Annotated in this window: 32 protein-coding genes and 3 pseudogenes; 28 read left to right on the top strand and 7 right to left on the bottom strand. The window is 69.5% G+C overall.

What is annotated here, in order from left to right; translation table 11 throughout:
- Positions 1-76 precede the first annotated feature (76 nt).
- Genes L0P92_RS23880 through L0P92_RS23860 form a run of 5 tightly spaced genes read left to right on the top strand, consistent with a single transcriptional unit; the run spans position 77 to position 5,623 of the window.
- Positions 77-1,183, top strand: a complete 1,107-nt coding sequence (locus L0P92_RS23880; protein ID WP_234764902.1) for an ABC transporter substrate-binding protein — start codon at positions 77-79, stop codon at positions 1,181-1,183.
- Positions 1,176-2,315 carry an ABC transporter ATP-binding protein gene (locus L0P92_RS23875; RefSeq protein ID WP_234764901.1) on the top strand — a complete coding sequence of 380 codons (1,140 nt, stop codon included), beginning with the start codon at positions 1,176-1,178 and terminating at the stop codon, positions 2,313-2,315. The genes L0P92_RS23880 and L0P92_RS23875 overlap by 8 nt, the downstream gene beginning before the upstream one ends.
- 3 nt (positions 2,316-2,318) lie before the next feature.
- On the top strand, positions 2,319-3,212 hold the full coding sequence (locus L0P92_RS23870) for an ABC transporter permease (protein ID WP_234764900.1): 894 nt from the start codon (positions 2,319-2,321) through the stop codon (positions 3,210-3,212).
- Entirely contained in the window at positions 3,212-4,078 is an 867-nt protein-coding gene (locus L0P92_RS23865; protein ID WP_234764899.1) for an ABC transporter permease, read from the top strand. Before L0P92_RS23870 ends, L0P92_RS23865 begins: the two co-directional genes overlap by 1 nt.
- A 60-nt stretch (positions 4,079-4,138) precedes the next feature.
- On the top strand, positions 4,139-5,623 hold the full coding sequence (locus L0P92_RS23860) for an NAD-dependent succinate-semialdehyde dehydrogenase (protein WP_234764897.1): 1,485 nt from the start codon (positions 4,139-4,141) through the stop codon (positions 5,621-5,623).
- A 226-nt stretch (positions 5,624-5,849) separates the two neighbouring features.
- Here L0P92_RS23860 and L0P92_RS23855 read toward each other — a convergent pair whose 3' ends face one another.
- The 3 genes from L0P92_RS23855 to L0P92_RS23845 form a co-directional block, all read right to left on the bottom strand.
- Complete coding sequence (locus L0P92_RS23855) at positions 5,850-6,008, bottom strand: hypothetical protein (protein ID WP_234764896.1); 159 nt, start codon at positions 6,006-6,008, stop codon at positions 5,850-5,852.
- A gap of 270 nt (positions 6,009-6,278) precedes the next feature.
- Complete coding sequence (locus tag L0P92_RS23850; protein WP_234764895.1) at positions 6,279-7,358, bottom strand: phosphotransferase; 1,080 nt, start codon at positions 7,356-7,358, stop codon at positions 6,279-6,281.
- 23 nt (positions 7,359-7,381) lie between these two features.
- A complete protein-coding gene (locus L0P92_RS23845; protein WP_234764894.1) occupies positions 7,382-8,731 on the bottom strand; it encodes an aspartate aminotransferase family protein in 1,350 nt (449 codons plus the stop codon).
- A 161-nt stretch (positions 8,732-8,892) separates the two neighbouring features.
- On the opposite strand from L0P92_RS23845, the gene L0P92_RS23840 reads away from it, so the two are divergent.
- The 17 genes and pseudogenes from L0P92_RS23840 to L0P92_RS23755 all read left to right on the top strand — a co-directional run bounded on the left by L0P92_RS23840 (position 8,893) and on the right by L0P92_RS23755 (position 28,722).
- Positions 8,893-10,062: an ROK family transcriptional regulator gene (locus L0P92_RS23840; protein ID WP_234764893.1), complete on the top strand. Its 1,170-nt coding sequence runs from the start codon at positions 8,893-8,895 to the stop codon at positions 10,060-10,062.
- A 272-nt stretch (positions 10,063-10,334) separates the two neighbouring features.
- Positions 10,335-10,868 (top strand): annotated as a pseudogene (locus L0P92_RS45755) (M14 family metallopeptidase); the annotation flags it as partial.
- A 638-nt stretch (positions 10,869-11,506) separates the two neighbouring features.
- Positions 11,507-11,736, top strand: a pseudogene (locus tag L0P92_RS23830) (polyamine ABC transporter ATP-binding protein); the annotation flags it as partial.
- 227 nt (positions 11,737-11,963) lie between these two features.
- A complete protein-coding gene (locus tag L0P92_RS23820; protein ID WP_234764891.1) occupies positions 11,964-12,371 on the top strand; it encodes an Lrp/AsnC family transcriptional regulator in 408 nt (135 codons plus the stop codon).
- Positions 12,372-12,896: 525 nt separating this feature from the next.
- Complete coding sequence (locus L0P92_RS23815) at positions 12,897-14,420, top strand: ABC transporter substrate-binding protein (protein WP_234764890.1); 1,524 nt, start codon at positions 12,897-12,899, stop codon at positions 14,418-14,420.
- Between the two features lie 6 nt (positions 14,421-14,426).
- Positions 14,427-16,274, top strand: a complete 1,848-nt coding sequence (locus L0P92_RS23810; protein WP_234764888.1) for an ABC transporter permease subunit — start codon at positions 14,427-14,429, stop codon at positions 16,272-16,274.
- Positions 16,275-16,399: 125 nt separating this feature from the next.
- Entirely contained in the window at positions 16,400-16,552 is a 153-nt protein-coding gene (locus L0P92_RS23805; protein ID WP_234764886.1) for a hypothetical protein, read from the top strand.
- Positions 16,553-16,560: 8 nt separating this feature from the next.
- The gene (locus tag L0P92_RS23800) at positions 16,561-18,666 is read left to right on the top strand and encodes a glycosyltransferase (protein ID WP_234764885.1); all 2,106 of its coding nucleotides are present in this window, start codon (positions 16,561-16,563) and stop codon (positions 18,664-18,666) included.
- 146 nt (positions 18,667-18,812) lie between these two features.
- A complete protein-coding gene (locus L0P92_RS23795) occupies positions 18,813-19,535 on the top strand; it encodes an SDR family NAD(P)-dependent oxidoreductase (RefSeq protein WP_234764883.1) in 723 nt (240 codons plus the stop codon).
- A 112-nt stretch (positions 19,536-19,647) separates the two neighbouring features.
- Positions 19,648-19,983 (top strand): ArsR/SmtB family transcription factor, encoded by a 336-nt coding sequence (locus L0P92_RS23790; RefSeq protein WP_234764881.1) that lies wholly within the window; start codon positions 19,648-19,650, stop codon positions 19,981-19,983.
- A 2-nt stretch (positions 19,984-19,985) separates the two neighbouring features.
- Positions 19,986-20,690 (top strand): cation efflux transmembrane domain-containing protein, encoded by a 705-nt coding sequence (locus tag L0P92_RS23785; protein ID WP_234764879.1) that lies wholly within the window; start codon positions 19,986-19,988, stop codon positions 20,688-20,690.
- 229 nt (positions 20,691-20,919) lie between these two features.
- The gene (locus L0P92_RS23780) at positions 20,920-21,678 is read left to right on the top strand and encodes a dienelactone hydrolase family protein (RefSeq protein ID WP_234764877.1); all 759 of its coding nucleotides are present in this window, start codon (positions 20,920-20,922) and stop codon (positions 21,676-21,678) included.
- Positions 21,679-21,780: 102 nt separating this feature from the next.
- Positions 21,781-22,662, top strand: coding sequence for a LysR family transcriptional regulator (locus tag L0P92_RS23775; RefSeq protein WP_234764876.1), 882 nt, complete (start codon positions 21,781-21,783; stop codon positions 22,660-22,662).
- A 235-nt stretch (positions 22,663-22,897) separates the two neighbouring features.
- A complete protein-coding gene (locus L0P92_RS23770; protein ID WP_234764874.1) occupies positions 22,898-25,258 on the top strand; it encodes an arylsulfatase in 2,361 nt (786 codons plus the stop codon).
- The gene (locus L0P92_RS23765; RefSeq protein ID WP_505016545.1) at positions 25,255-26,163 is read left to right on the top strand and encodes a formylglycine-generating enzyme family protein; all 909 of its coding nucleotides are present in this window, start codon (positions 25,255-25,257) and stop codon (positions 26,161-26,163) included. The genes L0P92_RS23770 and L0P92_RS23765 overlap by 4 nt, the downstream gene beginning before the upstream one ends.
- 20 nt (positions 26,164-26,183) lie before the next feature.
- Positions 26,184-27,158: an ABC transporter substrate-binding protein gene (locus tag L0P92_RS23760; RefSeq protein WP_234764871.1), complete on the top strand. Its 975-nt coding sequence runs from the start codon at positions 26,184-26,186 to the stop codon at positions 27,156-27,158.
- A 589-nt stretch (positions 27,159-27,747) separates the two neighbouring features.
- A complete protein-coding gene (locus L0P92_RS23755) occupies positions 27,748-28,722 on the top strand; it encodes an alpha/beta hydrolase (RefSeq protein WP_234764870.1) in 975 nt (324 codons plus the stop codon).
- 49 nt (positions 28,723-28,771) lie between these two features.
- Here L0P92_RS23755 and L0P92_RS23750 read toward each other — a convergent pair whose 3' ends face one another.
- On the bottom strand, positions 28,772-29,812 hold the full coding sequence (locus L0P92_RS23750; protein ID WP_234764868.1) for a LacI family DNA-binding transcriptional regulator: 1,041 nt from the start codon (positions 29,810-29,812) through the stop codon (positions 28,772-28,774).
- A 412-nt stretch (positions 29,813-30,224) separates the two neighbouring features.
- Here L0P92_RS23750 and L0P92_RS23745 point away from each other — a divergent pair, with 412 nt between their 5' ends.
- The 6 genes and pseudogenes from L0P92_RS23745 (at position 30,225) to L0P92_RS23725 (ending at position 37,831) form a co-directional block, all read left to right on the top strand.
- The gene (locus L0P92_RS23745) at positions 30,225-31,112 is read left to right on the top strand and encodes a carbohydrate ABC transporter permease (RefSeq protein WP_234764866.1); all 888 of its coding nucleotides are present in this window, start codon (positions 30,225-30,227) and stop codon (positions 31,110-31,112) included.
- Positions 31,109-31,930 (top strand): carbohydrate ABC transporter permease, encoded by an 822-nt coding sequence (locus L0P92_RS23740; protein WP_234764865.1) that lies wholly within the window; start codon positions 31,109-31,111, stop codon positions 31,928-31,930. Before L0P92_RS23745 ends, L0P92_RS23740 begins: the two co-directional genes overlap by 4 nt.
- 40 nt (positions 31,931-31,970) lie before the next feature.
- Positions 31,971-32,528: pseudogene (locus L0P92_RS45270) on the top strand (ABC transporter substrate-binding protein); the annotation flags it as partial.
- A gap of 70 nt (positions 32,529-32,598) precedes the next feature.
- Positions 32,599-33,243, top strand: coding sequence for an extracellular solute-binding protein (locus L0P92_RS45265; RefSeq protein WP_308289748.1), 645 nt, complete (start codon positions 32,599-32,601; stop codon positions 33,241-33,243).
- 65 nt (positions 33,244-33,308) lie between these two features.
- Positions 33,309-36,506, top strand: a complete 3,198-nt coding sequence (locus L0P92_RS23730) for an alpha-L-rhamnosidase (RefSeq protein ID WP_234764863.1) — start codon at positions 33,309-33,311, stop codon at positions 36,504-36,506.
- 170 nt (positions 36,507-36,676) lie between these two features.
- Positions 36,677-37,831 carry a serine hydrolase domain-containing protein gene (locus tag L0P92_RS23725; RefSeq protein WP_234764861.1) on the top strand — a complete coding sequence of 385 codons (1,155 nt, stop codon included), beginning with the start codon at positions 36,677-36,679 and terminating at the stop codon, positions 37,829-37,831.
- A gap of 63 nt (positions 37,832-37,894) precedes the next feature.
- On the opposite strand, the gene L0P92_RS23720 is transcribed toward L0P92_RS23725, so the two are convergent.
- The 3 genes from L0P92_RS23720 to L0P92_RS23710 are packed head-to-tail and all read right to left on the bottom strand — an operon-like array spanning position 37,895 to position 40,662.
- Complete coding sequence (locus L0P92_RS23720; RefSeq protein ID WP_234764860.1) at positions 37,895-38,779, bottom strand: TauD/TfdA dioxygenase family protein; 885 nt, start codon at positions 38,777-38,779, stop codon at positions 37,895-37,897.
- A 25-nt stretch (positions 38,780-38,804) separates the two neighbouring features.
- Complete coding sequence (locus L0P92_RS23715; protein ID WP_234764858.1) at positions 38,805-39,623, bottom strand: ABC transporter ATP-binding protein; 819 nt, start codon at positions 39,621-39,623, stop codon at positions 38,805-38,807.
- A complete protein-coding gene (locus tag L0P92_RS23710; protein WP_234764856.1) occupies positions 39,610-40,662 on the bottom strand; it encodes a taurine ABC transporter substrate-binding protein in 1,053 nt (350 codons plus the stop codon). Before L0P92_RS23710 ends, L0P92_RS23715 begins: the two co-directional genes overlap by 14 nt.
- Positions 40,663-40,725: the final 63 nt, after the last annotated feature.

The following is a 40,725-nucleotide window of genomic DNA, read 5'->3' as shown; positions in this document are numbered from 1 at the left end:
CCCCTTCCAGCCGCCCCCCATTCCACGTCCCCAGCCGCTCCCCTTCTCACGGCCAGTACCACCCAGGAGGCACACGATGAAAGATGCCCGAATAGACCGCAGACTGTTCCTGCGAGGAATAGGCGGGGTCACTGCGGGTGTCGCCGCCGCGACCGCCCTCTCCGCCTGCGGTACCGGCACCAGCCGGTCCGGCGCCGGAAGTGGCGGCAAGGGCGGCAAGACGGTGGTCGTCCGTGACAGTGGCGGTTCCTATGGTGCGGCTCTGCAGAAGGCGATCTATACGCCGTTCACGCAGGAGACCGGCATCCAGGTGAAGGTGCTGAACCTGGACGACGCCCCGCTGCTGGCCCAGATCAAGCAGGGCCGCCCGCAGTGCGACCTCATCAACAACTCGATGATGTCGCACAACAAATACGTCAAGCAGGACGCCCTGGAGGCGCTGGACCTTGCCCGGGTCAAGAGCGTGAAGAGCGCGAAGATCCCCGAGAACCAGATCACCGACCATGCCGTCGGCAGCAGCTTCTACGGCGCCTGTATGGCGTACCGCACGGACGCCTTCGGCGGAAAGAAGCCCGAGTCGTGGGCGGACTTCTGGGACACCGCAGCGTTCCAGGGCGGCCGTTCGATGTGCAACCCGGACGGTGACCTGCCGGAGCTGGAGTTCGCGCTGCTGGCCGACGGCGTGCCGATGGACAAGTTGTACCCGCTGGATGTGGACCGCGCGTTCAAGGTGCTGACCCGGCTGCGGGGTGACATCAAGAAGTTCTGGGACAGTGGCCCGCTGCCCGGTGTGCTGCTGAGCCGTCAGGAGGTGACGATGTCGACCGTCTGGGACGGCCGGCTCGCCGACCTGGAGAAGCAGGGCGTCCCGGTCACCCGGCAGCTCAACGGCATGCGTCGGCAGTTCCAGGGCTATGCCATCGCCAAGGACGCGGCGAATGTGGATGCCGCCTACAAGCTGATGGACTTCTCGCTGCGGGCCGAGAGCCAGGCCGCCCTGGCCAAGGCGTTCCCGTCGAACCCGTCGTCCCCGCTGGCCTACACGAAGCTCACCAACGAGGAGCGATCCGCGCTGGCGGGTGCGCCGGAGCACTACGACAAGGGTTTCGACACGGACATCGACTGGTGGCTGAAGAACGAATCGGCCGTCACCAAGCGCTGGTTGGAGTGGGCTCGTGGCTGAATTCGGTATCGCGGCACCGTCGGTGAAGGTGGCCGGCTCCAAGTCGGCCACCGCGACCGGCAAGGCGCTGTCGGTGGTAGCCCTGCGCAAGACCTACGGCGACGTCGTCGCCGTCGACGAGGCGTCCATGGAGATCGCCGCGGGGGAGTTCGTCACCTTCCTCGGCTCCTCCGGGTCGGGCAAGACCACAACGCTGATGATGATCGCCGGGTTCTGCGAACCCGACTCCGGCACCATCACCGTCGGCGGCCGTGACGTCACCCGCCTCGCCCCGCAGAAACGCAACCTCGGCTTCGTCTTCCAGCAGTACCTGCTCTTCCCGCACATGACCGTCGCCGAGAACGTCGCCTTCCCCCTCACCCTGCGCGGGGTGGGCAAGGACGAGATCCGCCGCCGGGTCGGCGAGACGCTGGAGATCGCCGGTCTGTCCCGCTTCGGCGGCCGTAAGCCGCGTGAGCTGTCGGGTGGTCAGCAGCAGCGTGTGGCGTTGTGCCGGGCGCTGGTCTACCGCCCGCCGGTCATCCTGATGGACGAGCCCTTGGGCGCGCTGGACAAGAAGCTCCGTGACCAGCTGCAGGTGGAGATCAAGACCATCCAGCAGGAACTCGGCCTGACCGTCATCTATGTGACGCACGATCAGGAAGAGGCGCTGGTCATGTCGGACCGGATCGCGGTGATGCGCAACGGCCTGATCGAGCAGTTCGACACTCCCCGGGAGCTGTTCGAGCGGCCGAAGACGCCGTTCGTGGCGGACTTCCTCGGCGCGGCGAACTTCCTGCCCGGCCGCATCGAGCAGCATGACAGCGAGCACACCCTGGTCCGTCTTACCCAGTCCGGCACTCTGCTGAAGGCGCGCCGTCACGAGCTGGCCTCCGGTACTGAGGTGAAGGTCGCCGTGCAGCCGGGCCGGCTGCGGGCCTGTGGCGCCGATGACGGGTTCTGTACCGGCACGGTCGAGAACGCCACCTACGTCGGCACCCTGGTGCGCGCCGGGGTACGCATCGACGGTGGTGACGGGCCGCTGCTGCGCCTGGAAGTCCCCGCCGGACGCGGGCCCGTGGCCGGTGAGCGGGTCGGGATCAGTGCGGACCCCGAGGACGTCAACCTCTTCCCGACCGAACAGGCGGGGTGAGTCATGGCAGCCACCCTCACCGCCAACGCTCCCGCCCGTCCTCGCAAGCTGCTGGCTTCGCGCCGGACGCGGGTGGGGATCCTGTACGCACTCCCTGTCGTCGTGTATCTGCTGGTGCTGTTTGTCTACCCGATCTTCTCCACGCTGCTGCTGAGCCTGAAGGATGCCGACGGCTCGTTCACGCTGCACTGGTACGCCGACGCCCTGACCGGCGTGAACCTGTCGGTGCTGTTCACCACGCTGCGGATCTCCGCCGAGACGGCGGTGTTGAGCCTGGTGTTCGGGTTCGTCCTGGCCCAGGCGATCACCCGGCTCAAGCCCATCCTGGCGGGCCTGGCGATGCTGGTCGTGGTCGTCCCGCACTTCGTGTCCGCCCTGGTGCGCACGTACGGCTGGATCATCATGCTCGGTGACAAGGGCCTGGTGAACGAGACCCTGACCAGCATGTCGGTCCCCGGGGCGCCGTTCCAGCTGCTCTACAACGAGTTGGGTGTGGTCATCGGCACCACCTCGATGATGCTGCCCTACACGGTGCTGCTCCTGTACGGGGTGATGCGCGGGGTGGACCGCCGCCTGCTCGCGGCCGCATCCAGCATGGGCGCCGGCAAAGTGACCATCTTCCGGCGGATCTATCTGCCGCTGGTCGCCCCGGGTCTGGCCAGTGCCGGGCTGCTCAGCTTCATCCTCTCGCTGGGCTACTACATCACCCCGGCCCTGATGGGCGGACCGAACCAGACCATGATCGCCACCCTCATCAACCAGCAGGTCACCAAGGAAAACCAGTGGAACGGAGCGGCCGCGCAGGGCGTGATCCTGCTGGTCCTCACCCTGGCCGGACTGCTCCTGGTCAAGGTCGTGACCTCGCTGGGCGCCAGCCGTAAGAAGAGGAGCGCGTGATGATGGAACTGCGCAAGACCCTCGCCGGACGCATCGCCCTGACGGCCGTGGCCACCGTGATCCTGCTGTTCCTGGCGCTGCCGATCGTCGTCATCCTCGTCACCTCCTTCAGCAACAACGCCTTCGCCTCCTTCCCCCCGGAGACGTGGACGCTGAACTGGTACAAGGCCCTGTTCGCCGACGGCAGCAAATGGCCCGCCGCCCTGTCCCTGTCCGCCCTGGTCGCCGCCATGAGCACCGTGTTCTCCCTGATCATCGGCGTCACCGCGGCGACCGCCCTGGTCCGCAGTGAACTCCCGCTGCGCTCGGCGGTGTTCGCCCTTGTCCTCGGACCGCTGGTCATCCCCCAGATCGTCACCGCACTCGGCCTGTTCCTCCTCTTCGAGCCGGCCGCGATGCTGGGCAGCCCCATCGCCATCGCACTCGGCCACACGGTGCTGACCTCGCCGATCGCGGTGCTGATCCTGATCGCGACCCTGCGCGGCATCGACGAACGCCTCGAGGATGCCGCGGCGAGCATGGGTGCCGGCCGGCTGACGATCGCCCGGAAGATCACCTTCCCGCTCGCGGCGCCGGGGATGATCGCGGCGGCGATCTTCTCCTTCATCACCAGCTTCGACGAGTTCTACATCTCCCAGTTCCTGTCCTCGGTCGACACCGTCACCCTGCCGGTGCAGGTCTACAACTCGCTGACCTTCGAGATCGACCCCAGTGTGACCGCGGTCAGCGCGATCCTCATCGCCTTCGCGATCCTCGCCCTGGGCCTGGTGGCCCTGGTCCGCTGGCTCGGCTCCGGGCGGCAGGACTCGCTGCTCTCGGTCGAGAACACGGTCGGTGTCGCCAACCCGGGAGGCGAAGCCGTATGACCACCGACCGATCGTGCTCTCTCAACACACCATCCTGCGATCAGCGAAAGAGCCACGCGCATGACTGACACGGTCACCGCTCCCTCGGGGGAGTCGGCAGTCCTCGAATCCGTCCCCCGTGGCTTCCTCGCCCACGAATGGCAACCCGCCACCGGAGGGCGCACCTTCGAGGTGCGCAGCCCCGCTACCGAGGAAGTCATAGCGACCGTCGCCGACTGCGGTGCACAGGACGCGCTCAAAGCACTGGACGCGGCGGCCGCGGCCGCCGACCAGTGGGCCCTCACCAGCCCGCGGGACCGCGCGAGCGTCCTGCACCGGCTCACCGAAGCCCTGATCGAACACCGTGAGCGTCTGGCCCGGATCATCACCCTGGAGGTCGGCAAGACGATCACCGAGGCCCGGGGTGAGGTCGACTACGCCGCAGCTTATTTCCGCTGGTACGCCGAGGAGGCGGTCCGCCCTCACGCACGCAGCACACCCTCCCCGGACGGCAAGAGCCACATCGTCACCGTCGCCGAACCGGTCGGGCCCTGCCTGCTGATCACCCCGTGGAACGTGCCGCTGGCCATGGCTGCCCGTAAGGTCGCCGCCGCCCTCGCTGCGGGCTGCACCGCCGTGCTCAAACCGGCCGAGCTCACCCCGCTGTCCTCCCTGCTACTGGGCGAGCTGGCCCGTGAGGCCGGCGCGCCACCAGGTGTCCTGACCGTGATCACCAGCAGCGACGCGGCAGCGGTTACCACGGCGCTGCTGGCCGACCCCCGGCTGCGCAAGCTGTCCTTCACCGGGTCCACCCCGGTCGGCCGACTGCTGCTGGAGCAGAGTGGTGCGCGGGTGCTGCGCACCTCGATGGAGCTGGGCGGCAACGCGCCGTTCCTGGTCTTCGACGACGCCGACCTCGACCTCGCGGTCCGCGAAGCGATGATCGCGAAGATGCGGCTGGGCGGCCAGTCCTGTGTCGGCGCCAACCGGTTCCTGGTCCAGGAGGGCATCGCCGACGCGTTCGCGGCCGTGCTGGCCGAACGCATGGCCGCCATCCGGGTGGGCTCCCCGGACCGGGAGGACACCGAGCTCGGCCCGCTGGCCGACCACCGTGCGGTGGACAAGGTCCGCCGCCTCGTCGAGGACGCCGTGGCCCGTGGTGCCGTCGTCATCGGCCAGGCGGACACCCCCGACGGTCCGGGCCACTACTCAGCCCCCACCGTGCTGGACCACGTCCCCCCCGACGCCGCGATCATGCACGAGGAGGTCTTCGGACCCGTCGCCGCCATCCACCGCTTCTCCACCGAGGCCGAGGCCATAGCGGTGGCCAACAACACCGAGCACGGCCTCGCGTCGTACGTGATGACGTCCCACATCGACCGCGCCCGCCGGGTCGCCGCCCGTCTGCAGGCCGGCATGGTCGGCATCAATCGCGGGCTGGTCTCCGAGGTCGCGGCACCCTTCGGCGGGGTCAAGCAGTCCGGTCTGGGCCGCGAGGGTGGACCCGAAGGCCTCCGCGAGTACCAGCAGCTCAAGTACCTGTCCATGCCCGGCTTCAACACCTGAGCAAGGCGGACTCCAACGCAGGGCTCGCCGACGTGCCGACAGGGCAACGCAGCGACCGGGATGATGATCCGTTCCGCGACGTCCACTGGCGCCCGGCCAAATCCGCCCCGGGGGGCCAGTCTCCGGCGGCGGCCTTGATACCGCCGGCCTGGCCGCCCGGACGGAACTTCGGGAGGACGGCACTGTGAAGCAGTTCCCGCCGCTGGCACCGCCTCGCATTGCCTGGTCACCGGGACGATCGCTTCGGGGAGAGGGTGCCGCGCGTCAGTTCGCCGGAGGCCGCGAGGCTCAGTGCCTCGTCGGCAGTGACCGTCTCGTCGACCGTGACCACGCTGGTGACCAGAGGGCGGCCGAGGGTGAGGGTGCCGGCCTTGTCGAAGGACACGACGATGACGCGGCCGATGCCTTCCAGGGGGGGCGCCGCATGTCAGCAGCCCAGCAGTTCGGGCAGCTTGGACATGGATGTGCCGGGGCGGCGTCGATCTTCTTGAACGCGTACTCGGTGGACTCCCGCAGCGCCTCGGGCACTTCCCGGAAGGGCCGAACGTCGGGATGAGGGCGACGATGGCGTCACCGTCGGAGTCCTGGTAGCGCAACCTGTGCCGGCGCATGACGTTGGAGGTGTTGAGGAACTCCTGGGTGCCGACGCCGACGTTCAGGGGAGGTCACGACGGCCTTCCCGGAGTTGCGCAATGACGTCGTCCAGGGTTACGGCCATGGCCCGCCCGACGTTGATCCAGTCGTCCTTGGCGTGGCCGAGGAGGTAGTCGCGCCGTTCTGGTACGCGCTCCGCGCGCCAGTTCGTGATCAGCGCGCGCAGCGTGAGTCGTGCCAGCGCGGCAATCGGCAGCAGCGGAAGTTCCCAGTCCTCGACAGGGCGTGCCCGTTCGTAGCCGGCGACGAAGGCGCAGGCATCCAGCCAAGGGTGATCCGGCGCCCGGCCGAGCAGGTTCGCCAGGGAGACAGCAGGGTCGAAGATCACGGCACTGCGCATGGTGTCACCGAAGTCGATGACGCCGGTGACAAAGTCGTCGCTGTGCGGATCCACCACGACGTTGTAAGGGCTGTAGTCGCCGTGGATCACCTGCGTTTCGAGATCATTCAGCCTCGGGACGATGGCTCCGTCGAAAAGCCGGAAGACCTCCTGAGCCAACTGACGGTGCTCGGTATTCGGCGTGTGCTCGACGAGTCCGGTCAGCTGGTGGAAATGCCGAATGTCCCATACCAGCCCTCGTCGGTCCGCAGGGTGCTCAAATGCCTTCAGCGCCACGTCGACTCGTCCCAGCATCTCGCCCACCTTGGCGAGCTGTTCCGCGGTTGGATTCGTTCGTGCCAGGACCGTACCTTCGACGAAGTCGAACACCCGCAGGACTCGAGTTCTGCCGTCGTTCGTTCTGATGGCCACGCGGTCGTCTCCGCCGACGGTCAGCTTCACCCGCTGGACCGGCAATTCCGGAGCAGCGCCTTGGAGAAAACGCATCACGGCGGTCTGTAGAGCGACAACCGTCTCTGCCTCGTCGGGGTGTGAAACCTTCACGAGGTAGTCGCCCGAGTCGGTCCTGAGCCTGAACGTGTCATCCTTCTCCGTCGGCAGTCGCTCGAGACGTCCGCCGACGTGGTAACGCCTCTCAAGGAGGGCGCTCACCAGCATGACGTCGACGGGCTCGTGAGACGATGCCAGGCCGCTCTCCTCGAAGAGCCGTCGAGCGATTTTCATTGACGGGGAGTTGTTCATTGGTCAGTTCCTTGGCCAGCCTGCTACAGACGGTCCTTCGCGACCTCGGAGAAGGTCTCCAGGAATCGGGTCACATCGGCGGAGGTGAAGGCCAGCGGAGGGCGGATCTTCAGAACGTTCGCCGCCTTGCCCGTGCCGCTGATGAGGATCCGACGGTCGCGCATGTCGTTGATGACGTCTTCGGTGCGTGAGCGGTCGGGCTCGAGCGTCTTTGGGTCCTTGACGAGTTCCACACCGACGTAGAGACCGCTGCCGCGCACCTCAGCTACGTAAGGGGAATCCTTCGTGATCTCCTGGAGCCCTGCGCGCAGAGCCGTACCGTTCTCGAGAGCGCGCTGCCGCACGTTCTCGTTCTCGAAGACGTCCAGGACTGCGGCGCCGGCGGCCACAGGGATCGAGCTGCCGGCAAAGGTGTTGAAGTAGCGAACGTTCTGTCCGAACGCTTCGCAGACCTCGGGGCGGAAAACCACACCGGAGATCGGCAATCCGTTGCCCATCGGCTTACCCATGGTGACGATGTCCGGCAGCACAGCGTGCCGGGTGAAGCCCCACATCGAATCCCCGAGCCGGGCGAATCCCGACTGCACCTCGTCAGCGATGTAGACACCGCCGGACGCGTGCACCTCCTCCACCACGGCCTTCATGTAACCGACCGGGTCCGTGAAGATTCCATCGCTGGAGTAGGCGCAGTCGGTGATCAGCGCCGCGAGCCGGTAACCGTGGCGCTCCAGGTCGTCGATCGCGCCGCGCACCTGGTTGCGCATGTGCTCGGCGAGCGTGGATCCGGGCGCGACGAGGCGCGGGTCAGGAGGATCGATGAGCCGGACGTTCGGTCCCAGCGGTGATCCTGTGCCCAGGGTCGGCGAGAAGCTCGCCACCTCACGAGTGAGGCCGTGGTAGGCCCAGCGAGTCACGATGATTCCCTCACCGCCCGTGTGGAACCTCGCCACCCGCACCGCGAGGTCGTTCGCCTCCGACCCGCTGCACGCGAGGCTCAGCTTCGACAGTTCCTCGGGGAAGGTCGCGAGAAGCCGCTCCGCGTAGTCGACCAGCGACTCCTGGACGTAGCGGGTGTTGGTGTTGACTGCCGCCATCTGGCGGGAGACGGCCTCGGCCACGTGCGGGTGGGCGTGCCCGACGCACGGAACGTTGTTGTACGCGTCGAGGTAGTCGTTGCCGTCGCGGTCGATCAGGTGGGCTCCGTGACCGGAGACGAACTCGACCGGCTCCTTGTAGATGAGCGTATAGCCAGGACCGAGCACCTTGTTCCGGCGTCGGATGGTCGCCTGGAGGTGTTCGGGGAGCTCGCTCATGCCGCCCGGGTCGAACCGGTTGGGGTAGTGGGCGAGGGCTCGACTCACCGTCGAAGTCATCGTGGGCGCCCTTTCGGCCTGGTTCCGTCGGAGTTGCTGGCTGCTGTGGCTGAGACCCTACCACTTTTGGTTCCAGTTCCAACCTGAAACAAAAACAGGGCGGGAGTCGCACCAAACCGGGCCCGGCTCGCTCGGCGTATCGGGCTCGCTATGGTCATGAGGTGACCAGCAACCCCACAACGCGCGACTACAACAAGGCCTCGGTCCTTGATGTGGTCCTGACCCGGGCGCCCTTGACGCGGAACGAGCTCATCGAGCTCACCGGCTTGAGCAAGGCCACGGTGTCCCGAGCCGTGGAGGAGCTTCGGGCGGATGGCTTCGTCATCGACGGCGGAGTCGATGAGGTTGTCGGTCGCGGCCGCCGGTCCACCTATCTGGACGTGCCCGGCACGACCGGGCACGTCGTCGGTATCGGCTTCGGAGCGCAGACCACCTGTGTCCTCGTGACCGATTTGAGGGGCCGCGAGGTCCACCACGTGGTGGTTCCCACCGCGGACCACGGCGAGGTCAGGGCCAGCGCCGAGTGGCTGGTCGGCTTGATTGCGAAGGCCAGTGAGTCCGCACAGGGACAACTGCGCCAGGTTGTCGCCGCGGTGCCGGGCCGGGTCCGGGACGGCAAGGAGATCTTCGGCCCGGCGGAGTCGATGAAAATCTTTGCCGGCTCTGATCTTCAGCGAGCCATTGCAGACCTGGTCCATGCTCCCGTGCTCCTCGACAGTGACGCCAACGCGTCCTTGCTCGGGATCCTCACCAACGACGCCACCGTCAGGAACGCCGCACTCTTCAGCCTCAGCACCAACCTGAACTTCGCCAGCTGCGCCGATCGCGAGCTCGCCCGAGGGCGGACGCCTGCCTTCGGGGACATTGGTGTGCTCTCCTCCGGGGTTGACGATGAGATCCTCGATGACCTGCTGAGCACAAGAGGCCTTCTTCGCTTTGCTCGTGGGTGCGGACTCGACCTGGAACGCATCGAAGACCTCTGGCTGGAACCGCATGAGGAGATGCCGCACGCCGAGGTGCTGGAAGCGTTCACCGTGGCAATCGCGACAGCTGTCAACGTCGTCGCTGTGATGCTGGACCCTGAATCGGTCTACTTCGTGGGTCGATTGCGCCCGCTCGTCGAAGAAGTGCTTCCCGAGGTGCGCAGACGACTGGACCAGAGCCTTCCGGCGGTGCCAGAGGTCAAGACGGTGACGCAGGTGATCGGTCTGTCGACGGCACAAGGAGCGGTGTACGCGTGCCTGACCTTGGCTCAGGACCGGCTACGGAACGCCGTGCTCGGGGCGCGTCGGCAGAGCCAACCTGCAGAGCGATCCGCACCAGCCTTCTGACTCGGCCACCAAACGAACCCACGCTTCACGTTGAAGCGAGGTTCTCCCGCTGCACTGGGGGCTGTTCGTGCTGACGACTCTGCCTGTGCCGACCCTGGCCTCTCGGTCCGTCCGCCGCCGTCGGCGGTTCCCTGCAGCCCTACGCCGCCACCCTCCGGTCCCAACTGGCCCCAGTCGTGGGTCTGTAGCGTGAGCCGCTTTCCCGGGAACCAGAAGCAAGGCGGCGCGGAGCGCCCCGTGCGTAGGGAGCGGTCACCGCTTCGCCGTCCGGGATGAAAAGGCACCCGCCATTGCACGAAGACCGGGCAAGGTCACCAGCGAGGCGAGGTCGAAGCACGCGGCTGTCCGCCGACCTCGGCTCCACGACGGTGGAAGTTCCCCTGGTCCTCGTCAACGGCTCCCGTCCCGGCCGCAGGGTCGTGATCACCGGCGGTGTCCACGGCGGCGAGTTCATCGGCGTCGATGCTGCCACCCGCCTGGCCGGGCTGCTGGAACCGGACGATGTCGCCGGCCAGGTGGTGATCTGCCCGGTGGCCAATCCGCCGGCCGTCTACGGGGGCAGGCTCAACATCTCCCCGCTGGACGGCGTCAACATCAACCGCGTCTTCCCCGGCGACAAGGACGGCGGCCCCACCGACCGGATGGCGGCCTGGCTGTTCGAGTACCTGATCGACGGCGCCGACGCCTACGTGGACCTGCACAGCGGCGGCATCGACCAACACCTGCTCGACTTCGTCGGCTACCGCCTGACCGGCGACGCCGAGCTGGACGCGAAGAACAGGGCGTTGGCCCACGCGGTTGGATACGAGCTGGTCATCTTCGGCACCAGCCCGGACGGCGGCAACAGCCACGCCGCGGTCGCCCCGCCCGGCCGGCCCCGGCCGCGGCTTCGCGCTCGGTCGCTGGCACTCCCGGACGAACCGGCAGGGGAAGCCCGCGATCCTCGTCGAGACCGGCCAGCTCGGCGACCGGGACCCCGGCCACCGTACGCAGGCTCCTCGACGGCCTGGACCGGATCCTGCACCACCTCGGCGTCATCGAAGCGTCGGAGCAAGTCAAGCCGGTGACCGTGCAGCCGCGCGACTGGGTCTGGACGGGCGAGGTCGAGTCTCCGGCCGCAGGCCTCTGGTATCCGGACGCGGTCGCCGGTCATCTACAACATGAGCGGGCTGACCGTGCGCCCCGGCACGCACCTCGCCGCCATCGCCACCCCCCACGACTGACGGGCCTCATGCCCGCCCAGCGCAACGCACTCGCCGATGCGCCCAACCAACTACGACAAGGGCTTCAACACGAACATCGACTGGTGGCTGAAGAACGAATCGGCCGTCACCAAGCGCTGGTTGGAGTGGACTCGCGGCTCAACTCGGTGTCGCCACCTCGACAGGCAAAGCGCTGTCCTACGGGGACGCCGTCGCCGTCGACGAGGCGGCCATGGAGATTTTGCGGGGCCCTGGTCCACCGCACGCCGGTCATCCTCATGGATGAACCGCTCGGCGCCCTGGGCAAGAAGCTCCGCGACCAGATCCAGATCCAGATCCAAATCGAGATCGAGATCAAAGGGCATCCAGCAGGAACTCGGCCTGACCGTCAGCTATGTGACACATGACCAGGGAAGAGGCCCTGGTCATGTCCGACCGCATCGCGGTCACGCGCAAAGGCCTGATCGAGCAGGGGGCCTGGGCGGTTGGCGTGGCCGCGTCGCCTCATGGTCTGCGGCACCCCCGCTTGCCGTGGAGGTCTGCAACCTCGACCGATCAGCGAAGGAGATGGTCCGCTGTGGACGCCGTCGACGAGAAGATCATCGCCGAGCTGACCCGCAACGCCCGCATGCCGCACTCGGAGCTGGCCGGCAAGGTGCTGCTGTCTCGCAATGCGGTGCGCCAGCGCGCGTCGAACGGTTGGAGCGCCAGGGCCACATCGCCGGATACACCATCGTCCGCGCGGGCGAGGACACCGGCGATGTCGTCTCGGCGCTGGTCCTCGTCTACCGCCAGGACCGCATGCGCGGCGGAGACGTCCTGGCCGCGCTCAAACGCATCCCCGAGGTCGTCATCTGCGAGATCCTCAGCGGCGACTTCGACATCACGGTGCGTCTGGAGGCGGCCTCGCTGGAACGCGTACGCGTCATCTGGGAGGACATCGCCAAGATGCCCGGCGTACGGGACACGGTCACCTCGCTCACCCTGTCCAGCGTCGTCAACCGCCCGCAAGGAGGGCGGAGTTCTACGGCACCGGGGGGAGCAGCGCCGTTGCCTCGTCCCTGTCCAGCAGCCCGTGCTGGACCACGAAGTTGGCGCCATCGCTGAATCGGGCGATGGCAGCCTCAGATGCGCACGACCTCCTGCTGCCGGCGCTCGGCCGTGAGGACATCGGTGTGTTGGGCGACCGCCCGGCGGTCCTGCCGGTCTGGCAGGCCGGCAGCAGTGCCACGGTCCGTTCGTCGCGCGGGTCGACCGGCGGGTGGAACCTGCGGTCGGCAGGCAGCCCGCAGGTGCGGCCGAAGGCGTTGGGCCGGGGGACCGTGTGCCTCCCGCGAAGCCGGGTTGCGGTGTCCCATGACAGGGCCGTTTCACGAGTGCGCCGCCGACACTCGCCGCATGGGTGGAAGTCGGCTCGCGGGCCAGCCGGAGTGGGGATGGGCCAGGTCACGCCATAGCCGAGCCATCCGGTCGCGGATGGCGTTACCTCGTACACAGCAATCTCATTGGTTGAGAATTCACCTATCGAGGTAGATCAAGTAAGGCTTGCCTTATATGCTGACCGGGCCCTGTCGCCCTCGCCGGCGTGCAGGGCGGCCCCCAGACCTCCCCCTCCGGCATAACAGGACCCCCATGCGTTCGACCTCCCGCGGTCTCCTCTTCGCGCTTGCTCTCACCCCGCTGCTGACCGGCTGTTTCGTGGCCGGCGAAGAGGGATCCGGTTCGGATGCGAACGGCGGGTCGGCCGGGCGGCTGCGAGTCGCTCTCGCGGTGCCGCCCGTGCAGGCGCTGTCGCCCTACAGCAACGACGCCACCGTGCTGAGCAAGCTCTCCGTGGCCGAAGGACTCACCGCCCTGGACCAGAACGGCGCCGCCGCGCCCGCGCTGGCGAAGTCCTGGAAGCAGATCAACCCCACCAGCTGGACCTTCGAGCTGCGCAAGGCCACCTTCCAGGACGGTACGCCGGTCACCGCCGAGTCCGTGGTCGACGCCCTGGACCACGCGAACGCCGCCGAGCCCAAGCCCCGCGTCCTCAGCGATGTCACCCTCACCGCGAAGGCCGACGACGCCGACACCGTCACCATCAGCACCAAGGCCGCCGACCCGGTGCTCCCGCTGCGCCTGGCCAGCCCGGCGCTGGCCGTCCTCGCCGGCAAGGCGTACGGCAAGGACGGCACCGTCAGCCCGATCGGCACCGGGACCGGCCCCTTCGAGATCACGAAGCTCATCGGCAAGTCGAAGGTCGCACTCGACCGTTACGACGGCTACTGGGGCGGCAAGGCCAAGGCGCCCGGCATCGACGTCACCTGGATAGCCGACGGCACCGCCCGCGCCAACGCGCTGCGCGGCGGCGACGTCGACATCGCCGAGTGGATCCCCACCGCCCAGGCGAAGCTGCTGGACGCGAAGACCCGTCACGAGGTGCCGTCCGTACGGACCGACAGCCTCGTCCTCAACACCGGCAGCGGCCTCTTCACCGACCCCGCGCTACGCGCGGCCGCCCGCGAGGCCGTCGACGGTTCGGCGCTCGTCGACTCGGTCTTCGGCGGGTACGCCGATCCCGCGCAGGGCCTGTTCGGGCCCGCCGTGTCCTGGGCGGCCGACCAGCGCGTCCAGGTCACCGGCCGCGCCAAGGCCGCGACACCGACACAGGTCAAGGCCGAGACGAAGGGCGAGACCCTGCGCCTGGCCACGTACACCAACCGCGCCGAACTCCCCGAGGCCGCCACAGTCCTGCAACAGCAGCTGGAGAAGGCCGGGTTCACCGTGAAGCAGGACGTGCGCGAGTACACACAGATGGAGGCCGACCTGCTCGCCGGCAAGTACGACGCGCTCGTCTTCTCCCGGGTGACACTCCTCGACACCGGCGACGCGGTCGCCTACCTGGCCAGCGACTACACGAGCGACGGCGTGTACAACATCGCCGGCCTGAAGGACTCCGAGGTGGACCGGGCCATCAAGTCCGCGGCTGAGGAAGGCGACACGACGAAGCGCCGGCAGAAGATCATGGCCGCCGAGGCGGAGATCCTGCGTACCGACGCCGTGGTGCCGCTGGTCCACGAGAAGGTCGTCCAGGGCATCGCCACCGACGTCGAGGGCGTGCTCCTCGACCCGCGCGAGCGCTCCCTGATCGACGTCGACACCCACCTGAAGTAGCGGCCGATGAGCGTCATGTCGGCCGGCACCGAGGCCCGCCCGTCCCCGTGGCGCGCGGGCCTCGGCCGCCTCGCCGCGGGGACCGCGCTGCTGACGGCCGTCGCCATGCTGCCCTGGCTGTCCGGCAACGACCCCGCACTGACCGTCCTACGCGCCCGTTCCGCCGACCAGGACCCCACGCCCGCCCAGCTGGCCGCCGTTCGGGAGCAACTGGGGCTGGACGAAGGACCGTTCACGCATCTGGCGCACTGGCTCGGCGGGCTGCCGCGGGGCGACGCGGGCACCTCCTGGGTGTCGGGCGAGGCGGTGCTGCCCCAGGTGACGGGTGCCTTCGCGGTCTCCTTCACGCTGATGCTCGGGGCGCTCGTGGTCACGGTCGCGGTCGCCGCACTGGCCAGTGCCCGCACCCTGTACCTCGGCTCCCGGCGACGGCTGCACCGGGGGAGCGGCGCCATCGGGGTCGCCGTCCTCGCCGCACTGCCCAAGTTCCTGCTCGCCTCGCTCCTGGCCACCGTGTGCGGGGTGTGGCTGGGCTGGTTCCCGTCCAGCGGGTGGGCGGGACCGGCGTCGCTGGTGCTGCCCGCGCTCGCCCTCGGTGTCCCGTCCGGGGCGATGATCGGCGGCCTGCTCGACCAGTCGCTGCCCGCCGCCTTCAACGAGCCGTGGGCCCGGACCTGGCACGCCTACGGCTACGCGCCCGGCCGGGTCGCCCAGCATGCGCTGCGGCGCGCGCTCGCCGGGGTGCTGCCGCAACTCCTGCCGACCGTCGTGGCCCTGGTCGGTGGCGCCGTCGCGGTCGAGAAGATCTTCAACATTCCCGGGCTCGGCCGACTCGCCTTGGACGCCGCCATCGCGCAGGACCTGCCGCCCCTGCAGACCGCGACACTCGCCCTCATCCTGCTCGGCGTGGTCGCCGGCCTGCTCATCCAGGCCCTGCGTCGCGCGCTGCTCGGCCCGGCCCTGCGGGACGGGGCCCTGCCCGCGCCGCACGCACCGGCCGCTTCCCGAGGGCGCTTCACCCGCTGGGCCGCCGTGGCCTGCGGCCTCGTCCTGCTCGCGCTGGTCACCGCCGGACTGCTCCGCGATCCGCTCCACGTGGACACGGCGGCCCGACTGCTCCCGCCGTCGGCCGCACACCCGTTGGGTACCGACGCACTCGGCCGCGATCTGCTGGCCCGCCTCGGCCACGGAGCGCTGCGCACGGTGGGCGTGGCCCTCGCGGTGACCGCGGTGTGCACGCTCGCCGGGCTGCTGCTCGGCATGGCGGCACAGGTCGGGGCGGGGCTCACGGAAGTGGTGTCGACGATGCCGGCGGTCCTCGCCGGAATGCTGACCACCGCGGTGACCGGCCCGTCGGCCTCGGGTGCCGCCCTCGCGGTCTGCCTGGTCGGCTGGACCCCGTACGCCGCCCAGGCCGCGGCGCTGCTGGAACAGGAGCGGGCCAGCGGCCACATGCTCGCCTCCGTCTCCTTCGGCGCGGGGCCGGGCTATCTCCTCCGGTACCACCTGCTCCCCGCCGTGCTGCCCGGCGTCCTGCGCAACGCCCTCCTGCGCCTGCCCACCACCGTCCTCGTACTGGCCTCCCTCGGCTTCCTCGGTCTGGGCGAGCAGCCGCCCACCGCGGAGTGGGGCCGCCTGCTGTCGGAGAACCAGCCGTACGTGGAACTGGCGCCCTGGACCGTGCTCGGCCCGGCGTGCGCACTCGTCCTGCTCTCCGTTCTCGCCGTATCCGCCACGGACGCCGTGGCCGGGCGAGGCCCGGCGTCCGTCCGGACGTCCCGCGGGTCCCGTGGGTCCGATGGGAAGACGTTCGGCCGCGACACGATCCCGGTGATCGTCAGTCGCTCCTCGTAGCGCGGGTACCACTTTCGGATGGCCGATGCCGGCCTGTCGGCGGGGGTGCTCCCGCTGGTCGGCGGAGTGAATGCCCCGGCGAGCCCCGGTGAGATGGAGGTGCGGGTCAGGACCACGAGGAGCCGATGAGCAGAGTCATGGGCGGCGAGGTGCACCACGGCACCGACACGATCCGCGCCGCCCGCACGGCCTGCCGGAACTCCCCCCGCCAGGGCCGGACTTCCGCTTCTCCGATCCTGCCCCACCCGGCTTGCCGGATCGGCCCATCGAGCGACTGACGAGACCCGTGAAGATCACCTTCCTGCTCCACAACGCCTACACCGTCGGCGGCACGGCCCGGGCCACGAACAACCTCGCCGCCGCACTCGCGACACGTCACGAGGTCGAGATCGTCTCCTACTACCGGACCGCCGACCGGGCGCCCCTCGCGACGGCGGACGGGGTGAGGACGCGGACGCTGGTGGACCTGCGTCCCCACGCCCGGCGGACAGCGTTCGAGTCGGCGGACCAGCGTTCTCCAGGAACCGTGTGCCCGCATGATCCCGTCCATGCCGGCTGGACACCGCCGAGCCGGCTCGGCGAGACACGCCTTGCCGCACACCTGAGGAGCACCGACGCCGACGTGGTGATCGCCACGCGCCCGTACCTCGTGTGCTTCCTGGCCCAGCACGGCCGTACCGACTACCTCCGCGTCGGCCGGGAACACGCGGGCCGCGACGCGCACGGGGCCGCGCTGCTGAGTGACCTGGACGCGGCTATAGCCCGCCTCGACGCCTACGTCACCCTGTCCCAGGGCGACGAACGGGCCCACCGCGCGGCGCTCCGCGGCGCGCGGACGCGGGTGACGGGCATTCCCGTCTGCTGTCCCGCGCCGGACGTCGAGCCCTCCACCGGCGACTCCCGGATCGTGCTGGCCGGCGGCCGGCTGACACCGGTGAAGCGCCACGACCGGCTCGTGGACGCGTTCGCCGAAGTCGCGGCCGTCCACCCGGACTGGAGTCTGCGGATCTACGGACGCGGTCGGGAGCGGCTGCGGCTGCGTCGCCGTATCGAGGAACTCGGCCTGCACAACAACGTTCTGCTGATGGGCGCCCGCACGCCCATGGAGCCGGAGTGGGCCAAGGGCGCGCTCGCCGTGGTGTCCAGCAGCGGCGAACCGTCCGGCATGTCCGTCGTGGAGGCCATGAGCTGCGGGCTCCCGGTGGTCAGCACCGACTGCGACCACGCGCCGCGCGAGATCATCACGCACGGCGAGGACGGCCTCCTGGTCCCGGACCACGGCCCGGTCGAGCACGCGCTCGCCGACGCCCTGTGCCGGCTGATCGAGAACGAGGCCGAGCGCGGGCGGATGGCCGCGGCGGCCCGGCGGAACACCGAGCGCTTCCGGCCCGAGCACATCGCCGCGCAGTACGAGGCACTGTTCGCGGACCTCGGGCGCAGGGCAGGCATCCGTCGGCCATGGAAGTCCGCCGCCGGCCCACGGCGGCGAACGCTGCCGCGCTCTCTGGGCATGGTCCGACTCGGTCGGCCCGTCACGGTCAGCTGCCGGGTGCTGCCGGGAGGCTCGCTCGCCTTCGAGACGCCGGCGGACCAACTGGCCCCACGTGGACGGAAACTGATCCTGAAACCCCGGAACGAGACCGACGCCGGCACCCCGCGACTGCTGCTCGAACAGCCCGGCACGGCCGGAGACGACCGCGTGCGGGCGATCCTCGACAAGCGTCACTGGGAACTCGCCGAGGGCGATTGGGACGTGTACCTCGGCCGCACGGGCGGCGGCAGCTCGCGGCCGGTCCGGGCAGGGCTCGTCGAGACCGCGCGCCTGCTCGATCCCGCAGCCCTGCGGCCGGCGCACGCCGGAGGGCGGACCTGGATCCCGTACTCCACGGAAGAGGGAGGGCTCGCTGTACGCAGTTGGCTTCGTCCGGCGCACGCGGAGGTTTCGTCGGTCGAAGTCGACGACAAGGCGATCCGGTTGACGGGTGCGCTCCACGGATCGACGGCGCGAGCGCACCACTACCGCTTCATGGCCCGGATCCAGGGAAACGGAGGGCACCTCGTCGACGCCCCTTGTCCCGTTGATCAGTACGGCGGCTTCCACGTCACCCTGCCGGTCGACGTGGTGGCGGAACTCCATTCCGGGGGAGAGGCACTGTGGGATCTGGGCCTGAGCGCGTACGGCGGGCCGGAGATCCGCCTGGCGATGGTGACCGGCGACCTGGTCGACCGCCGGGACGTCTGCGTGTTCCCGGCCGTCCGCTGCGCGGGCCCAGACGGTGGACTGACGCTGCGGCCCCAGCTGACACGTGATCACGACCTGGTGCTCAGAACCGCGGATGCCGTCCGCGGGCCTGATGCCCACGGCGGGCGCTGTGGACTTTCGTCATCATGAACCTGGTGAAGATGATCTTCCGCGAGCAGCAGCCCTCCCTGGGCAGCAGCCCTTCCCTGGAGGCGCGGGTGCCGGCCGGCGTGCGATGAGTTTTGTCCTTCGCTCGAGTCTGCATAATCAGCGGCCTCTGTTACGAGGAGAAAGTCATGTTGCTGGCTGACAGGACGGCGATCGTCCATGGCGGTTCCGGAGCGGTAGGGGCAGCCGTCGCCCGCGGCTTCGCACGTGAGGGCGCCGTCGTCCATCTCACAGGAAGGACGGTTCCGCCGCTCGAAGACGTCGCGCGGCGCATCCGGGACGACGGTGGAACGGCGCATGTCGCCGAACTGGACGCGACGGACCGCGACGCCGTCGACCGTCATGCCGACACGGTGGCCGCGCAGAGCCGCGGAATCGACATCTGCTTCAACGCCACGTCCAACGACGACCTACAGGGGACCCCGCTCCTCGACATGGCCGTGGCGGATGTGCTCCGCCCGGTCACGAAGGCGGTGACGACCACACTGACCACAGCCACGGCGGCTGCGCGGCACATGGTCAGGGCGGGTAGCGGCGTCATTCTGGTCATGGGCGGCGGCCGCGAGGCCATCCCCGACCTGGGCGGTTCCCACATGGCCTGGTCCGCCCTCGCCGGTGTCTGCCGGCAGCTCGCGGCAGAGCTCGGCCCGCAGGGCGTGCGGGTCGTCTGGCTGCTCTCGCCCGGCTCTCCGGCGCCGGGTGAGGAGAACCGGGCCGCTGAAGGAGCGCTGCTGACCGGGCGCCCGCACTACGACGATGTCGCCAACGCCGCGGTCTTCGCCGCATCCGACTGGGCCCGAACGATGACAGCCTCGGAGCTCAACCTCACCGGAGGCCTCGTGGTCGACTAGCTCCTTCCGAGCAGTGACGGTGGCTCTCTGGATCTCTGGCTCTCTGAAGGCGAGGCGCGCATCTCGATGATCCATGATTTCCTGAATTCAGGATATCATGTACTGTCTTGGTGTGCTGACTGTTGCCTCCGACATCGAGGTGCTGGCCCGGTTCGGCCGCGCTCTCGCCGATCCGATCCGCTGCCGCATCCTGCTCGCCCTGCGCCAGGCCCCCGCCTACCCGGCCGACCTCGCCGACGCGCTGGGCGTCTCCCGCACGCGGCTGTCGAACCACCTGGCCTGCCTGCGCGACTGCGGCCTGGTCGTCACCGTCCCCGACGGCCGCCGCACCCTCTACGAGCTCGCCGACGAACGCCTCGGCGCCGCGCTGGACGACCTGCGCACCGCCGTGGTCGCCGTCGAGACCGACCGCACCTGCCCGGACGCCGACACGAAGGGCTGCTGCTGACCATGACCGCCGAGATGTCCATGTCCCTCGGCCTCCCCTCGGCTCGCCGCGAGGCACTCGCCAGACGCATACGGCTGCTGGTCGCGGCCACCATCACCTACAACGTCATCGAGGCGGTCGTCGCCCTCACCGCGGGCGCGCTCGCCTCGTCCACCGCGCTGATCGGCTTCGGCCTCGACTCGCTCATCGAGGTCTCCTCGGCCGCCGCGGTCGCCTGGCAGTTCTCGGCCCGCGACCACGCCGTCCGCGAAGCACGCGAACAGCGCACCCTGCGGATCATCGCCGTCTCCTTCTTCGCACTCGCCGCGTACGTCACCGTCGACGCCGTCCGCGCGCTCACAGGCATCGGCACCGGCGAAGCGGAGCGATCGGTCCCCGGCATCGTCATCGCCGCCCTCTCCCTGGCGATCATGCCGTTCCTGTCAGCCGCCCAGCGCCGAGCCGGTCGCGAACTCGGCTCGGCCTCCGCCGTCGCCGACTCCAAGCAGACCCTGCTGTGCACGTACCTGTCCGCCGTCCTCCTCGTCGGACTGGTCCTCAACGCGACCCTCGGCTGGTCCTGGGCCGACCCCGTCGCCGCCCTCGTCATCGCCGCCATCGCCGTCAAAGAAGGCCGCGACGCCTGGCAGGGCAAGGGCTGCTGCGCGCCCACCGTCGCAGCGGTACCGGCCGACGGCACCGAGGCGGACACGTGCGGCTGTTGCTGACCGCCGACGTGCACCGCGTTGTCCTGGAGGGGGTCGTGGACTACGTTGTGCAGCCATGACTACCGGGACGGCATCGCGCCACACACGGATTGGTGACCCGGTGCTCTCCTGAGCGCCGTACGGGCCGCTGTCGGCCCGCTGTGGGATCGAGGGTCTTGGGCCGGTGCGCGGGCTCCGCCTCCGTCGTGTTGATCACAGGCTCGACACATCAACCACGACAGGAGAGTTCATGCCCACCAAGATGCTGCAGATCCCCACCGCGGACGGACAGGCCGACGCGCTCGCCGCCTTCCCCGACGGTGGCGGGCGGCACCCAGGGGTGCTGATGTACGCGGACGGCTTCGGGATCCGGCCCGTGCTGCGGGACATGGCCCGCGAACTGGCCGGGCACGGGTACTACGTGATCGTCCCCAACCTCTTCTACCGGCACGGCCCGGCACCGGTCATCGAACTTCCCGAACACATCGGAGAAGAGGACCGGCCCGCCGTCTTCGCCCAGCTGATGCCCTTGATCGAGGCGCACACCACAGAACGTGTCCTGAGCGACGCCGACGCCTATCTCAAGTTCCTCACCGCTCAGCCCGAGGTCAGCGCCGGACCGGTCGCGGTGACCGGCTACTGCATCGGCGGCCTCCTGGCGACGCGCACCGCCGCGGCCCACCCCGGGAAGGTAGCCGCCCTCGCCGCGTTCCACGGGCCGGTGGGCGTCGACGGACCCGACAGCCTCTCCAGGCTCACCGCCGAGGTCCACTTCGGCCACGCCGAGAGCGACTTGACGCCCGAGGCCCTCGGCGAGCTCAACCAGGCCCTGGACGCGGCGGGCGTCGGCTACACCTCGGAGATCTACCCCGACACCGCCCACGGTTTCACCATGTCCGACACCGATGCCTTCAACCCCGCCGCGGCGCAGCTTCACTGGGACCGCCTGCTGCCCCTTCTCGGCCGCACCCTGAATGCGGGAGGCGAAGCCGCACGAGTGAGCGTGTGATACTTCCCGCGAAGGCTCACCGAGACGGCTCGGCCAGCAGTAACTGTTCCCGTCACTTGCGCGAACGGGGCGTGCCACGGCCCTGGGATGCGCGGAGACCCGATGGAACGACGCCAGCTGGAATACTTCATCGCTGTGGTCGAGCACGGCGGATTCACGGCCGCTGCCATTGCGCTCCATGTCGCGCAACCGTCGCTGTCGCATGCGATTCGTATCCTGGAGCGGGAATGCGGCGGAAAACTCTTTCACCGCCTCCCGCACGGCGTCGCCCTCACGGCGGCGGGCGAGGCCCTGGTCCAGCCGGCGCGGCAGGTACTGCGTGACCTGTCCACGGCCCGTTCGCTGGTCCGGGAGGTCCTCGGGCTCAGCGGTGGCCGTCTCGACATCGTCTCCCAGACGACCCTCTCGGTCGATCCGCTGGCCGAGCTGCTGGGGCGGTTTCATCGCCTGCATCCGAAAGTCTCCGTACGCGTGGTCGATCCGGAGCAGGGCCCGGCGGTGGCGCAGATGGTCGCGGCCGGGCAGTGCGAACTCGGCCTGGTGGACGCCTCGGTGAGCACGGCGGACCTCCGCGGGATCGACCTGCCGGAGCAGGAGATGCACGTGGTGCTGCCGGCCGATCACCCGCACCCGGCGGGCGAGACCATCACCTCGCGTGAACTGGCCGCGCTGGACCTGATCGTGACGCCGCCGGGCACCGAGACCCGGGCGGCGGTGGACGACTTGTGCACCGCGCTGGGCGTCGTACCGCGGATCGCGGTGGAGACCGCGCACCGCGCGATGATAGTGCCGCTGGTCCTCTCCGGTGTGGGCGCCTCCCTGCTGCCCGCCTCCATGGCCCGGGACGCGGCGCTGCGCGGCGCGCGGATGCTGTCCCACCGGCCGCGGCTGCTGCGCCACGGCCGACTGGTGTGGCGGTCGGGGCCGCTGTCACCGGCCGCCCAGGCGTTCGTGGACCTGGCGTCCGCACCCGCCCAGGACTGATATCGCTGCGGGTATAGATGATTTCTATGCCCTTCATTCAAAACCGGTTCGCGGGAATTCAACGCACCTTGTTGACGGGGTTCGTGGGCGACTGACACTTTGATCGCGTCGCAGGCCAGCGGTATTTCGGTTCTGCTGAGGGCGAGTTGGTGGAGAGCTCGTTGTGTTACAGCGGAAATTCGGCCGCGACAAGAGCGTGTCAAATTTCTTGCCGGGCACCGAATCGGAGAAGTGCATGACTGAGTTCGAGGGCGGACGGCACATACTTCCGCGGCCCGACACCCGCCGGCCCCTGACGACCGCGATGGACGTCCACGACCAGGAGACCGCCTTCACCCCCGTCGGCCCGGTCCCGCCTCCCGAGGGCGCACCCAACGTGGTGATCGTGCTGGTCGACGACCTCGGATTCGGTACGTCCAGCGCCTTCGGCGGACCGTGCGAGATGCCGGCCGCCGAGCGGCTCGCGGACCACGGCCTGCGCTACACCCGCTTTCACGTGACAGCCCTGTGCTCGCCGACCCGGCAGGCCCTGCTGACCGGGCGCAACCACCACTCGGTCGGCATGGGCGGCACCACCGAGATGACCACCGCGGCCCCCGGGTACAACGGGTTCCGGCCGCGCAGCGCGGCGACCATGGCGCAGATCCTGCAATGCAACGGCTACAGCACGGCCGCCTTCGGCAAGTGGCACCAGACCCCGCCACGGGAGATCAGCGCGGTCGGGCCGTTCGACCGCTGGCCGACGGGGGAGGGGTTCGACACCTTCTACGGCTTCATGGGCGCCGAGATGAACCACTGGTACCCCCTGCTGTACCAAGGCACCACGCCCGTCGAGCCGGACCGCCGGCCCGAGGACGGCTACCACCTCTCCGAGGACCTCGTCGACCACGCCGTCGACTGGGTGCGCACCCAGCGCACACTGACCCCGGACCGGCCCTTCTTCACCTACCTCGCGCTCGGTGCCGCGCACGCGCCGCTGCACGTCGGCCGGGAATGGCAGGAGAAGTACCGCGGACGCTTCGACCACGGCTGGGACCGGCAGCGCGAGGTGACCCTTGAGCGGCAGAAGGAACTCGGCGTCGTACCCCCGGAGACCGAACTCGCGACCTGGGCCGAGGGCGTGCCCCACTGGGACGAACTCACCGACAACCAGCGCCGGTTGTCGGCCCGGTTCATGGAGACGTTCGCCGCCTTCACCGAACACGCAGACGTCCAGGTCGGCAGGCTCGTCGCCGCGCTGGAGGAACTCGGCGAACTCGACAACACGCTCTTCCTCTACATCCTGGGCGACAACGGCGCCTCGGGCGAGGGCGGCATCGAAGGGACGATCGTCGAGCACCGGCTCGGGCACGGCATCGTGGACGACCCCGACGAGATGATCGACCACATCGACGAGATCGGCGGTCCGCTCAGCTACCCCATCGCCCCGGCGGGCTGGGCCCTGGCGCTGAACACCCCCTACCAGTGGACCAAGCAGGTCGCCTCGCACTTCGGCGGCACCCGGGACGGCATGATCCTGCACTGGCCGCGCGGGGTCGCCGAGCGCGGCGGACTCCGGCACCAGTTCTCGCACGTGATCGACGTCCTGCCGACCATCCTGGACTGCGCGGGAGTCCCGGCGCCGTTCAGCGTGGACGGTGTGCCGCAGCAGCCGATCGAAGGCACGAGCATGCGGCCCACGCTCGCTGATCCCCGGGCCCCCGAGCACCGCCGTACCCAGTATTTCGAGATGTGCGGCAACCGTGGCATCTACCACGACGGCTGGATGGCGGTCACCCGGCACGGCATCCCCTGGGAGATGGTGCCGGAGGGGGATCGCAGGTTTGCCGACGACGTCTGGGAGCTCTACGACCTGAACACGGACTGGAGCCAGGCGCACGACCTCGCCGCCGAACACCCGGCGAAACTGCGCCGGTTGCAGGACCTGTTCCTGATCGAAGCGGCGAAGTACCAGGTCTTCCCCCTGGACGACCGCGTCACCGAGCGGGAGAACCCGGCCATGGCAGGCCGTATCGATCTGCTCGGAGACCGCACCTCCGTCACCTACCGCGCGGGCATGCGGCGGTTCACCGAGGAGACCACACTCAACGTCAAGAACCGCTCGCACAGCATCACGGCCGACATCGAGCTGCCCCGGGCGGCGGCCGAGGGCGTGATCATCGCGCAGGGCGGCCGATTCGGCGGCTGGTCCCTGTACTTCACCGAGGGCAGGCCGGCCTACGCCTACAACTACTTCGGGATGGACCTGTACACCGTGCGCGGCGGCGAACCCCTGGCACCCGGGCGGTACGAGATCCGGCTCGAGTTCGACTACGACGGCGCAGGACTCGGCAAGGGCGGGACGGCCGTGCTCCTGGTGGACGGTGAGAAGCACGCGACCGGACGGGTCGAGCGGACGATCCCGTACTACTTCTCCTTCGACGAGACACTCGACGTCGGAGTGGACCTGGGCACACCGGTGACCGACGACTACCCGGTGCTCGACAACGAGTTCACCGGGACGATCCACACGGTGCGCATCGACCTGGACGACCGCAGCGCCGAGTCGTCCGAGTACGACGGCGGACTGCACCGGCGCGTCATGGGGGCCCAGTGAGCTGCTGCGCACCGTCCGGCGGTCGGGGCGTGGACCGGGTGGAGCCTGCACCGGCCGCCGTTCGCCGGGCGACACCCGACGGCATGGTGGCCGTCCCCGCGGGTGAGTTCCTCATGGGCAGCGAGGACATGCACGCCTACCCGGCCGACGGGGAGGGCCCGGTGCGCACGGTGTACGTCGACGCCTTCTGGATCGACGCCTGCGCGGTGTCCAACGCGCAGTTCGCGCGGTTCGCCGCCGACACCGGGTACCGCACCTCCGCCGAGCGCATCGGATGGTCGTTCGTCTTCGCCGGGTTGCTCCCGGACGACTTCCCGCCCACCCGTGCCGTGGCGGCCGCGCCCTGGTGGCGACAGGTCGAGGGCGCCGACTGGCGCCGCCCCGACGGACCGCACTCCACCTGGGAGGACCGGGCGGACCATCCGGTCGTCCACGTCGACTGGGACGACGCCCGCGCCTACTGCGCCTGGGCCGGCAAACGTCTGCCCACCGAGGCGGAATGGGAACGCGCCGCCCGAGGAGGGCTGCACGCGAAGGTGTTCCCCTGGGGCGACGAGTTCGAGCCGGGCGGCCGTCCCCGGATGAACGTGTGGCAGGGCGACTTCCCCCACCGGCACCCCACGGCCGACGGCTGGTACGGCACCTGCCCGGTCGACGCCTACGAGCCCAACGCCTTCGGCCTCCACAACGCCACCGGCAATGTCTGGGAATGGTGCGAGGACCCCTTCTCCCCGGGTGACGAGGCCCCCTTCTCCTCGGGTGGCGGGGAGCGCGTGGCCAAGGGCGGCTCCTACCTCTGCCATGCCTCCTACTGCCGCCGCTACCGGGTCGCCGCGCGGCAGGGCCTCTTCCCGGACTCGGCCACCGGGAACGTGGGCTTCCGGTGCGCCCTGGACATGACGTGACCCCTATAAGGAGCAGGACCATGGCAAAGCGAGCAGGACACCGGCGTCGCGGCGCGGCGGGGATGGCCGTACTCGGTCTCACCCTGACCGCCTGCGGCGGGGCGAAGGTCGGCGACGACGCCGCGGCGGGCGGCGACGGTTCGGGCAAGTGCGGCACCTTCAACCTCGCGGTCAACCCGTGGGTGGGCTACGAGGCCGACGCGGCGGTCGTCGCCCACGTCGCGGAGAAGGAACTCGGCTGCAAGGTCGTCAAGAAGGACCTGAAGGCGGAGATCGGCTGGCAGGGGTTCGAGACGGGCGAGGTCGACGCCATCGTGGAGAACTGGGGCCACGACGACCTGAAGAAGAAGTACATCACCGAGCAGAAGACCGCCGTCAACCTCGGCTCGACCGGCAACAAGGGCGTCATCGGCTGGTACATCCCCCCGTGGATCGCCAAGCAGCACCCGGACATCACCGACTGGAAGAACCTCAACAAGTACGCCGCCAGGTTCAAGACCTCCGAATCGGGCGGCAAGGGCCAGCTCCTCGACGGCGACCCGTCGTACCAGACCAACGACGAGTCCCTGGTGAAGAACCTGAAGTTGGACTTCAAGGTGGTGTACGCGGGCAGCGAGACCGCGCTGATCCAGGCGTTCCGGGACGCCGAGAAGAACAAGAAGTGGATGATCGGCTACTTCTACGAGCCGCAGTGGTTCTTCTCGGAGGTGCCGCTCGTCCACATCGAGCTGCCGAAGCACACGGCAGGCTGCGACGCGGACCCGGCCAAGGTCGCCTGCGACTACCCCGTGTTCGACCTCGACAAGATCGTCAGCACCCGGTTCGCGAAGTCCGACAGCCCGGCGTACGACCTGGTGAAGAAATTCAAGTGGACCAACAGCGACCAGAACACCGTCGCCAAGTACATCGCGGTGGACAAAATGACACCGGAGGCGGCGGCGAAGAAGTGGGTCGAGGCGAACCCCGACAAGGTCAAGGCGTGGCTGGGCCGCTGAAGGGCCGTGGGGGGGGGGGCGGCCGGGGGGGCGGGGGGGCGGGGGGGGGGGGGGGTCGGGGGGCGGGGGGGGGGGGGGCCCCCCCCCCCCCCCCCCCCCCCCCCCCCCCCCCCCCCAACACCCCCCCCCGCCCGTGCTGACGATCCACGCCGACTCGAGCCGGGCGGCCGTCCCCGGATGAACGTGTGGCAGGGCGACTTCCCCCACCGGCACCCCACGGCCGCCCGACCCGAGCCGACGACACCCGGGACGGCCGCATTCGCCACACCCAGGAAGACAGCCGTGTGGTCGGCCCCCACGCAGGTCGACGGCGGTGACTGGTCCTCCGTACGGTCGGTCGTGGAGCGGGCTCCCCGTGGCGACTCCGCGAAGCCCGCCGAGCCGGTCCGGCGTACCGGTTCCGCACGGCACAGGTTGCGACTGTCGAGCTGGCCTGCCCATGCGGTCCACCGAAGCGGACCGCCGTACGGGCTCAGCACCGCACAGCTTCCGTCCTTCCCCCAGCCGATCACAGATCGCCCCACCGCCCCTGTCCGCGAACGCGCACGCCGCTTCCACTCAGCCGCGCATCCACCACCAGGAGACCCCGATGGTCATGACTCCGCCGCCCTTCGATCCGGAGATCGCCGCGCGTCTCGACGCGATCAACGAGTGGCTGCCGCCGACGATCACCCCGGACATGATCCCGGCCGGGCGGCAGTTGCCGACCGGCATGCCGCCGCTTCCGACGAACGAGGAGCTGGCCGGTGACGGTCTCTTCGAGGTCGAGGAGCGGACGGTTCCGGGGCCACCGGGCGCGCCGGAAGTCGCGCTGTTGATCTGCCGGCCCACCGGCGTGACCGAGCCACGCCCGATCGTCTACAACATCCACGGCGGCGGCATGGTGACCGGCACCCATCGGCTGGGGGTGCCCCTCGACTGGGCCGAGGAACTGGGACTGGTCGTGGTGTCCGTCGAGTATCGGCTCGCGCCCGAGCATCCGCACCCCGCTCCGGTGGAGGACTGCTACGCGGGCCTGCTGTGGACGGCCGAGCACGCGAAGGAGATCGGCGGCGATCCGGACCGCGTCATCCTGGTGGGCGGCAGCGCGGGCGGCGGCCTCGCCGCGGCGGTCGCGCTGCTGGCCCGCGACCGGGGCGGCCCGCGCGCCATCGGGCAGATGCTGATGTGTCCGATGCTGGACGACCGTAACGACACCCCGTCCGCCCACCAGATGGCGGGCCTGGGCGTGTTCGACCGCACGTCCAACGAGACCGGATGGGGCGCGCTGCTGGGCGAGGCGCGTGGCACGGCGGACGTCTCGCCCTATGCCGCGCCCGCTCGCGCGGACGACCTGTCCGGGCTTCCCCCGGCGTTCATCGACGTGGGCTCGGCGGAGACCTTCCGCGACGAGGACGTCGCCTACGCCAGCCGCATCTGGCAGGCGGGCGGCATCGCCGAGCTGCATGTGTGGCCGGGCGGCTTCCACGGGTTCGACAGCCTGGTACCCGAAGCCGCCCTCTCCGTGGATGCCCGGGCGGCCAAGCTGCGCTGGCTGCGCCGACTCCTGGGAGAAACGGCGTAGGCGGACTCGGAGCGACCGCCGCCGCGCTCCTCGCCCCGGTGTCGCAGGTCTACGCCGGAGGGGGAGCCGTGGTCCGCCGCGGCACCAGAGTGGGTGAGAGCTTGACCTGTACCGGTGCCTTCCGACGGTCGGCGATCCGCTCCAGGAGGAGTCGCGCCGCGTTCCCGCCGATCTCGTGGCCGGCCTGGTCGACGCTGGTGAGGGAGATCGGGCCGAAGGAGGCGAAGGTCGTGTTGTCGTAGCCTGCCACCGAGATGTCACCGGGAACGGACAGCCCGGCCTCGGTCAGGGCCTCCAGCACCCCCATGGCGACGATGTCCGCGCCGGCGAAGACGGCAGTCGGCCGGCGCGGGCGGGCGAGCAGTTGCTTCGCGCCCTCGTATCCGCCCTCTTGGGTGTAAGTGGTGGAGACGATGTCGATCTCCTCCGCGAGACCGAGGGACCGCATGGCATGCCGATAGCCGTCCGCGCGCTGGGCGTTGGGCATCTCCGCGATGCGTGTCGGGTCGGTCTCGTGGTGCTCGATGTGGGCGATCCGGCGGTGGCCGAGGTCGACGAGATGACCCACGAGCATGGCCGCGCCCGCCACGTCGTCGTCCGTCACGGTGTCGTACACCGTGGAATGCCCGTGGCGGCCGACGACCACGGCCGGTACGGCGGAGGCGATGCGTTCGAGGCGGGCGCGCGACGACACGGGTGCGATCAGGATGATGCCGTCCATCCCGCGGTCGATCATGGCGTCCGTGACACGCGCTTCCGCCTTCTCGTCGTTGCAGCCGCCGGGCCCGAGGAAGACCTGGTAGTCGGTCTCCGCGAGATGGTCGGTGATGCCGTCGAGGATCTCGGGGAAGAACGGGTTGCGGATGTCGGGCAGCATCACACCGATGGTGTACGTCTGGCCGCGCAGGCCGCGTGCGGCCGCGTTGGGCCGGTATCCCAGTTCGTCGATCGCCCGGCGCACCTTCGCGCGCATCTCGGGGCTGGCTCCGTAGGCGTTGCGCAGCACCTTCGAGACGGCGGTGGTGGACACCTGGGCGTGCCGTGCGACATCGACGATGGTGACACGGCGCTGCGGTGCTGGCGGCTCCATCCGGTGCCCTCCGATGATGGGGAACGTTATCGGGGAGTGTAGGAGTGAACTGTGCGGCGAGGGTAGGTGGGTGCCCCCCGGCCCAGCACTCGTCGAGGCCTCGGCCGCCCGGACGACGTAACAATCTCCCAGCTTGCCCGACATCTTGACGTCACGGTGGTGGCTCTCTAGGGTCTGGCAGCACCCGATGGGAAACGTTACCCAAAACCGCATCCGGCGACGGCAGGCCGACGCCGGACGTCGCCCCGGTGCCCGCCGACACCCGGCACATGGCACCGCCCTCTCATGACGTCAAGCCGACCGTTCTCGAGTCGGCGACTGCGTGAAACGTTTCAAGGAAGTAGGTCCGCCTGTGACCCTCGCTCCACACGACCGGCTTGCGGACCGCGGCCGCGCCCCGGTTCCGGCTCCCGTGACGCGTGTCCGTCGTGCGCGCAACGCGCCGCCCTGGTGGTTCGTGCTGCCGGCCCTGCTGCTGTTCGCCTTCGTCGTACTGGTGCCGAGTGTCCGCGGCGTGTACTACGCGTTCACCGACTGGGACGGACTGAACCCCGACTTCTCCTTCGTCGGCCTGGACAACTTCTCCGCCATGCTGAGCGATGCCGACGCGAGGCAGGCCGTCTGGCACACCCTGCTGATCGCCGTGGCGATCACGATCGTGCAGAACGCCGTGGGGCTGGTCCTGGCCCTCGGCGTCAACTCGGCCATCAAGTCCCGGAACCTGCTCAGGGTGTTCCTGTTCGCCCCGGCGGTGGTCACCCCGATCGTGACCGCCTACCTGTGGCGCAACCTGCTCGGCCCGGACGGCGCCGTGAACAGTCTGCTGGGCGCGGTCGGACTGGACGGTTGGGAACAGGACTGGCTGGGAGATCCCGACCTCGCCCTTTGGACCGTCGTCGGAGTCGTCGTGTGGCAGTACGCCGGATACTCCATGGTGATCTTCCTGGCCGGGCTCCAGTCGGTTCCCAAGGAGATCCACGAGTCCGCGGAGATGGACGGCGCGGGCCCGGTCCGACGCTTCTGGTCGGTGACCCGCCCGCTGCTGGCCCCCGCCCTCACGATCAACCTGATGCTGTCGATCATCGGCGGCATCAAGCTCTTCGACCAGGTGTACGCGCTGACGGGCGGAGGGCCCGGGCACGCGACCGACACGATCTCCACGCTGATCTACAAGGACGCGTTCACCCTCGGCGAGTTCGGCTACAGCATCGCCCTCGCGGTCGTCCTGACCATCATCGTGGCGGTCGCCTCCACGGGGCAGTACCTGCTGCTCTCCCGCAACGAGAAGGCCGCGTCATGATCCGCTACCGCCGCCGCACGTTCGCCCTGGAACTGGCGATGATCGCCGCCGCCCTGTTCGTGGCCTTCCCGCTGTACGTCCTGGTCAACCTGGCCGTACGGCCGTCCTCGGACTCCTCCTCACCGATCCGGCCGACCAGCTCGCCGACTCTGGACAACTTCACCCAGGCCTGGCAACAGGGTTCGCTGGGCGGCGCGTTGGCCAACAGCGTGCTGGTGACGGTCTGCAGCGTCGTCGTCGTGCTGGCCATCTCCTCGCTGGCGGCCTATCCGCTGGCCCGCGTCACGGCCCGCTGGTCACGCGGCACCTACCTGCTCGTCCTCCTCGGACTGCTGCTGCCCTTCCAGCTCGCCTCGCTTCCGCTCTACCAGACCCTGCGCGACCTCGGCCTGCTCGGCACCCCCTGGGCGTTGGTCCTCTTCTACTCCGGACTGCAGGTGCCGTTCACCGTCTTCCTGTACGTCGGCTTCCTGCGCGCCCTGCCCAGGGACTTCGAGGACGCGGCCCTGATCGACGGCTGCACACCACTGCAGGCCTTCCGGCGAGTGGTGCTGCCGATGCTGAAGCCCATCACGGTCACGGCGTTGGTGCTCAACACGGTGACCGTGTGGAACGACTTCTTCACCCCGCTGCTGTATCTGAGCGGCAGCGCCCAGCAGACCATGCCGGTCGCCATCGCCGGCTTCGTCGGTCAGTACGTCACCGACTGGAACCTCATCTTCGCCGCGCTCGTGATCAGCATCCTGCCGGTCCTGATCGTCTACTTCCTGCTGCAGCGCAGCATCATCAACGGCTTCGCGGGCGGGCTGAAGGGATGACCCGCACCGTCCGCCAAGCCGCCTCCTCCAAGGAGAGATCATGAACACACGCACCGTCCCGGCCGTCGTCGCCTCTCTGACGACCGTCGTGCTCCTTGCCGCCGCCGGCTGCAGCGGCGGCACCGAAGCCGGGGGCTCGGGGGGCGGCTCGAAGACGCTGACGCTCGCCTCGATCGACCAGGGGTCGGTCGAGGATGTCGTCAAGGCGTTCGAGAAGGCCAACCCGGGTGTCAAGGTCCGCTACACCACCAGCGGCGCGGACCAGTACCAGCAGCAGATCCGCACCCAGCTGGCCTCGGGCACCGCACCCGATGTGATGTCGGTGTGGCCGGGCGACGGCAACCCCGGCGCCACCTATGTCCTCGCCAAGCCGGGCTATCTGCGTGACCTCTCCGACCAGGCCTGGGCGGCGAAGCTGCCGGACGCGGTCAAAAGCGTGGCCCAGTACGAGGGGAAGACGTACAACGCCGTCTTCGGGCAGAACGGCATCGGCGCGGTCTACAACGAGCAGGCCATGGCGAAGGCCGGACTCAAACCGCCGGAGACCTGGACCGAACTGCTCGCGTTCTGCCGGGACGCGAAGGCCAAGGGCACTCCGGCCTTCGCCTTGGGCAACCAGGACAACTGGGTGACCCAGTTGGTGCAGTACGCCCTGGGTCGCCACGACCGTGTACGGCTCCGATCGCGACTTCGACCAGAAGATGCAGGCGGGACAGGCCACGTTCGCGAAGTCACCGTGGACGACCGCTCTGGACAAGTACCTGACGATGGAGAAGACGGGCTGCTTCCAGAAGAACCCGTTGGGCACCAACTACGAGGCCAGTCAGCAACTCGCCGCCACCGGCAAGACCCTCGGCATCGTCCAGGGCAACTGGGTGATCGCCCTTCTCAAGGGCAAGAACCCCAAGGGCACCTTCACCTTCAAGGCGTTGCCGGCGACCGACGACCCGTCCCAGACCCTCATCCCGGCCGCCGCCGGGGCCGGTTACGGCGTCAACGCCAAGGCGAAGAACCCTGAACTGGCCCTGAAGTTCGTGAACTTCGTGATGTCGCCCGAGGGCATGAACCTCTTCGTCAAGAAGCAGGGAAGTCTGCCCTCCCTGCCCGACACGGGCCATGAGGTCGACCCGTCCCTGACCGAACTGTCCACGTTCATCGAGGGAGACCGCACGGTGCCGTTCATGGACCAGCTGTGGCCCAACGCCAAGGTGCAGCAGACCATGCTCAGCGGCCTCCAGGAGATCTTCAGCGGGCAGTCGACGCCCCGCGAACTCCTCCGCGACATGGACACCGAATACAAGGCCGGTTCGTGACCGCTGCCGGAGCGACCGCAGCCCGTCTGACCGCGACCCCCGCTACAGCCATCGAGGAGTGAGGCATGTCCGCAGAGCAGCACGGTGACCTGAGCCGCAGGCAAGTCATCGGGACCGTCGTAGCAGGTACGGCCGGATTGGCGCTGCCCCTCGCGACCGCCGACCCGGCCGCCGCTGCCGGACCCCGTCGAGCGACGGTCGAGCACCTCGCCGTCAACGGCCGCAGCGACGAGCCGCTCGGCGTCGACGACCCGACGCCCCGGCTGAGCTGGCACGTCACCCATGCTCCGGCTGGATGGCGACAGGCCGCGTACCGGATCCGGGCGGCACGCAGCACCCGCGAACTGGCCGGCGGTCGGTACCTGTGGGACTCCGGCAAAGTCCGCTCGGACGCGCAGACCGACATTCCCTGGGGCGGGGATGCGCTGCGCTCCCGTCAGTCGGTCGTGTGGCAGGTCAGGGTCTGGAGCACACACGGTGACGTGACGGACTGGAGCCGTCCCGCCTCATGGGAGATGGGACTGCTCAAGCGTGGCGACTGGGGCACGGCCCAGTGGATCGAGCATCCCGGCCGGGACGTCGGGGATCCGCTGCCGGTCTTCGCGCGTGCGTTCACGGCGGGCCGGCGGAAGGCGGCGGGGGTGACCAAGGCCCGCCTGTACCTGTCGGGGGTCGGCCTCCACCACGCCATGCTCAACGGCAAGGCCGTGACCGACGAGGTGCTCGCGCCCGGCAACTCCAACTACCAGCTCTCCACGGAGTACCGCGTCCATGACGTGACGCACCTGATCCGCCCCGGAGCCAACACCCTGGGCGTCGAACTGGGCCACGGAACCGCCCTGGTCACACGCTCGGTCACCAACCCGGCGACCGGTCGCACGGCCCCGTACAGCTGGTGGGAGAGCCAGTTCAAGGGCAGCGGGACACTGGCCGCACCGGCCGCCGCCGGGGACGGCGCCGTCAAGGTGAGCAGCGTGACCGGCTACCACGTCGGCGGCACGATCAACGTCGATGCGGGCGACGGCGGTGAGCGGCTGGAGTCCCGTACGATCACCGCGATCGGCACCGAGGGCCCGGAGGGTACGGGTATCGGATTCGAGCCGCCTCTGAACGCGGCCCACGCGGCGGACGCCGAGGTCACCGGATCCGGTAACTCCCTCGCCAGTACGGATCCGAGCGCCGGCGCCGCCGTGACGCCCCGCCTGATCGCCCGGCTGGAGATCACGAGAGCCGACGGCTCCACCGAGTCGATCGTCAGCGACCGGACGTGGCGGGCGGCGCTCGGCGCGACGACGACCGCCAACTGGTACTCGGGCTCCGACTACGACTCCCGCCGCGAGCAGCCCGGATGGACCGCTCCCGGCGCCGACCTCGGCGCGACCGCGAAGCGCCGCGACGGCTCGCCCGTCGGGTGGCTCGACGCGGGTATCGCCCCGCCTCCCAACCTGACGACCGATCTCGTCTGGCGGGCGGGCGAGCCCGTGAAGGTCATGGACCGGATCCGTCCGGTCGGCGTGACACAGCCCCGGCCGGGCGTGTGGGTGTTCGACTTCGGTCAGGCCTTCGCGGGCTGGCCGCAGCTCAGCGTCGACGGCGGTGTGCCGGCCGGTACGACGATCAAGATGCTCCCGGCCGAGTCGCTGGCCGCCGACGGCACCGTCGACCAGGCGTCCATCATGGGCGGCGGCGGACGCCGGGGCACCGACGTCTTCGCCTCGTACACCACCCACGGCGACCCTGACGGCGAGCGCTGGCAGCCCCGTTTCCACTACTTCGGCATGCAGTGGGTCCAGGTGACCGGCCTGCCGGAGGACTACCGGCCGACGACCGAGATGATCACGGGTCTGCAGCTGCACGCGGACACCCCGGTGGCCGGCCACCTCCGGACCTCCGACGACCGGGTCAACCGCGTCCACCGCATGTCCCGCTACTCGATCATGAGCAACACGATGTCGACGTTCACCGACTGCCCCGGACGGGAGAAGCTCGCGTACCCCGCGGACTACCTACAGCCCTTCGCCTCCCTGCACCGCAACTTCGGCTACGCCGCCTACCTGCGCACCATGCAGCGCCACCTGGCGGAGGGCCAGTCCAAGGCCGGCGACAACATCGGCAACGTCGCGCTCAAGGCGCCGGTGTACGACTGGGGCTACCTCGGCCGGTTCGGCGACGAGATCAACTGGGGCAACGGAATCGTCCTGGCGCCCTGGTTCCTGTACGAGACCTACGGCGACACCTCGACGATGGCCCGGTACTACCCCCAGATGCAGGCGTTCGTGAACTACATCAGGACCAGGAAGGCGGGCACGGGCGCCGACGCCCACACCGTCGACGTCGCGCTGGCGGACTGGATCGCGGCCGAACCCACTTCCGGCCGTATCACCGGGACCTGGGGGTACCACCAGGTCGCCGACCGGATGGCGAGGATGGCCGCCCTGTTGGGACGGGACGCGGACGCGCGCGAGTACCGCGACCTCGCGGCCGCCATCAAGGAGGCCTTCAACACCGCGTTCTACAACTCCGCGCTCGGCCGCTACACCAGCCAGGGCGACGCGGGCACCACCGGCGCGACCCAGGCCGCCCAGGCCCTCGCGCTCGACGAAGGGCTGGTCCCCGAAGGCGAGCGCCAGCGGGTCCTCGACGCACTCGTCGAGCTGATCCACGGCTTCCAGCCGTTCGGCGGTGGGCCACACTTCAGCGGCGGCACCATAGGACTCGCTCCGACCGTGCGCGCTCTGACGGCCGGTGGCCGCGACGACGTGCTGTGGGACGTGCTCCAGGAAGACACCCGGCCCAGCTACGGCTTCTTCATGGCACCGACCACGGCGAACCCCGGCGGCCTGACGACCATCCCCGAGAAGTGGGACATCGGCGCCTCGAAGAACCACATGATCCTGCTGCAGATCGAGGAGTGGTTCCACAGCGGCCTGGCCGGCATCCGGCAGGCCCCCGGCTCCGTCGGCTACCGCGACCTGGTGATCGATCCACGCGTCGTCGGCGACCTCGACCACGTCGAAGGGAGCTACCAGACCCCGTACGGCAGGGCGGCAACGGAATGGACCCTCGACAAGGGCACCTTCCGGCTCACGGTCGAGATTCCCCCGAACACCACGGCCGAGGTACGCGTGCCGACGGGTGACCGCACCGTGCACGCGACCCCCGAGGGCGCGCAGTTCCAGCGCGTCGACGGCGACCGGGCCGTCTACCGCGTTCCATCGGGGACGTACGCCTTCACGGCGCGCAACGTACACCCCGCGTCGTAGCCCTGATTCGCGGCGAGGTGTCCGCGGCCGGCATTACACCCAGGCCGCGCACGACCGCCGCCGACAGAGTGGTCCCACATACACCCGGGATGCGGAGGGCAGCACGACTGCCCTCCGTGCCGTATCCAGGCATCGTTTCACGTGTTGATCTGGACGGAGAGGGAGTATCGATGCAGAGGGCCACCCGGACGAAGCTGCGGAAGAATCTATTGGCCTTGACTGCGGCCGGCCTGATGGGTACTGCCGTTACCCATGTGGCGGTGGCGGATTCGTCGAAGGACCTGGCGTTACAGGAAAGTCTCCACTCGCTGGTGAGGGACGAAAGGTTCCCGGGCGCACTCGCGTGGGTGAGCAAGGACGGGCGAACGACGTCTCTGGTCGCCGGTTCCGCCCGGCTGGGAAAGCAGGTTCCGGTCCCGCATGACGGCTATGTCCGCGCAGGCAGTAACACCAAGAGCTTCACCGCGGTGGTGGTCCTTCAGATGGTGGCCGAGGGGAAGGTCGATCTGGACGCGTCCATCGAGCGCTATCTGCCCAACCTGGTACGCGGCAAGGGCATCGATGGCCGCGAGATCACTGTCCGTCAGTTGTTGCAGCACACCAGCGGGCTTCCCAACTACACCGAACACATCGGGTTGGAGAATTTCCGGAACGTACAGCACAAGTTCTTCCAGCCGCACGACTTGCTCGCCGCGGCCCTGGCTCGTCCGGCGGTTTTCGCCCCCGGCACCAAGTGGGAGTACAGCAACACCAATTACCTGTTGGCGGGCCTTCTCATCGAGCGTGTATCCGGGCGCCCGGTGCAGGAGCAGATAGACCAACGCGTCATCAGGAAGGCCGGCTTGCGGCACACCTACTGGCCGCAGCCGGGCGATGAGAGCATCCGGGAACCGCACCCGCATGGCTACACCGTCGGAAATTCCGAAACGGGTGAGATCGTCGACGCGACAAGGATGGATCCGTCGTGGGGCGGAGCCGCCGGTCAGCTGATCTCGACGCCGAGTGATCTGGCGAAGTTCGCCCGGGCGCTGCTGGACGGCAGATTGCTGCCCCCTGAACAGCTGGCCGAGATGCGCGAGACGGTGAACGCCCCGCTGTTCCCGGGCTGGCGCTACGGGCTCGGTGTCTTCAGCATCCCGTTGAGCTGTGGTGGCGTGTACTGGGGCCACGGCGGGGACATCGACGGGTTCGAGACGCGTGGCGGAGCGACGGATGACGGCCGTTCAGTGGGGCTGGCGGTGACCGCGCTTCCAGGGACTTTCGGGGACGCCGACAGGTCAGCGGAGGCAGTCCTGTCAGCGGTGGACACCGCCTTCTGCGAGTGACCGGAGCACGCCTGCTTCCGGGCGCGGTGGCCCGGAAGCAGGTCCGTGCGGGCACCCCGGCTGTCAGCGGGCAGCGGCCGCCGGGCCGACCGGAGCGTCCCCGCGCAGGGTGATGCGGTGCATGACGCGATGTTGGTCGCCGTAGTCGCGGTTGGCGTAGTGGGCCGTGCTGCGGTTGTCCCACAGGGCGACGTCACCCGGCTGCCAGCGGTGCCGTACGACGTGCTCGGGCTTGGTGAGATGGGCGTAGAGGATGTCGAGGATCCCCCGGCTCTCGTGCTCCGAGACGCCCACGATGTGCGAGGTGAAGCCGGGATTCACGAACAGGCCCTTGCGGCCGCTCTCGGGATGCACCCGCACCACCGGGTGCTCCACCGGCTTCAGTTCGGTGAACACCTCGCCCTCCCAGAGGTTTCCGCGGCCCTGACGCCGCTGGGCGAGGTAGTAGCCGAACTCGCGGCTGCCGTCGTGGACGGCGGTGAGCGTGTCGACATGCGCCCGCAGGCCCGGCGACAGCGACTCGTAGGCGAGCTGGCTGTCGGCCCAGTTGGTGTCACCGCCGGTCGGCGGCAGTACCACCGCCCGCAGAACGGAGATCGCGGGCGGCCGTCGTACGAACGTCACGTCCGTGTGCCACACGTCGGCGAACCCGTTGTCCTGGCTGTCCAGGGAGTACACCTCGGGAGCCACGGCACCGGAGTCGTGGACCGGATGCCCGACGGTGACCTCGCCGAGGCGTCTGCCGAACTCGATCTGCGCGGCGTCGTCGAGGCCGTGCTGACCGCGCACGAAGAGCACCTTGTACGCCACGAGTGCCGCGCGGACCGCGAGAACCTGTTCGTCGTCGAGGCGGGCGAGGTCCACGCCGTGGATCTCGGCACCGAAGTGCGGGCCGAGTTCGGTGATCGGCAGCTTCGCCACGGCGGGCCGCTCGCTGAGGATGCTCACCTGTGTGTCCTTTCCTGAGGGGGGATCAGGCCGCTGCGGCGGCCTTGACGGTGTGGGAGACCCGCGCGCGCAGCTCGGCGAACTCGCGGGAGCCGCGCAGCTCCTCGGCGTCCACGTCGCCACGCGGCAGGGTGATGGGCAGGTCCAGGGCGACGGTTCCCGGGCTCCTGGTCAGCACCACGATGCGGGAGCCGAGGAACACCGCCTCCTCCGCCGAGTGCGTCACGAACACCGTGGTCCGTCCGGTCCGGTCGGTCACCCGGCGCACGTCCTCCTGGAGCCGCTCCCGGGTCAGCGCGTCCAGCGCCGCGAACGGCTCGTCGAGCAGGAGGAGCGGGTTCTCGGCGGCGAGGGCGCGGGCGATGGCGACGCGTTGCTGCTGGCCGCCGGAGATCTCCCAGACGCGCCGCCGCTCCGTGCCCTCAAGACCGACCCGCGCCAGCAACTCCGCCCGCCGCGCCGGCCATTCGGCGCGGTCCAGGCCCGCGTACCGCAGCGCCAGGTCGATGTTGCCCCGCACGGTCCGCCACGGGAACAGCCGCGGCGTCTGGAACACCACGCCGGCCGTGTCGCCGGGCCGCGGCTCGGCACCGGAGATCCGCACCGAGCCCTGAGTGGGCCGCTCGAACCCGGCGATCAACCGGAGCAGGGTGCTCTTGCCGCAGCCGGAGGCGCCCACCAGCACCAGGAACTCCCCGGCCGGCACCGTCAGATCGACCGGCCCGACGGCGGTGAAGGCCTCGCCGCCCCGGCCGTACCGATGGGTGACCTGGTCGAGACGGACGGATCCGGCGCGCGTGCCGGCCACCTCTGCCGTGGCCTCGGCGAGCTCACTTGAGGACATCGGACAGCCCCTTGAGGTAGAACGCCTTGCGGACGTCGGCTTCGGACGGTGCGGCGTCGATCTGCTTCTGGTCGGCCAGGAACCGACCGGTGTCGGTGACATAGGTGAGCAGCTTTCCGGGGGTGCCGTCGGTGCCCAGCCAGTCGGGGGAGAGCACCTGCTCCGGGGTGAGGAACACGCCCTGCGCGAGCTGCGCCTCGGCATCCGCCGCACTGATGCCGAGTTCGGCCGAGACGGCCTTGACCGTGCCGTCGGGGTCCGACCTGATCAGGCGCAGCGCCTCCGCCTCCGCCTTGCGCCAGGCGACGATCGCCTGCGGGTCCCTGGCGATCAGGTCGTCCGACACGACGGCCAGGTCGAGGGTGGGTTTGCCCGCCGCGCCGATCTCCTTGCTGCTGGTGAGCTGGGTGCCGGTCGTGCGCAGCTCGTCCAGCGTCGGCAGCCAGACATAGGCGGCATCGATGTCGCCCCGCTGCCAGGCGGCGAGGATCGGCTGCGGCTGCAGGTCGATGAGCTCGACGTCGGAAGGCTTGAGACCTGCCGTCTCCAGGGCGGCCAGCAGGCTGTAGTGCGAGGTGGACGCGAACGGAGTGGCCACCTTCCTGCCCTTGAGCCCGGCGACATCGGAGACGCCGGTGGCCTTGCGCGCTATCAGGGCCTCGTTCTCGCCCGCGACATCGAGGATCCACGCGACCTTGTACGGGATGGGCGAGCCGCCGGACACCCCGCGGGCGAACGGGCTGGAGCCCAGCGCGGCGATGTCGAGGGACTTGCCGATGAAGGCCTGGTTGACACTGGCGCCGGAGTCGAACTTGATCCAGCTGATCCGGTGATCCGGCAGCGCCTTCTCCAGCAGCTTTCTGTTCTTCACGATCAAGTCGCCGCTGGGGAAGGCGAAGTAGCCGATGCGCAGCTGCTTGGAGCCACCGGACGCCGACGCCTGACTGTCCGCGGAGCAACCGGTGGCGGCAGCGGACACGGCGGCCAGGGCACCGGCGAGGAGGAGCCGACGCGACGGACCTTGGGGGACACGGGACATGGCGGAGCCGTTTCTGTGCAAGGGGGAGGGGGCTGTGCGAAGGGGAGAGGGGCTGTGCGAGAG

The sequence above is a fragment of the Streptomyces muensis genome (assembly GCF_021474425.1).
Classification (GTDB): domain Bacteria; phylum Actinomycetota; class Actinomycetes; order Streptomycetales; family Streptomycetaceae; genus Streptomyces; species Streptomyces muensis.
Note: the sequence above shows the minus strand (reverse complement) of the source record. Positions and strands in the feature narration are given on the sequence as shown.

Excerpts from the sequence above, each read along its gene's own strand:
- L0P92_RS23780 (WP_234764877.1), top strand. The coding sequence starts at position 20,920 with ATGCCCACCAAGATGCTGCAGATCCCCACCGCGGACGGACAGGCCGAC.
- L0P92_RS23725 (WP_234764861.1), top strand. The coding sequence starts at position 36,677 with ATGCAGAGGGCCACCCGGACGAAGCTGCGGAAGAATCTATTGGCCTTG.
- L0P92_RS23850 (WP_234764895.1), bottom strand. The coding sequence starts at position 7,358 with ATGAACAACTCCCCGTCAATGAAAATCGCTCGACGGCTCTTCGAGGAG.
- L0P92_RS23870 (WP_234764900.1), top strand. The coding sequence starts at position 2,319 with ATGGCAGCCACCCTCACCGCCAACGCTCCCGCCCGTCCTCGCAAGCTG.
- L0P92_RS23775 (WP_234764876.1), top strand. The coding sequence starts at position 21,781 with ATGGAACGACGCCAGCTGGAATACTTCATCGCTGTGGTCGAGCACGGC.
- L0P92_RS23730 (WP_234764863.1), top strand. The coding sequence starts at position 33,309 with ATGTCCGCAGAGCAGCACGGTGACCTGAGCCGCAGGCAAGTCATCGGG.
- L0P92_RS23755 (WP_234764870.1), top strand. The coding sequence starts at position 27,748 with ATGGTCATGACTCCGCCGCCCTTCGATCCGGAGATCGCCGCGCGTCTC.
- L0P92_RS23880 (WP_234764902.1), top strand. The coding sequence starts at position 77 with ATGAAAGATGCCCGAATAGACCGCAGACTGTTCCTGCGAGGAATAGGC.
- L0P92_RS23785 (WP_234764879.1), top strand. The coding sequence starts at position 19,986 with ATGACCGCCGAGATGTCCATGTCCCTCGGCCTCCCCTCGGCTCGCCGC.
- L0P92_RS23865 (WP_234764899.1), top strand. The coding sequence starts at position 3,212 with ATGATGGAACTGCGCAAGACCCTCGCCGGACGCATCGCCCTGACGGCC.
- L0P92_RS23750 (WP_234764868.1), bottom strand. The coding sequence starts at position 29,812 with ATGGAGCCGCCAGCACCGCAGCGCCGTGTCACCATCGTCGATGTCGCA.
- L0P92_RS23860 (WP_234764897.1), top strand. The coding sequence starts at position 4,139 with ATGACTGACACGGTCACCGCTCCCTCGGGGGAGTCGGCAGTCCTCGAA.
- L0P92_RS23795 (WP_234764883.1), top strand. The coding sequence starts at position 18,813 with ATGTTGCTGGCTGACAGGACGGCGATCGTCCATGGCGGTTCCGGAGCG.
- L0P92_RS23815 (WP_234764890.1), top strand. The coding sequence starts at position 12,897 with ATGCGTTCGACCTCCCGCGGTCTCCTCTTCGCGCTTGCTCTCACCCCG.
- L0P92_RS23845 (WP_234764894.1), bottom strand. The coding sequence starts at position 8,731 with ATGACTTCGACGGTGAGTCGAGCCCTCGCCCACTACCCCAACCGGTTC.
- L0P92_RS23710 (WP_234764856.1), bottom strand. The coding sequence starts at position 40,662 with ATGTCCCGTGTCCCCCAAGGTCCGTCGCGTCGGCTCCTCCTCGCCGGT.
- L0P92_RS23770 (WP_234764874.1), top strand. The coding sequence starts at position 22,898 with ATGACTGAGTTCGAGGGCGGACGGCACATACTTCCGCGGCCCGACACC.
- L0P92_RS23740 (WP_234764865.1), top strand. The coding sequence starts at position 31,109 with ATGATCCGCTACCGCCGCCGCACGTTCGCCCTGGAACTGGCGATGATC.
- L0P92_RS23805 (WP_234764886.1), top strand. The coding sequence starts at position 16,400 with ATGAGCAGAGTCATGGGCGGCGAGGTGCACCACGGCACCGACACGATC.
- L0P92_RS23810 (WP_234764888.1), top strand. The coding sequence starts at position 14,427 with ATGAGCGTCATGTCGGCCGGCACCGAGGCCCGCCCGTCCCCGTGGCGC.
- L0P92_RS23715 (WP_234764858.1), bottom strand. The coding sequence starts at position 39,623 with ATGTCCTCAAGTGAGCTCGCCGAGGCCACGGCAGAGGTGGCCGGCACG.
- L0P92_RS23760 (WP_234764871.1), top strand. The coding sequence starts at position 26,184 with ATGGCAAAGCGAGCAGGACACCGGCGTCGCGGCGCGGCGGGGATGGCC.